The sequence below is a fragment of the Flammeovirga sp. EKP202 genome, assembly GCF_014534745.1.
Classification (GTDB): domain Bacteria; phylum Bacteroidota; class Bacteroidia; order Cytophagales; family Flammeovirgaceae; genus Flammeovirga.
The window spans coordinates 57,672-115,342 of sequence record NZ_JACVVP010000019.1 but is presented as its reverse complement, the minus strand read 5'-3'; the positions used below and the strand labels follow the sequence as shown (position 1 = coordinate 115,342).

At 35.7% G+C, this 57,671-nt stretch carries 43 protein-coding genes and 1 tRNA gene (2 of these 44 cut by a window edge); 18 read left to right on the top strand and 26 right to left on the bottom strand.

The window, feature by feature from the left end:
• From IC221_RS13540 to IC221_RS13525, 4 genes are all read right to left on the bottom strand, one after another.
• Positions 1-278 carry the start of a pyridoxal phosphate-dependent aminotransferase gene (locus IC221_RS13540; RefSeq protein ID WP_188169478.1) on the bottom strand. It extends 940 nt beyond the left edge of the window, so only the first 278 of its 1,218 coding nucleotides appear in the window; it begins with the start codon at positions 276-278; its stop codon lies beyond the left edge, outside the window.
• Positions 279-383: 105 nt separating this feature from the next.
• Entirely contained in the window at positions 384-725 is a 342-nt protein-coding gene (locus tag IC221_RS13535) for a hypothetical protein (RefSeq protein WP_188169477.1), read from the bottom strand.
• Between the two features lie 112 nt (positions 726-837).
• On the bottom strand, positions 838-1,488 hold the full coding sequence (locus tag IC221_RS13530) for a hypothetical protein (RefSeq protein WP_188169476.1): 651 nt from the start codon (positions 1,486-1,488) through the stop codon (positions 838-840).
• 100 nt (positions 1,489-1,588) lie between these two features.
• On the bottom strand, positions 1,589-2,050 hold the full coding sequence (locus IC221_RS13525; RefSeq protein ID WP_188169475.1) for a hypothetical protein: 462 nt from the start codon (positions 2,048-2,050) through the stop codon (positions 1,589-1,591).
• 283 nt (positions 2,051-2,333) lie between these two features.
• Between IC221_RS13525 and gpmI the strand changes: the two genes are divergently transcribed.
• The 7 genes from gpmI to IC221_RS13490 all read left to right on the top strand — a co-directional run bounded on the left by gpmI (position 2,334) and on the right by IC221_RS13490 (position 14,147).
• Complete coding sequence (gpmI, locus tag IC221_RS13520) at positions 2,334-3,857, top strand: 2,3-bisphosphoglycerate-independent phosphoglycerate mutase (protein ID WP_044202292.1); 1,524 nt, start codon at positions 2,334-2,336, stop codon at positions 3,855-3,857.
• A 199-nt stretch (positions 3,858-4,056) separates the two neighbouring features.
• The gene (locus tag IC221_RS13515; RefSeq protein WP_188169474.1) at positions 4,057-4,821 is read left to right on the top strand and encodes a ParA family protein; all 765 of its coding nucleotides are present in this window, start codon (positions 4,057-4,059) and stop codon (positions 4,819-4,821) included.
• 193 nt (positions 4,822-5,014) lie between these two features.
• Complete coding sequence (locus tag IC221_RS13510) at positions 5,015-10,537, top strand: PAS domain S-box protein (protein ID WP_188169473.1); 5,523 nt, start codon at positions 5,015-5,017, stop codon at positions 10,535-10,537.
• Positions 10,538-10,607: 70 nt separating this feature from the next.
• Positions 10,608-11,165, top strand: a complete 558-nt coding sequence (locus IC221_RS13505) for a chemotaxis protein CheW (protein ID WP_188169472.1) — start codon at positions 10,608-10,610, stop codon at positions 11,163-11,165.
• 20 nt (positions 11,166-11,185) lie between these two features.
• Positions 11,186-11,545 carry a response regulator gene (locus IC221_RS13500; protein ID WP_044202290.1) on the top strand — a complete coding sequence of 120 codons (360 nt, stop codon included), beginning with the start codon at positions 11,186-11,188 and terminating at the stop codon, positions 11,543-11,545.
• A 107-nt stretch (positions 11,546-11,652) separates the two neighbouring features.
• Entirely contained in the window at positions 11,653-13,452 is a 1,800-nt protein-coding gene (locus IC221_RS13495) for a chemotaxis protein CheA (RefSeq protein ID WP_188169471.1), read from the top strand.
• A 29-nt stretch (positions 13,453-13,481) separates the two neighbouring features.
• Entirely contained in the window at positions 13,482-14,147 is a 666-nt protein-coding gene (locus IC221_RS13490; RefSeq protein WP_188169470.1) for a hypothetical protein, read from the top strand.
• On the opposite strand, the gene IC221_RS13485 is transcribed toward IC221_RS13490, so the two are convergent.
• The 6 genes from IC221_RS13485 to IC221_RS13460 all read right to left on the bottom strand — a co-directional run bounded on the left by IC221_RS13485 (position 14,144) and on the right by IC221_RS13460 (position 20,065).
• Positions 14,144-14,644, bottom strand: a complete 501-nt coding sequence (locus IC221_RS13485) for a methylated-DNA--[protein]-cysteine S-methyltransferase (RefSeq protein WP_188169469.1) — start codon at positions 14,642-14,644, stop codon at positions 14,144-14,146. The genes IC221_RS13490 and IC221_RS13485 overlap by 4 nt on opposite strands.
• A gap of 5 nt (positions 14,645-14,649) precedes the next feature.
• Positions 14,650-16,275, bottom strand: coding sequence for an apolipoprotein N-acyltransferase (lnt, locus tag IC221_RS13480; RefSeq protein WP_188169468.1), 1,626 nt, complete (start codon positions 16,273-16,275; stop codon positions 14,650-14,652).
• Positions 16,275-16,997: a 16S rRNA (cytidine(1402)-2'-O)-methyltransferase gene (rsmI, locus tag IC221_RS13475; RefSeq protein WP_188169467.1), complete on the bottom strand. Its 723-nt coding sequence runs from the start codon at positions 16,995-16,997 to the stop codon at positions 16,275-16,277. The genes lnt and rsmI overlap by 1 nt, the downstream gene beginning before the upstream one ends.
• Before the next feature lie 133 nt (positions 16,998-17,130).
• Positions 17,131-18,102 (bottom strand): MoxR family ATPase, encoded by a 972-nt coding sequence (locus IC221_RS13470; RefSeq protein WP_044202279.1) that lies wholly within the window; start codon positions 18,100-18,102, stop codon positions 17,131-17,133.
• 424 nt (positions 18,103-18,526) lie between these two features.
• Positions 18,527-18,676 (bottom strand): hypothetical protein, encoded by a 150-nt coding sequence (locus IC221_RS13465; protein WP_188169466.1) that lies wholly within the window; start codon positions 18,674-18,676, stop codon positions 18,527-18,529.
• 171 nt (positions 18,677-18,847) lie between these two features.
• Positions 18,848-20,065, bottom strand: coding sequence for a hypothetical protein (locus IC221_RS13460; RefSeq protein WP_188169465.1), 1,218 nt, complete (start codon positions 20,063-20,065; stop codon positions 18,848-18,850).
• A 331-nt stretch (positions 20,066-20,396) separates the two neighbouring features.
• Here IC221_RS13460 and IC221_RS13455 point away from each other — a divergent pair, with 331 nt between their 5' ends.
• The 4 genes from IC221_RS13455 (at position 20,397) to IC221_RS13440 (ending at position 30,502) form a co-directional block, all read left to right on the top strand.
• Positions 20,397-21,617: a hypothetical protein gene (locus IC221_RS13455; protein WP_188169464.1), complete on the top strand. Its 1,221-nt coding sequence runs from the start codon at positions 20,397-20,399 to the stop codon at positions 21,615-21,617.
• Between the two features lie 105 nt (positions 21,618-21,722).
• Positions 21,723-22,274, top strand: coding sequence for a hypothetical protein (locus IC221_RS13450; protein WP_188169463.1), 552 nt, complete (start codon positions 21,723-21,725; stop codon positions 22,272-22,274).
• On the top strand, positions 22,274-25,993 hold the full coding sequence (locus tag IC221_RS13445; RefSeq protein ID WP_188169462.1) for an ATP-binding protein: 3,720 nt from the start codon (positions 22,274-22,276) through the stop codon (positions 25,991-25,993). The genes IC221_RS13450 and IC221_RS13445 overlap by 1 nt, the downstream gene beginning before the upstream one ends.
• A gap of 306 nt (positions 25,994-26,299) precedes the next feature.
• Entirely contained in the window at positions 26,300-30,502 is a 4,203-nt protein-coding gene (locus IC221_RS13440) for a two-component regulator propeller domain-containing protein (RefSeq protein ID WP_188169461.1), read from the top strand.
• 442 nt (positions 30,503-30,944) lie between these two features.
• Here IC221_RS13440 and IC221_RS29910 read toward each other — a convergent pair whose 3' ends face one another.
• The 5 genes from IC221_RS29910 to IC221_RS13415 form a co-directional block, all read right to left on the bottom strand.
• Positions 30,945-32,135, bottom strand: a complete 1,191-nt coding sequence (locus IC221_RS29910) for a biotin/lipoyl-containing protein (protein WP_188169460.1) — start codon at positions 32,133-32,135, stop codon at positions 30,945-30,947.
• 149 nt (positions 32,136-32,284) lie between these two features.
• Positions 32,285-32,369: transfer RNA gene (locus IC221_RS13430), tRNA-Ser, on the bottom strand.
• Positions 32,370-32,445: 76 nt separating this feature from the next.
• On the bottom strand, positions 32,446-33,285 hold the full coding sequence (locus IC221_RS13425) for a phosphatidate cytidylyltransferase (RefSeq protein WP_044202269.1): 840 nt from the start codon (positions 33,283-33,285) through the stop codon (positions 32,446-32,448).
• Positions 33,269-33,478, bottom strand: a complete 210-nt coding sequence (locus IC221_RS13420) for a DUF2007 domain-containing protein (protein WP_044202267.1) — start codon at positions 33,476-33,478, stop codon at positions 33,269-33,271. Before IC221_RS13420 ends, IC221_RS13425 begins: the two co-directional genes overlap by 17 nt.
• 26 nt (positions 33,479-33,504) lie before the next feature.
• Complete coding sequence (locus IC221_RS13415) at positions 33,505-34,431, bottom strand: CPBP family intramembrane glutamic endopeptidase (RefSeq protein ID WP_188169459.1); 927 nt, start codon at positions 34,429-34,431, stop codon at positions 33,505-33,507.
• 215 nt (positions 34,432-34,646) lie between these two features.
• Here IC221_RS13415 and dusB point away from each other — a divergent pair, with 215 nt between their 5' ends.
• Both dusB and IC221_RS13405 read left to right on the top strand, forming a co-directional pair.
• Positions 34,647-35,639 carry a tRNA dihydrouridine synthase DusB gene (dusB, locus tag IC221_RS13410; RefSeq protein WP_188169458.1) on the top strand — a complete coding sequence of 331 codons (993 nt, stop codon included), beginning with the start codon at positions 34,647-34,649 and terminating at the stop codon, positions 35,637-35,639.
• 291 nt (positions 35,640-35,930) lie between these two features.
• Positions 35,931-36,395: a YHS domain-containing (seleno)protein gene (locus IC221_RS13405; RefSeq protein ID WP_044202263.1), complete on the top strand. Its 465-nt coding sequence runs from the start codon at positions 35,931-35,933 to the stop codon at positions 36,393-36,395.
• Positions 36,396-36,828: 433 nt separating this feature from the next.
• Here the strand turns inward: IC221_RS13405 and IC221_RS13400 are convergent, their stop codons facing one another.
• The 4 genes from IC221_RS13400 to IC221_RS29905 all read right to left on the bottom strand — a co-directional run bounded on the left by IC221_RS13400 (position 36,829) and on the right by IC221_RS29905 (position 40,975).
• On the bottom strand, positions 36,829-37,806 hold the full coding sequence (locus IC221_RS13400; RefSeq protein WP_188169457.1) for a deoxyhypusine synthase family protein: 978 nt from the start codon (positions 37,804-37,806) through the stop codon (positions 36,829-36,831).
• Complete coding sequence (gene speB / locus IC221_RS13395; RefSeq protein WP_188169456.1) at positions 37,796-38,650, bottom strand: agmatinase; 855 nt, start codon at positions 38,648-38,650, stop codon at positions 37,796-37,798. Before speB ends, IC221_RS13400 begins: the two co-directional genes overlap by 11 nt.
• 2 nt (positions 38,651-38,652) lie before the next feature.
• A complete protein-coding gene (locus IC221_RS13390) occupies positions 38,653-40,080 on the bottom strand; it encodes an arginine decarboxylase (RefSeq protein ID WP_188169455.1) in 1,428 nt (475 codons plus the stop codon).
• A 121-nt stretch (positions 40,081-40,201) separates the two neighbouring features.
• The gene (locus IC221_RS29905) at positions 40,202-40,975 is read right to left on the bottom strand and encodes a helix-turn-helix domain-containing protein (protein ID WP_188169454.1); all 774 of its coding nucleotides are present in this window, start codon (positions 40,973-40,975) and stop codon (positions 40,202-40,204) included.
• Between the two features lie 254 nt (positions 40,976-41,229).
• Here IC221_RS29905 and IC221_RS13380 point away from each other — a divergent pair, with 254 nt between their 5' ends.
• Both IC221_RS13380 and IC221_RS13375 read left to right on the top strand, forming a co-directional pair.
• On the top strand, positions 41,230-43,104 hold the full coding sequence (locus IC221_RS13380; protein ID WP_188169453.1) for a beta-L-arabinofuranosidase domain-containing protein: 1,875 nt from the start codon (positions 41,230-41,232) through the stop codon (positions 43,102-43,104).
• Positions 43,105-43,176: 72 nt separating this feature from the next.
• Positions 43,177-44,802 carry a sulfatase gene (locus IC221_RS13375; RefSeq protein ID WP_188169452.1) on the top strand — a complete coding sequence of 542 codons (1,626 nt, stop codon included), beginning with the start codon at positions 43,177-43,179 and terminating at the stop codon, positions 44,800-44,802.
• A 46-nt stretch (positions 44,803-44,848) separates the two neighbouring features.
• Here IC221_RS13375 and IC221_RS13370 read toward each other — a convergent pair whose 3' ends face one another.
• The 7 genes from IC221_RS13370 to IC221_RS13340 form a co-directional block, all read right to left on the bottom strand.
• Entirely contained in the window at positions 44,849-45,394 is a 546-nt protein-coding gene (locus IC221_RS13370; RefSeq protein ID WP_188169451.1) for a PIN domain-containing protein, read from the bottom strand.
• Entirely contained in the window at positions 45,394-45,750 is a 357-nt protein-coding gene (locus IC221_RS13365; RefSeq protein WP_188169450.1) for a helix-turn-helix domain-containing protein, read from the bottom strand. Before IC221_RS13365 ends, IC221_RS13370 begins: the two co-directional genes overlap by 1 nt.
• A 120-nt stretch (positions 45,751-45,870) precedes the next feature.
• Positions 45,871-48,051 (bottom strand): S9 family peptidase, encoded by a 2,181-nt coding sequence (locus IC221_RS13360; protein ID WP_188169449.1) that lies wholly within the window; start codon positions 48,049-48,051, stop codon positions 45,871-45,873.
• A 256-nt stretch (positions 48,052-48,307) separates the two neighbouring features.
• The gene (locus tag IC221_RS13355) at positions 48,308-48,613 is read right to left on the bottom strand and encodes a hypothetical protein (protein ID WP_223241376.1); all 306 of its coding nucleotides are present in this window, start codon (positions 48,611-48,613) and stop codon (positions 48,308-48,310) included.
• Between the two features lie 236 nt (positions 48,614-48,849).
• The gene (locus tag IC221_RS13350; RefSeq protein WP_188169447.1) at positions 48,850-51,459 is read right to left on the bottom strand and encodes a TonB-dependent receptor plug domain-containing protein; all 2,610 of its coding nucleotides are present in this window, start codon (positions 51,457-51,459) and stop codon (positions 48,850-48,852) included.
• On the bottom strand, positions 51,443-52,405 hold the full coding sequence (locus IC221_RS13345; RefSeq protein WP_188169446.1) for a FecR family protein: 963 nt from the start codon (positions 52,403-52,405) through the stop codon (positions 51,443-51,445). Before IC221_RS13345 ends, IC221_RS13350 begins: the two co-directional genes overlap by 17 nt.
• A gap of 50 nt (positions 52,406-52,455) precedes the next feature.
• The gene (locus tag IC221_RS13340) at positions 52,456-53,055 is read right to left on the bottom strand and encodes an RNA polymerase sigma factor (RefSeq protein ID WP_052444173.1); all 600 of its coding nucleotides are present in this window, start codon (positions 53,053-53,055) and stop codon (positions 52,456-52,458) included.
• A gap of 687 nt (positions 53,056-53,742) precedes the next feature.
• On the opposite strand from IC221_RS13340, the gene IC221_RS13335 reads away from it, so the two are divergent.
• From IC221_RS13335 to IC221_RS13325, 3 genes are all read left to right on the top strand, one after another.
• Positions 53,743-56,136 carry a TonB-dependent receptor gene (locus tag IC221_RS13335; protein ID WP_188169445.1) on the top strand — a complete coding sequence of 798 codons (2,394 nt, stop codon included), beginning with the start codon at positions 53,743-53,745 and terminating at the stop codon, positions 56,134-56,136.
• Between the two features lie 25 nt (positions 56,137-56,161).
• Positions 56,162-57,427, top strand: a complete 1,266-nt coding sequence (locus tag IC221_RS13330; protein ID WP_188169444.1) for a hypothetical protein — start codon at positions 56,162-56,164, stop codon at positions 57,425-57,427.
• 124 nt (positions 57,428-57,551) lie between these two features.
• A protein-coding gene (locus IC221_RS13325) for a hypothetical protein (protein WP_188169443.1) crosses the window boundary here: on the top strand, positions 57,552-57,671 show its 5' portion. Its footprint extends 498 nt past the window's final position; the window shows 120 of its 618 coding nt (coding positions 1-120); it begins with the start codon at positions 57,552-57,554; its stop codon lies beyond the right edge, outside the window.

Sequence of the window (57,671 nt, the reverse complement as noted above, 5' to 3'; positions counted from 1 at the left end):
TTTTCAGTTTGTAATTTTTCTGCAATAGCTGTTCTTAACTCAGGGTAACCTGGTACTGGAGGATACGAAAAATACTTACCATCATCAATTGCCTCTTTGGCTGCGTCTTGAATATATTGTGGAGTGGCAAAGTCAGGTTCACCAAGGTTCAACTTGATTACGTTGACGCCTTTAGCTTGAAGTTCTCTTGCTTTTACAGCCATTACTAAAGTGGCAGACTCTGTAATATTATCAAATCGATTTGATAAGGTAAGTTTTGTTTCAGTATTTGATTCCATTCTAATTACTTTTTTTTATCCTCGAATCTAGATTGTAGACTGCGAAATTAAGGTTTAGAATGAATACTTCCTTTCTTTTCAGGTATTAAATACCAATCATTGTGATTATTTACTGAATAGTAAGTTTTCTTTACAATTTTTCTCTCCCACCACGAACACCAAATGATGCCTTTGAGCAACAACTTCTTTTTTTACACTAAAGACCTCATTACAATAGTAAAGAATGAATTCATATTCTTCTTTCGGTAAAGATATAGCGGTGATGTTTTTTGTGTTAAGACGAGCGACTAATCTATCGTCGTCATAAATTTCTAGTTCGAGTCCATTCAGTTGTTGAGCATCATAATTAATGACTTCAAAAAGAACTTTGGAGGTGTTGTTTTTTTCTTTTTCTTGTGGAGAAAAAAGGGTAAGAATAGGGAGGGCGATGAATAGTAAATAGAGCATGTTATGGGATGTTTTATTGTTAATTGGGCGCTCTATAATTTACTAAAAAATGGGCATAAAAAAAAGTGACGTTTAATGCTCTTAAACGCCACTTTTGAAGTTATTTTATCTCTTAAAGATTCGTAAGATCTTTAGGTGTATCTGTAAAAGTACCTTCTGTTACTTCAACTGAAGTATTATCAGAACCAAATGCTTTGAAGCTGAAAGTACCTGATAATTTATCTTCTGAAACATCAGTAAAGCTAAAGTTGATATAACCATTCAAGATATTAGCTACAGACGCTTGTTTTACCGAAATATCCTTTTGTCCTGCAATCTGAATTACATTCGCAACGTTTTGACTTCTATTGTATTCAGAAACTAAATCAAAAAGGTCCTTAGCCGACACATCAGTTAAGAATAAAACTCCAACACCTGCCATTTTAACATCTCCTCCAATCTGAAGAATATTAGAAAGGGAAATGTTGATGTTACTTCCTGCTGTTACTAAATCAGAATGTAAGAAACAAAGAATCGCATCACCTTTTAAGTCAGTGTTTGTAATATCAAACTTGATATCTGAAAAATAGATAGAAGTGATATTTGCCGAAGTTCTGAATCCTGCATAGTTATTCAGATTTGTATCTGTGCCGTCTATTTTAGCAGAAGCTTCTCCGTAAGAAATTAGAGTATCGATAATACTATTGACAGCATCATCTACAGAGTCACTACATGACGTAAAAACAGTTAAAGAAAAGACGAATAGAATTAAAAGTTTTTTCATACTAGTTTAATATATGATCATAATTATAGATTCGACATCGACTAGATTTGGGTTTCATCTAAACAATGTTAGAAGATGTACGTCAAAAATGATGCAAGATTTATCTTCTTACGGCTTCAATAGAGAAAAACTCAGTTCCAGAGATACGATACGAGAGGGTTAAACGACCGTCATCAGCAATAGAACCACTGATAGCGGCATTTGTATCGAAATTGACGACTTTTGATAATTTAAAAGAACCATTTTCTAGGTTGCCTTCCACTAGTACTTCAGGATATACTTTTTTAAGGAAATCTTCTTGAGAAGAACCAAGCTTTACAGAAACAGATTGAACAGAAGTGTAAACATCTACTGTTCTATCTCCTACTTTTCTTAGTGTAATAATATCATTGCTTGTCAACGATTGTGACGAAGATTGCCCTTGTCCTGTTTTTGCAGAGATAGAAGTAACCAGATAATTTCCTTCTACTGCAGAGGCAGTATTGGCAATATCTGCATTTTCACAAGCTAAAAAACAAAAAATAGAGAAGACGACAATGAGTGCTTTTGGTATAATATTCATAAAATGTGATAAGGGTTAATATATAAGTGTAGTTGATACGTCTAATGTACGATAAAACAACGAAACTTTATAGGACTATTTCAAGAATAACTTCTCTATTTTAATTAGTAAAATATGTATGCCATAATTCCTATTAAAAGCACCTTCATAAAGGTTTTTTCGACACTTTAAAAACCTCAAACTTGTACCTACATTGTGATGAATATCATTTATATAACTCGCAACAAACTGTATATTTGCCGCATTCATTTTATTATAAAAAGAAGACGATAAAATTATCATCATGAACAAGAAAACAATCTTAATGATCTTAGACGGGTGGGGAATTGGTCCTGATCCAAAAGTGTCTGCTATTGCACAAGCGAATACACCTTTCGTAGATTCATTATATGACAAATATAAGCATAGTAAATTAGAGGCTTCTGGTTTAGCTGTTGGTCTTCCTGAAGGACAAATGGGTAACTCTGAAGTAGGTCACATGAACCTTGGGGCTGGTCGTGTTGTATACCAAATGTTGGTAAGAATCAACCAAGCAGTGCAAGACGGATCTATTGCTGATATTAAAGAATTACAAGACGCATTTACTTATGCAAAAGAGAACAACAAAAAAGTTCACTTCATGGGTCTTGTTTCTGATGGTGGTGTTCACTCTCACGTTGGACATTTAAAAGGATTATTAACTGCAGCAAGCGCGGCAGGTTTTGATAAAGATCAAGTTTTCGTTCATGCTTTCACTGACGGTCGTGACTGTGACCCTAAGTCAGGTAAAGGTTTTATTGCTGACGTTGAAGAGCACATGGCTAAAACTACTGGTCAAATTGCTTCAGTAGTAGGTCGTTACTATGCAATGGATAGAGATAACCGTTGGGAAAGAGTAGCTTTAGCTTACAACGTAATGGTAAATGCTGAAGGTGAAAAAGTAACGAACATCCAAGACGCTATCCAAGCTTCTTATGACGCTGACGTAACGGATGAGTTCGTGAAGCCATTAGTAAATACAGTAGACGGCGAGCCAGTAGCGAAAATCGAAGAAGGTGATGTCGTACTTTGCTTCAACTTCCGTACTGACCGTGGTCGTGAAATCTCTCAAGCTTTATCACAAAGAGATATTGAAGAGGGTGGTACTAAGAAATTAGACATCAAATACCTTACAATGACAATGTACGATGAGACATTTGAAGGTGTTGATGTATTATTCCATAAAGATAACTTATCACAAACATTAGGTGAAGTATTAGAAGGTGCAGGTAAAAAGCAAATCAGAATTGCTGAAACTGAAAAGTACCCTCACGTAACTTTCTTCTTCTCTGGTGGACGTGAGAAAGAATTCGAAGGTGAGACTCGTTTATTAGCTCCTTCTCCAAAAGTAGCTACTTACGATTTAAAACCTGAAATGAGTGCTGGTGATATCAGAGACAAAATTGTTCCTGAATTACAAAAAGGTGAAGCTGACTTTGTTTGCTTAAACTTCGCTAACGCTGATATGGTAGGTCATACAGGTGTATTCGAAGCAGCAGTAGCAGCATGTGAAGCAGTTGATCAATGTGCTAAAGCTGTAGTTGAAGCTGGTTTAGACAACGGTTATTCTTCAATCGTTATTGCTGACCACGGTAACTCAGATGTAATGAGAAACCCTGACGGTTCTCCAAACACAGCACATACTACTAACTTGGTGCCTTGTATTTTTGTTGATCCTGATTTTGATGGTGAAATCAAAGACGGTAAGTTAGGTGACATCGCTCCAACAGTATTGAAAATTGTTGGTGTGGATCAACCAGAAGAAATGACAGGAGATTGCTTAATCTAATTATTAAGTAATTCATAAATAAATTTCGTAAAGGCTACTCAGCAATGGGTAGCCTTTTTATTTTGAAATAAAATAGTTTGAACTTTAATTATTTAAGTTTTTTTTCGAACTTCATCAATCAGAGGGAAATTCATAAAAAATGAATCACTTTGGAGGCTTAAAAAAATATCAATCAGAAAAGAAAGACTTTATTTAATATATGGGGCGTCAAGCAAAAGTTATCGCTATTGTAAATCAGAAAGGAGGAACAGGTAAAACCACGACCACTACCAACCTTGGTGTAGCTTTGGGAAAGTTAGGTAATAAGGTACTACTGATAGATATGGACGCTCAAGGAAATATGACGTTTCATTTTGGAATTCAGAATGAATATACCAAATCAGTGACTCATGTTCTGACTGAAGACGCTAATTTGAAAGAAATAGCAATAAAAAGAGAAAAGGTATACATCGCCGCCTCAGATGTATCTTTAGCTGATGCAGAGGTCAATATGGTGAATGCCGACCAAAGAGAGTTTATTCTAAAAAATGCGGTAGATAAGGTCAGAGATAAGTTTGATTTTATTTTGATTGATTGTGCCCCTGCTTTATCTATTTTAAGTATTAATGCACTTACAGCCGCAGACCATATCTTTGTGCCTTTACAAATGGAAGTCTTAAGTATGCAAGGTCTCTCTCAAATACTAGAAACTGTTTTTCAGATAAAAGAAACATTGAATAATAAGCTGACAATTTTAGGTATTTTACCTGTTATGTTTGATACAAGAAGAACAGTCACCCATGAAATTCATAAGCATATCAAAGAAAACTTTGGGATCAGAGTATTTGAAAATTATGTAGGAATTGATGTTAAACTAGTAGAGGCTCCGTCCTTTGGACAATCTATTTATGATTACGCTCCGCTTTCAGTAGGAGCTATGGCATACATGAGAGTAGCTAGAGAATTGATTTCAGTTTTGCCTTAAAATGAGTTCTTAAATTTGATTTTTAAAGTATCTATATAAATATTCTTAGCGAAACAAACGGTACCATAATATTGTTTTGAAAAAGTCGTAATTTAATTAGAGAAGTTAATCTAAGTTTCTAAAACCAAGTAATGAAAGTTCCTTAGACTTTCTTTATAACCCATAAAATTACCCGTTTCAAAATACCTCTAATATGGCACTAGGAGATAACATCAAAAAGGATCGTTTGTTAAGCCGCGACGATTCCTCTGCTGGAAATGAAAGACCCAAAAAAATTCAAAATGAAGATTGTAGTGACTTAAAAAAAGAGGTCCTTCAGCTTCGTGAAAAATCAAAAGCTTTAAACAAAACAATTCTGGTTGCTGAAACCGAATTAGACGGTACAATTATTTCATGTAATGACCGTTTTGCTCAGTTTTTAGGCTACAAACCCAAAGAACTGTTTGATCAACCTTTATCAAAAATCCTTTCTCCGGAGACTCCTAAGCACTTTTCTGACAGTGTTCTTAGTATTGTAAAGAAAGGTGAAACTTATACAGGTACCACTAAAAACCTAACAAAGGAAGGAGGATCAGCGTGGATGGAAGTGACGATTTCACCTATTTATAATGAAAATAATAAGCTTTATAAGTACCTATTATTAGGCTTAGACGTAACTGATACTGCACTTAAAGAACAAGAATTCTCAAACATTAAAAGCGAGTTGGAATCTACCGTTAACATTTTCCACACTGCAGCTTTAGTATCAGAAACTGACCTTTACGGGACCATTACTTTTGCAAACGAAACCTTTGCCAAACTATCAGGTTATACACCTGAAGAATTAGTAGGTAAACCCCACAGTATCGTTAGGCACCCGGCAAATCCAAAGTCGCTATTCAAAGAGTTGTGGGATAAAGTCCAAAATGGACAAATTTTCCAAGGCACCTATAGAAACCAAGCGAGGGACGGGAGCCACTATTGGGTACAGGCTACAATCGCTCCAGTGCTAGATGCCGAAGGTAAACCAATTAAATATATTGGTGTCCGTTTTAATGTAACGGACCAAATGGACAATGAAAAAGAAAGAACGGCAGTACAAGAAGTAATATCAAATTCCAATGGTATCCTCGAAATGGATATGGATGGGAATATTACTGTTGTAAATCAGATGTTTTTGGATTATCTAGGTTATAGAGAGCATGATCTTGTGGGCAAAAACCATGATATACTTGTTCCTAAAGAATCTGATCATATTAGGATTGATAATAACCGAAAAGAGAAATTGAAATCGGGTAAAGCTGTAAAAGAGACGTTCAAAAGAATAGATGTCAATGGAGATATCAAATGGCTTGAAGGTACATATAATACAGTAAAAGATTACGATGGAAATGTTGCGAAAGTAATCGCTCACCTTCAAGATGTAACAGAAAGACGTTTAGCCAATGCTGATAACAGAGGTAAAGTAGCAGCAATTGATTCGAGTTACATGCGTGTTGAATTTGACATGGAACGCCGAATCATTGATTGTAATGATCTTTTTGCTGAAGGTGTAGGTTATTCAAAAGATGAACTGATTGGTTTGGACCATATCAACTTAGTGGATGAGGCGTATGGAAGATCACAAGAGTATAGAACTTTTTGGGATAAACTGAGAAATGGTGAATCGGATAAGAATGTCTACAAACGTAAAGTCGCAGGCGGAAAAGAAGTTTGGTTGCAGGCCTCTTATAACCCCGTTAGAGATCACGATGGAAACATCTATAAAATCATTAAAGTTGCAGAGGATGTAACAGCCCGTCGATTGGCCAATTCAGACAACAGAGGTAAAATTGCCGCTATAGATGCGAGTTATATGCGTGTGGAGTTTGACCTTGATCGTCATATTATTGAATGTAATGAGCTGTTCAGTATTGGGGTGGGTTATTCAAAAGATAAATTGATTGGATTAGATCATATCAATTTAGTCGATGAAGTGTATGGAAGATCTCAGGAATACAAGAGGTTCTGGGATAAGCTAAGAAATGGAGAAGCAGATAAGAACGTCTACAAACGTAAAGTCGCAGGCGGAAGAGAGGTTTGGTTACAAGCTACATATAGTCCAATTAGAGATTTTGAAGGGAATGTCTATAAGATCGTAAAAATAGCAGAAGATGTAACCGCCCGTCGACTAGCTAACTCGGATAACCGAGGTAAAATTGCCGCAATTGATGCAAGTTATATGCGTGTTGAATTTGATCTTGACCGCCGTATTCTTGACTGTAATGATTTGTTCTCCGAAGGAGTAGGATATAGTAAAGACGAGTTGGTAGGTTTAGATCATATCAATCTTGTAGAAAAGGAGTATGGTCTATCTCAAGAATATAAGAATTTCTGGAATAAGCTGAGAAATGGCGAAGCGGATAAGAATGTCTACAAACGTAAAGCTGCAGGAGGGAAAGAAATTTGGTTACAGGCTACTTATAACCCTATTCGTAATCAAGAAGGCGAAATTTACAAAATTGTGAAAATAGCCGAAGATGTAACGGAAAGACGTCTAAGAAACTCCGAAACACGAGCAAAGATTGCTGCCCTTGGCAATGTTCAGGCTGTCGTTGAATTTGATCTGGACGGTGTAATGCAGGATTGTAATGATCTGTTTGAGGAAACTACAGGTTATACTAAATCCGAGCTAATGGGGCAACATCACAGAATGTTGGTTGAAAAAGATTATGCTAATACGGTTGAATATGAACGTTTCTGGGATAAACTGAAACAAGGAGTTCATGATGAAGGAGTCTATAGAAGAGTGAGGAAAGATGGAAGTATAATGTGGCTACAAGCTACTTATAATCCAATCTTTGATTTGAACAATAAGGCAATGAAAGTAGTGAAATACGCTACCGACATTACTGAACAAATCGAAAACCAACGTAGAGCAGAAGCATTAAAGAATGAGTTAGAATCAAGAGTGGTAGCCTTTAATTCAGCCGCTCTGATGTCAGAAACAGACTTGTATGGTAACATTACTTTTGTGAATGATACTTTTGCAGAACTATCAGGTTATACCAAACAAGAATTATTAGGGCAGCCACATAATATTGTACGTCACCCATCAACACCAAAAGCAGTATTTAAGGAGCTTTGGGAAACAATTCAAGCAGGTCGAATTTTCAAAGTGAAATACCGTAACCAGAAGAAAAATGGTGGTTATTATTGGGTTGATGCAACGATTGCACCGGTATTGGATCAAGAGGGTAAACCTATCAAATATATTGGTATTCGATTCGATGTAACCGCTCAAATGGACCAACAAGTTGAAAAAGATGGTTTAGATGAAGCGATTTCGAAATCATCAGGGGTAATGGAGCTTTCTATGGAAGGGGAAATCACCGCCATGAACGATACATTACTCGAAGTGATGGGTTACAATGAAGGAGAAGTTTTGAATAATCCGCATGATGTAATCGTTGGTGTTGATCAAGATACAATCCTTCGAAACAAAGAACTTTGGACAAAACTACAGAAAGGACAGTATGTCGTAGATTCTTTCAAACGTATCACGAAAGATGGTCGAGAGATTTGGTTAGAAGGTTCTTATAATCCAATTCAGGATTATGATGGTAACTATGTGAAGATTGTAGCTTATCTCAATGACATTACGGCAAGAAGAATTGCCAATGCTGATAACCGTGGTAAGATTGCAGCGATCGATGCGAGTTACATGCGTGTTGAATTTGATCTATCTGGAAATATCCTTGATTGTAATGATATCTTCTGTCAAAATACGCAATACAATACAGATGAGTTGGTAGGAGCACACCACAGTAAATTGGTACCAAAAGAGTATGCACTTTCTCAAGAATATAAGAACTTCTGGGGTAAGCTAAGTAAAGGAGAGTTTGATAGAGATGTCTACAAGCAATTGAATAAATCAGGGGAAGAAATTTGGTTACAGGCTACCTATAACCCAGTTCAAGACCATGAAGGGAATTACTATAAAGTAGTACAAATTGCGGAAGATGTAACTCAAAGACGTTTAGCGAACGCTGAAAACCGAGGTAAAATCAATGCGATTCTTAAAGCACAAGCGTCAGTAGAATTTGATCTTCAAGGTAATATCTTAGATTGTAATGATAACTTCTTAACCACGACAGGTTACCGTAAAGAAGAGATATTGGGTAAACATCACAGCATCTTTGTGGAATCAGAATATGCTACAAGTTTTGAGTATAAAAACTTCTGGGAGAAACTGAGAAACGGAGTCTTTGATAGTGGAGAGTATAAGCGTGTTCATAAATCGGGTAAAGAAATTTGGTTACAAGCCACTTATAATCCAATTGAAGATGCAGAAGGTAAAATCTTCAAAGTAGTGAAATACGCATCAGATGTTACCGAATTTAAAACGGCCTATAATGCACTCTCTGATTTCTTAGATGAACTTGCGAAAGGTAATTTTGATGCAAAGATTGATCTAGGTAATATCAACCTCGATTCAGATATCGGTAGAATGATCGAAAACAACAGATCACTGAGAGATAACCTGAAAAACTTCATTACAGAAATTAACCGAGTAGTTCAAATTGCAGGTGAACAAGGTAAGCTGAGTGAACGTCTTGAGATTGAAAGTGCTCAAGGTGCATGGAAAGAATTAGCCGATGCCTTCAACAACCTATTGATCTCTATCTCACAACCAATTCTAGAGTTCCAAGGGCTAACTAAATCAATGGCACAAGGTGACTTATCGAAGCGATTTACAGGACACGCTGCTGGTGATATTGGGCAGATGGCTCAAGGTCTAAACGAAGCCTTGGATGGATTACAAAGTCTATTGCTTGAAATTGAACAGATGTCGAATACAGTGGCAGGGTCTTCGGATCAAATGAAACAAAAGTTCGGTATCATGGATCAATCTACAGATACGGTGGTATCAGCCATTCAGGATATCTCATCAGGTATGTTAGAACAGGTAGCAAGAACGGATGAATCGTCGAAATTGGTAGATGAGATTCTATCAGCTGCTGAAGACACCGGTAATAAGGCACATGTCATTAACCGATCTGCTGAATCTGGTATGGAATCTTGTCAGAATGGTATGATGATCATCAAGCACTTGGTAGAAAATATGAATGCCATTGAAAACTCTGCAGGATCTACATCTGAATCTATTGAAATTTTGGCTAAACGTTCAGAAGAAATTTCTAGAGCACTAACCGTAATCACAGACATTGCATCACAAACCAACCTACTCGCACTAAACGCCGCTATTGAGGCTGCCAGAGCGGGTGATGCAGGTAGAGGTTTTGCAGTCGTTGCCGAAGAAATTCGTAAACTGGCAGAAGATTCAAGACAGTCTGCGGGTGGCATTGAGAAAGTAATTCAAGACGTTCAGAAAGACGTTGGGTTAGCAACAAAAGCCATTGACAAAATGGAGGAGTCTGTAAAAGTGGGGAACGGTGCCACAAAAGATGTATCAGAGGTATTCAAAACCATTTTAGATTCTAGTGAAGAAACCTTGAAGCTGTCAAAAGACGTATTGGAAGCAACAGATACTCAGAAAGGTTCAATTGACTCAGTGGTTCAAAATATTGAGAAAATTGTAATTGTATCAGAAGATACCGCCGCTGGGACTAAAAATGTGGCAGGAGTTGCCGATGAGATGTCTGGATCAGTGAAAGAGATGGGTGAAACATCGGAAGAACTCAACCAAGTGGCCTCTCAATTGAAAGAGGGAGTTGGTAAATTCAAATTAAAATAATAGTTGACAGGGGCGTTACACTTCAAACGCCCCTTCCTTAAATAATCACTCCAAAAACGACCTCATTATTATGAATGTGGAAGAACCAAGCAATGCATCTCCATCAAAAGAAGAAAGAATTGCTGAGGCTGTAGATATGGCTAAAGTGACCATTGATGATGAGCAAGAAAAGAAAAGTAACATTATTGTATTTCGACTAGGAGAGGAAGAGTATGGACTTCGGATAGACCAAATCAAAGAAGTTGTGATCACTCCTCGAATTACGAAAATCCCTCTAACACCTTCTTACGTACGAGGTGTCGCAAATATCAGAGGAAATATATTGGCCATTATTGATCTGGAAGATAAATTTTCGCTCAATAAAACCATTAATGAGACCAGCGGCTATACACTTGTAGTGGAAAGCCATGAATTCAATATGGCTATTTTAGTAAAAGATGTCCCTAATACCTTATCTGTAGCCGATACGGATATTGATTATACGCCCGCCGTTGTCACAGAGATGCACGGAGAGCAAGATTATATTAATGGTATTATTAAGATTGACGATCGATTGATCATTCTGATAGACATCTTTAAGATTATCACAAAAGACGACCTTAAAACTGTTATAGGGTCGAAGATTTAAAATTTAATGTTTATTTACCCATGGCTAAAAAAGTATTAATAGTTGATGATTCTTTGTACATGCGCTCTATTATCAAGGACGCATTAGAAGAAGCAGGGTTTGAAGTAATAGGACAAGCATCAAACGGTGAAGAAGCGATAGACCTAGCATTAGACTCAGAACCAGACCTGATTACATTAGATAATATCCTCCCTGATATGTTAGGGCTCGATATTTTAAAAACACTAAAAGAGGAAGACCTTACTTCTAAAATCATTATGATTAGTGCTGTTGGACAACAAGCAGTGATTGATGAGGGTATGAACCTAGGATTGGATAGCTATTTAGTAAAACCATTTACTCCTGAGCAGTTGACTGAAGCAATAGGTCAGATTATTTAATTGAAGTACCAGTTCAAAGTGATTGAATGTGCTATTCTTTTATACAAAGAATATTTAAAAACGCGTTCTGTCCATTTTGACTCAGTACTTATTATGTACTTACACGAATGAAAGAAGAAGAACTTAAACAGATATTTCTCGCCGAAGCTCAGGATAGTTTTGAACAGCTCAACAGGTTATTTACGCAGCTGGAAAAAAATCATGCTGACAGAGAAGTAACAGAAGCTATTTTTAGAATAATCCATACGCTCAAAGGTAATGCTGCGGCTATGGGATTCGAAGATGTCGCTTCCGTTGGGCATCTGTTGGAGGATATTTTCAGTGAAATTCGAAAAGGCAACATTACGTTGACCTCCATGGTTTTTAATGATCTCTTTAAAGCGATTGATAAGCTTGGAGAAATGATTGAAGGCGTGAAGGTCGATAAAAAAGTACCTTATAAAGGAATGCGGGCAAAGCTCAAAGTTATTCTTCGAAACCTAAAAGGTGAAATTGAATACGAGCATACGCAAGGAGGTGAGTCATCTGATAAAAAAGACAAGGAAATCGAAGCAACCCTCCAAAAACAAATGGAGGAAGAGTTAACAGAAAGTCAAAAAGAAACTTTGGCCTCAGAGCAACCTGTTCCAATCGGTGTTCCTTTAGCCGATGAATTTATGGATGAAGAAGAGAAGAAATCAAAAATCACTTTCTCTGATTTTGTACAGGTACCTGTTTCTAAACTCGATACTTTACTGAATTTAGTAGGGGAATTGGCTATCGAAAAAGATAGAATAATAGCTCAAGGTGCCAGTGTTGGTGCAACGAATGAGTATACCCGTTTGTATAGGATTACTTCTGATTTACAATATTCTGTAATGGGAGTTCGATTAGTACAAGTTGGTGCCTTATTTCATAAGTTTCATCGAATTGTACGTGATGTAGCTTCTATTGAAAATAAGAAGGTGAACCTTGACCTTCAAGGTACGGAAATTGAAATTGATAGAAATGTATTACAGATTATTAGTGATTCTATGATTCACTTAGTCCGTAATGCAGTAAGTCATGGAATAGAAGGGCCTGAAGAAAGAAGAAAGAAAGGGAAAAAAGAGCAAGGTACCATCCAACTGAGAGCAACGTCTGACAAGGAGTATGTGATTATTGAGGTAATTGATGATGGATACGGTATTGATGCGAATAAAATCAGGAAAAAAGTAGTAGAGAAAAACCTCGCTACTCCAGAAGCTGTTGCCTCCCTTTCTGATGATGATATAGTGAAGTTTATTTTTGAACCTGGTTTTTCAAGTGTTGATAATGTCACTTCAGTAAGCGGCAGGGGCGTAGGGATGGATGTTGTCAAAAAAGCAGTTGATGCTGTAGGTGGAAAAATAAATATCAAAACAGTCTTAGGACAAGGGACTACCTTCAGCCTTAGTTTGCCTTCTTCAATGGCGGTGAAATCAGCTTTACTTTTTATCATCAACAATACAGAGTATGCTATTCCGTTATCATTTACAGAGGCTGTTATTTCTGTAAAAAAAACGTCTATCCATAAAGTGGGTAGTGGCTTGGTTACCACACACCTTGATGATACCATTACAGTGATGTTTTTGAGGGATATTTTCGACTGTAAAGACACTGAAGAACTTCAAAACCCTCAATTGCTTCATCGTTCTTTTGATCAGATAGAAGACTCCGAAGCTAAAATTAATATTGTAGTAGTCTCAGTAGATAATAAGATGATTGGTTTTGTAGTGGATCGATTATTACAACAGAAAGAAATCATCGAAAAACCATTGGGTAAACCTGTTGAAAATGCTCGTTTTATCAGTGGAGCTACAATTTTAGGTAATGGAAATGTTTGCCTTGTGTTAGATGCTAACGACATATCTGAATTTTTATTTAAACCCACTTTTGCAACTGTATAATTAACTTAGAATACTAGAAAGAATTCATTATGTTTCAATCCCAGTTTTCAATAGAGAAATCCTATTTAATAAATGATATAACCAATATTGCATTAGGAAATGTGGCTAGTGCCCTGTCTACTGTTCTAAAAGATGAAATTTTAGTGAGAAATGTAATTGAAGTGAAAGATCTATCTAAAGAACAACTATTGCGTCAAGACTATAAAGAGAACGTTTTTGTATTGACAACAGATATTATTGGTGATATGAAAGCAGAGACCATGTTAATAGTACATGGTGAAGATGAGCAGGGAATTATCGAAAAGACTTTACCTAGGACCGAGTGGGGAAAAAAACATATGAGAGAAGCAATGTTACTAGAGTTGGATAATATCCTGATTGCAGCATTTGTGACAAAATTTGCCAACCTTTTTAATAATACTATTTATGGGCATGTTCCGGCTATTCAAGAAATGTCTTTGGAGCACTTTGATAAATTTATTCATGAAAAGGAAGAAGGCATGAATGTTTCTTATGCATTGAAAGCTGAACTAGGAGCCTTTAAATCTAGGGTGAATTTAGAGCTGATATGTATGTTTGATGAAACCTTAATTCCATTTGTAAGGAACTTTGATATAGAAAAGGCCTTCGTTGGGCAGCAGGATGATGAGAAGAAAGAAGATAAAAAAGGATTTTTTAAAAGTATTTTTGGTTAAAAAAGACTGAGTTGTTCCTGCCCATATTTTATGTAACCTTCATGCTGTAATAACCATTTTTTTCTACCTAATCCGCCTGCATATCCAGTGAGTGTGCCATCACTACCAATGACTCTATGGCAGGGAATTGCCAATGCAATTGGATTTTGGCCGTTGGCCGCACCAACCGCTCTAATTGCTTTAGGATTACCAATTCTTTCAGATATATCAAGATAAGTGGCAACAGTACCGTATTTCACTTTGCAGAGTTCTTTCCAAACTTGTTTCTGAAATGTTGTACCCGACAAATCAATAGCAAAGTCAAACCCTAATTTGCTATTCCCTTGAAAGTAATTATCGATCCATTCGATAGCATCCATGGTGTGTGGGTTCGGTAAATCATCAAGGATTTCTTCTCCCTCTTCTAAAAAGCGAATTTTTGAAACTCCTCTAGGGGTGGCTTCTACCACCATAAGTCCTAGAGGAGTTTCAATATAATCTCTGAAAACAGTTTCCATATCTTTTAAATAGGTAAAGCGTTTTTTCTTCGTGACCATCCTACAAGAAGCATTGTAACCGCTAATACGCTTGCCACTCTTGCAATATAATCACCATATAATGTATAGAAAGTTTCTTCTTTATTGATTCTCACTTTTCCAATTTCAGCACCCATTTCACCATAAGCGATGGGTTTTAAAATATCACCTCTTTGGTTGATAAAGCAAGAAATACCTGTATTGGCAGATCTAGCAATATCCTTTCGAGTTTCAATGGCTCTTAAAGATGAAAAAGCAAGGTGTTGTGTATGTCCAGGAGTATCATCCCACCATCCATCATTGGTCACAACAGTTAAGAAATCAGCTCCTTTTTTTACATATTCAGTGACGTATTCTCCATATACAGATTCGTAACAGATAATAGGACCTACATTAATATCACCATTGGCAAAAACTTCTCTTTCTTCTTGCCTTCCAAGCCCTCCAGAACTACCACCAAAGTTGAGAATGATGGCTTTCAATATATTCGGGAATGGAATGGTTTCTACGCCAATGACAAGTTGTGATTTATGATAAAATGTGATAGGGTCCTGATTTTTTATTCTCAATGCTGTATTGAAAACATCATAATAACCTATATTTTGTGAATGCCTTGAAGTAGAAGTCAAAGACGTATCACCGTAGATTTTGTAAGTGTCAGCACCAGAAACTAAGGTAGTATTAGGGTGCCTCATCATCATCTTTTTGATCACTAATAAATCGGGGCTTCTTTGAGGGCGGTCTTCGTCAATATTGTTACTGATAGAAGTTTCAGGCCAGAATACAAACTTTGTATTAGGTGTGATTGCCTTTTCGGTAAGTTCAATCATACGTTGTACTTGTTCCTGAGGAGGAATGTACGTTTTAGTATTTTGCTCTCCCGTTCTGGCATTATACCTAAACTTTTCTGAGTAACAATCAATATTTGGTTGTACGACAGCGACTTCAATTTCTTCTCCTACTTCTTCATAATTATAATACATATATAAAGAAGTTGAGATAGGTATCAATAAGTAAAAGAAAATGGAAACAATTTTCTTTCCATTGACCATAAAACTAAAGAAATAGATATTGATCAGTGTGATCCAAAGTGTACCTCCAAAAGTACCTGTATACTCGTACCATTGCGCTAAAGAAGGTGTAAAACTCAGTACATTACCGATATTTAACCAAGGCCATGAAAATTCCCAGAACATGTGCACATATTCAAATGCAATCCACCAACATACAAAATCAATATGATGGAATTTTCCTTGGGAAATTCTCTTGGTATGGTAAAAAGCTAAAAATGGTAATGCCATTAATGCGGCATTTGCTCCCCAAGCACCAAAAGTTGCCCATTTAGAGGCATACCAAAGCCACCAATACCCTACGAAGTTAAAGGTGAAAAAGGCAAGGAATGCAAAACCATAAATTCTCCATCCTTTGAAACGCTTGCTGTCCAGAGAAATCACTCTTTCAATTTCCAACAAAGGCACAAACCCAATAAACACTAAAGGAAGGAATCCATGCCACGAAAGTCCTAAAAAGGTACCACTAAGCAAAGCTAATAGCCAAGGGTACCATTTCTTCTTGCTGTTTGTTGTTATAAAGTCGTAGATAAATTTCCTCATTATTGATCTTTGTATTTATACTTATTGCCTTTAGGTTTTTTCTCAATTTTCTTTCCTTCAACCACTGCAACAATCTCGCCTTTTGGCGGAGTTTCAGTATAATATTGTGCTAATTCTGAGAGAGTTCCTCTCATTGTCTCTTCATGGAATTTTGATAACTCCCTAGAAACACTTGCTCTTCTATCACCACCCCAAGCTTCGGCCAACTGTTCTAAGAACTTCACTAAACGGTGTGGAGATTCATAAAACACCATTGTGCGTTGTTCCTCTTCCAATTCCTTGATCTTCGTTTGTCTTCCTTTTTTATGAGGAAGGAAACCTTCAAACGTAAATCGGTCAGCCGGTAAACCTGAGTTGACCAAAGCCGGAACAAAGGCAGTAGGTCCCGGAAGTGTCTCCACTTTGATTCCTGCTTCTCCACATGCTCTCACTAAAATATAACCCGGGTCAGAAATTACAGGAGTTCCCGCATCTGAAACCAACGCAATTTTTTCTCCTTTCTGAAGGCGCTGAATCAAGCCTTCCACTGTCTTATGTTCATTGAAAGCATGATGACTTTGCAAGTTACTTTTGATGTCAAAATGCTTCAATAATTTACCCGTATTACGAGTGTCTTCTGCAAGAATTGTATCTACTTCATTCAGGATACGCAATGCTCTCGCTGTTATATCTTCAAGGTTCCCGATAGGAGTAGGAACTATATATAATGATGTCTCTTCCATAATTCTTTTTTATCGAAACAAAGATAATAATATGCCGTGACCGATCATGTCTTATTGAGGTAAGTTTATAAAAAAAGCTGAATCACTTCTTATAAAATGATTCAGCTTTCCGTTTCAAAAACTAATGATAAAACTACTTACTGATTTTAACCTTATTCAAGATCGCATCAATAACTTGTTTTGTACTTACTTCATCTGCTTCCGCTTCATAATTAAGAATGATACGGTGGTTCAATACATCATAAGCAATTTCTTTGATATCTTCTGGAAGGACATAGTCTCTACCATCGAAGAACGCGATTGCTTTTGCAGCTCTGTGCAAGTTGATAGAAGCACGAGGAGAAACACCAAACTGAATGTATTGTGCTTCCTCATTTAAGCCGTAATCTTTAGGGAAACGAGTTGCAAAAACAAGGTCAATAATATATTGCTCCAAGCTTTCACTCACCTTCACATCATTAATTGCATCACGGATTGCGAAAATATCTTCTTTAGATAAGATAGAACGAACCGAATCATCAAACGACTGATTCGACATTCTTCTCATCACTTCTAATTCGTCTTCTTTACGAGGGTAGTTGATGTATACCTTCAACATGAAACGGTCAACTTGTGCTTCAGGAAGAGGGTAAGTACCTTCTTGTTCTACCGGGTTTTGAGTGGCTAATACCAAGAACGGACGGTCTAACTTAAAAGTAGTTTCACCAATCGTTACTTGTTTCTCTTGCATTGCCTCAAGAAGTGCTGCTTGTACTTTGGCAGGAGAACGGTTCACCTCATCCGCTAACACCAAGTTAGAGAATACAGGACCTTTCTTCACTTCAAATTTTCCTTCTCTTTGATTGTAGATCATTGTACCAATCAAGTCAGAAGGTAATAAGTCAGGCGTAAACTGAATACGTTGGAAATCCAAATCCAGTACGTTAGACAAAGTGTTTACTGTAAGGGTCTTTGCCAAACCGGGTACACCTTCTAAAAGTACGTGACCATTGGTAAAAAGTCCAACTAATAATCTATTAACCATGTAGTCTTGACCTACAACTACTTTTCCTACTTCCGTAATCACTTCATGGATTTTATCATGAAGTACTTTATGATCTGCCATATTATTTGCTTACAAAAACTTTTCTTTGTTTTAATACTGACATATCAAGCATAATCGATAAAATGCTCATTATGTACAGATATGCAATTTACACCTTGAAAAGAATTATTATTGATATTCATTTGCACCTAAACAAAATTTAACTTTTGCTAACAGCTTCACTGCTGAAATGCTATTTTGAACCTCTTGATAGCGATCCATAATTGCCCAAACCGTTTTATATGAAAAGAGGTCGTCTTAAAAAAAGACCACCTCATTTCAGTACTCAAGCACTGATAGTTTGTTGTTAGCATATGCTGATGACAGAATTTATGATAGTTCAAATTCTCAGGCTTGAGTTTAAGAAAAAATCGAAACTATTGGTTTTATAGCTAAGTTATTTCTGAGCATATTATTAGTATATACTCTTTGATAATTGTGTTTACTATTGTGGATTATGCACCTCACTCGTATGTTCTGTCTTTACTTCTTTGATTTCTTTTTGATCATCCTTGTTATTCGTAAGATTTGAAAGGCCTAACAGGGTAACAACAATGATAAGAACAAAGAAAGCATATAATTTATGCGATTTCATTTTGTCAAATATTGATAAGTTTTAATTATTACAATCAAATATGCGTATTTTGTACACTTTAGTTGGTGATAACTATCAATAAATGTTAATGATTCTGATCAGTATAATAAAAACCTTCAGCAAGAATGACTTACTGAAGGTTTTCGCTAATAGAAGAAGATCGGTAAATACTTAGTTCAATTTACCAATTCCATCGATGGTCCCATCAATATTTTGTTCGATGAATGTATAGGTACCATCATTATGTAAATGACCAATCGCAGTTTTACCATTATTTTGGAAAGTGCCCCAGAAAATACTTTCGCCAAAAGAATTGGAAGTAATTTCATAAACCGTCAAGTTTTCAAACTGCATAATATGTTGTGAAGAATAATCCATCGGGTCAATTTTAATTAATTGAGGATTGCCTACAGTATTCACCCCTGAAATTACCATATGATCTTGAGATTTATCGGCAGTTTGGTTATTGATGATATTGAAATCTCTCAACGGAGTAATTAAAACTTCTTCACTCTCTTCTGTATTAACAAGCTCATAGATTTCATTACAACCAATACCCATTACCTTGCTGTCAAATGTCATGATATTAGATAATCCACAAGAAAGTATAAAGCGGTTATTTCCATAATTTCTTGAAGTTTGCTGATCCGTATCTACTAACTGTACATTCGTTTCTTCTTCATTGTCAGTAGGTTTGTAGTAAAATAATTCATTCTCCTTTATACCATTCCAAAGTGTAGTATGCCCCACCTTATTGATAGTGTCGATTTTCTTTGATGAATTGGCTGTCTGAAGATGAATTTCAATAAAATTATCCACATCAGCAGCATAAAGAATATTGCCCTTAGGGTCCGCAGCAAATCTAGTTATCGATCCATCATGTGCAGTTGAAATAGGCATTGTTGCCAATGTACTTTCATTTGCTACGATACTGTATAAATTATTGTCGTTACCAAGGTAAATCAATCCGCGACTCGTAGGAATAAATTGTTCACTAGATAAAAACTTACCTGATACTGGAGGTGCAGTTTCCATAAGGACGGTATTTCCACTTCTTGTATCTAAAATATAGTTTTCTACCCCTTGGAAACCTAAATAAAGCAGGTTGTCATTGATTTTTACAATATCAGTAGGTAACCACTGAGGTGTAAAGGTTTCATCAAAATTATTGGTATAAGTCACCGTGTCGATTTCATTTTCATTGGTTACTTTATACAATCTTTTTCTGTTGTCGGTATCCACCATATTAGGACCAATAAAGATGCTTGAAGCATAACTCAGGTCAATGTTTTTGATATGCTCTTGGGGGACCAGTTGATCGTTTTCCTTGTTACATCCAACAGTGAAAAGAATCACCGCGATGATCATAGACAGTTTTGTCGTTTTCATTTTTTAATTGTAGAATTAATAATTTATTAGGTACGTTAATAGATTGCCAACCAATTATATTTATGAGGTATTTACTCACTTGTTTTAGTAAATTTGTAGTATAAAAATGGATGTTTTTATCGATGAATAAAGAGGGTGTTTCTGTTTATTATCATCCTTTTAATACATTTAACCATAGGTAGGTTGATTTAAATAATTTTTATAAATACTTTATCAATCTTTGAGGCGATAGAAAAAAGTTGTGAATTACTTGCATAACTTCTCCCGTCTTTATTAATTATAAGGTTCTAGTTGATGAAGTTCATTCATCATTATTCAAAACCAACAATAAGTGGCAGATATACAGACAGCTGATGAACTAATAAGAGAACTTTACAGGCATCGAAAAGTGATCAATCATCTCTTTAAAAAGAAGAGTGCTTCATTTGATGAACTCACTGAGATTGCCGATGGTAAGGAAAAAGAAATCTTGCAAGCCAATGCAAGAGGGATTATCTCTTTGCAGGAGGGGGAACCGGCACGCTTAGACGAACGTCTACTCAACTTTGTGGAGGACTTTCTGGAGATCAATGAAGATATCCGAAATTTTGAGATTGATGAAAGCATCAGAATCTTAAAGAAGACGATTTATCTTTATGAAATTGATGAGGACAGTAAAGAGAGGGAGCGATATTTAAATAGAGTAAAGCGAAACCTGAACAGTATTGGGAGGGTAATTCGTAAAAATGCAGCTACGCTTAGTGCTTTAGTAAAGCAAGAATATAAAACAGCATCTTCAATTGAGCTCAAAAAAGTGAAAATTGAAGACCACAACGAACAGGCTGAAAAGCTGTTACAGTTGATCACAAATGCAGAAGAACTATTAGAAAATCCATTTTTCAGAGTAGTTCAAGATGAAGGACTTCGTGCGATTGTCAATGAACTAAAAGGAAATCATTTGACCATGGCACGCCATAACTTGATTGCACTTCGTCAGGAAATTGTCCGCTTTATCAATCAGATTGCAGAGCTTGACCGTCAACATAAAAAGATTTTACAACTCAAGAAATACAGAGATCTGTATGAGTTGGAAGTGCGTACCAATGTGGAGGAAGTCTTCACTCATGAAAGTGCTTTGTTCTTCGATACGCAATTACGTTTTCAGACCATGTTGGATTTGGATTACCTCAGAGGTGATGAAGGGTTGGACATTATTGAAAGAGTAGCGATTCGTCGTCAGCACAAAATGAGAATGCAATTGCAAGCGGAGTTGGATATTGATGGGGATTTATTAGATCCTCAACAGCAGAAAATGTTGCATATCGATTTCAGTAAGCTGAAAAGAGCGTTCTTCTTACAGGACAAAGACTTATTCCACTTTGTGAAAGAATATGATTATGGATACGAAATGACAGAAGATCAATTGATCAAAATTTACTGTCAGGTGGCATTGATTTTTGAAGATGAAATGGATTTTGGATTACCGAAAAACCCATTTGATGATGCCAAACAAATCGAACTGAATGGAAAACAGTTTGCCTTTATTCGTCCTAAAGTAGCAGAGCAAAAGTAAACGGAAATAACACTTTAGTGTTGTTGGAGTCAGTATCACAAGCCAATGACTTCAGTCATGGTGCAAGAAACAACAGTTTACTAAAGAAAAGAAATAACAAACAGCATGAATATAGATCATAATAGTACCCGTCGAGTATTTGAAATGCTCAGTCGAGGACAATTTTTGAGTGCTAATACCATCAGACCGGAATTCAGAAAACTTTACGATGAAGTAGAGGAATATTTTTCTGCATTCGAAAGCGTCTATGCCCCGCTTGGGTTTCACCTAAAGAAAGGAAATAATTACTTCTATTTTTCTCGTGAAGGTGGTCGTCAGACGATTGAGGAGAAAATTGAACGTTTCTATAAATACATCGATCGATTAGCATTTTTCGCCACTTTCGCTCCTGGATTTGGAGAAGGAATGCGTTTTTATGTGAAAGATATTGTACATAAATGCAATGTTGAAACCGACTTAAATGATCAGCTTCAACGTTTGACATCAGATAAATCAATCTCTACACATGATAAAGTGAGAGACTTGATGGACGAAATGAAAAGACAAGGATTTATGGATTGTGAAGATGATGAAAACGAAGGTTATATCGTTTTATCTTCTTACAATTACCTGAAAGATATTGTTGATTTAATAGACATTGATCCCACTAACGAATAATGAATACAAGACAATCACCTAAAAGATATTTAAATAAACTTGTCCTGATAAAAAGTGCAGGTTTTGATTATGCTGAAGTGGATCTTGGAGGAAATGTTCACTTCGTTGGGTCCAATGGATTTGGAAAAACAACCGCATTAAGAGCCGTTTTATTCTTTTATCACGCCACTTCTGAAAAAAGGGAGTTGGGGATCAAAGAACAGCAAATGTCTTTTTCTGAATATTATTTTCAGGATCTCAATGCTCGTCTGATTTATGAAATTCAGACCCCAAGAGGAAAGCATTTACTGACTGTTTATAAAAGTGGAGGTCGTTTGAGATTCCGTTTTATCGATACTTCTTACAACAAAGATTTATTTATCAAAGACCGAAAAGCATGTACTCATGATGAAGTCCTTGAGAACTTAGAAAAAGCAGAAATTCCTTTCTCAGATGAGATCAGAAGGTTTGCCGATTTAAGAAAAGTGATTTATGGTGTAAGTAAATACAATACACAATTTAGTTTGTTGAAGCCCTCTGCAGGTGTAAAAAGCCATCACGTAGAAGGTATTCCGAAGGCGATTACTAACATTTTCAGAAGTTCTGGCTTAAAGTCGGATTATATCAAAAGAGCCATTGGTGAAGCGGCCTCTGCGGATTATGAAATGCAACCTATCTCTTTGGAGACGATTGCCAATTTCATTCATGAGTTTGATGATCAATTAACCGATTTTGAAGACTTCGAAAGAAATAAAGGTAATGCTGAAGAAATCGTTTCCTTAGAAGGCGAAATCACACAACAACAAGATTATCAACAACGCCTTGCCAAGCAGATAGGTGGTGGCGTAGCTTTAGCAGAAAAACACTTAGCCGACAGTGAAAAACTCCTTGCTGAAATGCAGAAAGAGGAGAATGAAATGAAGGCGAAGTATGAAAAAGCAGAGACCAACTACCAAGAGAAAACGGCGGAAGTCAATCAGGAATTAGGGGAGATTAAAGCGACCTTAAAGGAGATTGAAAGAAGAGAAAAGGAGTACGAGTCGATCAACATTGGTGGAGATACCTTCTCAATTGAGCAAGTAGTTGACTTGGTAGCAGAAGAACCTCGTTTGAAAGATCAGTTGATTTATCAACAAGAAATCAAACAGATGTTGGTGGCAAAGACGGCGGAAGTGGAACGTCTGATTTCTGATCAAAAGGCTTCCTTAGAACAGAAGTTCACCTCAAGAAAAGGGGAATTCAACGAGCAAAAGCAATTACTAAAAGAGCAATTGCACCTTCAGAAAGAAAAGCTTCAAAGTGAAAAGCAAGAGAAGTTAGAGGAAATACGTACGAAGTTTTTTACACAAGAAGGTGAATATAGAACAGAGTTAGATCAACTGAAAGAAGCGAAAACGAGAGCGGATGTTGCTTTAGAAATGGAGCAAGAGAAAGACTTCTCAAAGAACCTTTTAGTAGAAAATAATACCTTAAGATTTAAACTTTCATCTTCTATCAAAGAGAATAAACATACTTTGGTAGAGACCGAAAATACGATCAAAAACACCAAAGAGCGTAAACGATTAGAAGAGCAGATAATCCGTAATGAAGCGAGAAATCAGCAAATCGAATTAGAACGTCAGGTAAAAATCGCTTCTGATGAAGTACAAGAATGGAAAGTCCGTCAAGAAAACTATGAAGGTTCTTTCCGTGAATTCTTAGATCACAATAAATCTGATTGGGCTGAAAATATCGGTAAGGTTTGTGATGAAGAATTGCTTTCGAGAAAGGATTTGGAGCCGGCATTATTAGAAGGTGAATCTTTCTATGGAGTGAAATTGGACACGACCTCTCTTACCTCAAAAGTGACAGCTACAGATCATATTTCCTCTACTTATGATGCGAAAAAAGAAGCTTTAGCAAAAGCCGAAAGTGACTTAGCAGAGTTGGATAGTGTGATTGATAAGAAGGTGGAAAAGCTATTAGGAAATTATAGCAAGAAACTGACGAAGCTGGAGCAAACGCTTTCAGATCTTTCTTCGGAAATCATCAATCAAGAAGATGAGCTGAAAGAAGCGAGAGAACAAGAGGCTTCTATCATTGAGAAAGGTAATACTTTAAAAGAAGAAGCCTTAGTTGATTTAAGAAGAAAATTGAGAATAGCTCAGGAATCTTGTGATACGTTGGAAGGAAAACTAGCGGACTTAAAAGATGACCGTTGGGCTCAGGAACGTGAGATTTCAGATATTTTCAATACCAAAATCAATACTTTAAAAGAAGAGATTGATGGGAAGGTAACCAAACTTGAAAAAGAGTGGTTTGCTTATCAAGGCGATCACGATAAACGTATTACTGCACTTGAAGAAGAGCGTAAAGGTTTATTGGAGGAAAAAGGGATTGATACCGATAAGTTAGCAGAGGTTGAGGAAGAAATTACAATTCTAAATCACAAACTGAAGCAGGTTGAGGAAGCTCAAATTGTAAAAAGAGGGTACGAGAAAGACAAAACGTACTACTTGGACAAAGCGGAGGAGACAAGAAGTAGAAAGAAATTCCAAGATCGAGAACTAGAAAAACTGAAGGAAGAATACGACAAAGCGGTTGAGGAATACGAAGAACAACTCAACTACTTGGACGATAAAAGAGATGCTTACCGCAGAACGAAAGATCATTCCAATCATCTTTTAAAACAATTCAAAGCGGCAAGAGAAGAAGACGAACAAGCGTATGAACGTCTTCAAAAGTACTTTGATGAAGGTGTAGAAAACCTCAATGAAGCAGAAATCAACGACAGCGATTTATCTTTCTTATTGACAGAACTAAGAAAGTCATTAAAAGAAAAAGCACGTTTGGTTTCTACCTTCAAATCAAAAGGACAAATCTTTACAGGTGTCTTCAGAAGAGACAATCACTTAAAGATTCCAGCACTTTTTGCTCAATCGACTTTACAAGAGTTTATTTACTTGGCAAAGAAAGTCCTTCCAAGTTTATTGGATGGAGAGCGATTGTCGCACATGAGGGATCAATTAGAGAAACAGCATAGAGAAATTATTAGTGCCGTGGCTCGTCAGGTGAAAGACCTTTCGGATACTTCAGATTTGATCAAGAAGATTGTCAAAGACATCAACAACGGATTTGCGAAAAGTAACTTCGTGGGTGTAGTGAAGTCGATTGAACTGGAATACAATGAGAACAACACGCCATTGTTGACTACTTTAAAGAAAATCTATAAGCTCAACGAGAACGTTTCTTTCTCAGATCAAGGCGATATCTTTAAGGTCAATGTCAACTCTTCAGCAAAAGATTCTCGTTACTCAGTTCAGTTGTTGAAAGATCTTCGTAGAGTCATTAAAGAAAATGCTCAAAAGCAGATTACATTGGAAGATACTTTCATGTTGCGCTTTAGAGTCATTGAAAATAATAACGATACAGGTTGGGTAGAGAAGTTGTCTAATGTAGGTTCGGAAGGTACGGACGTGTTGGTGAAATCGATGATTTACATTACGCTCCTGACCGTATTCCAAGAGAACGCTTACAAAGAACAAGAGGATTACTTCGTACACTGTGTGATTGATGAGGTTGGTAAATTATCAGATCGTTACTTAAGAGATTTGATCCATTATACCAACTCCAAAAATATCCGCTTAATATTCGGTTCACCAAATGAAAATGATCCATCGATTTACGATCATGTTTTGAAATTGGAGCGAAATTCCAAGACCAATAAAGCAAGCGTGGTAAAGCTTGTGAGTGAGATATAAAATAGGGCCTCTTGCTGATAACAAAGTGAGAGGCTATTTTTTTGATAAATGAAAGCATAGGAGGTTGAAAAATAAGCTTCTTCTTTTGATAAGATTCTTTTCCTTTACCCCAAAAACATTGCAATAGAGCCGATTTTAAGGGAGATGAAATTTTGAAATTAAGGGGGGTATAATTGTGATTCGTGAGAAATAAAACTAATTCTCCCCTGTTTAGTTAATTAAATCCATAACTTTTTATAACACTATTTATGTGCCTTCGCACTCCTGTAAACACTAACGAAGATTTTTTTTAATCTATTGAATGAAATGAAATTAACTCGAACGAAATTATTAGCTTTTGCATCTGTTATTTTTATTATGATTGGCTTTTCTTCTTTCAAAAAAGTGGAGGTAGAAAAGAATTCAATTGCATTTTTTAATACATCAAAACTGATAAAGATTGGGTATCAAGTTTATGTTCCTGTAGTTTATCATAGTCCTAAAAAGCAGTTTATTCATTTTGCTATTAAAGATAGAAATAATGAGGCAGTAGGTTATGGCGGACAATGGGCAGAGAAAGGAAAACATTTTGTAACAGTTCCTATTCAATTGAAAAAGGGAAAGAAGCTTCAGGAAAATCAAGGGTATTCTATTGAATGCTTTTTTATTGAAGATCAAAAGAAATGGGCTCCAAAAAAATTAATTCAGAAATATGTCATTGCGAAAAAAGAAATTCCTTATCATCTAAGACATAGCAACACTTTTACGGGTAGTGAATGGGATGATATAGAGGGTGACGTTATCACTAATAATGAAGAAAATACTTTTCTTTTAAAAATGAAGGGAAAAGCGTCTGCAACACGACAAATACCTGTTCAGCCTTACAAATACTATAAACTAACTTTCAATGCTATTAATCATAATCCATCATCAAAAGCATATGTTGCACTAAAAGGTAGTCAGCTAGATAATTTGATGGTGAATGTCAATCAATCAAAAGAACAAGAATATTCTCTGATTTTTAAAGTAACAACAAATGCCAAAGTAAAAGAGGTGAGTGTTATAGCCTCAACAAGGGAAGGTGGTGATTTAGAAATTAAAAATATAGCAGTAACTCCTGTATTAGTACCTTGGATTAAGAGAATGGGACTAAATAAACAGCAACCGGCAGTGAACTCATTAAAGTTCTTTGAGCACGTTACAACAGAAGACGGCCTTTCTCAAAACTCAATTCCCCGTATTTTCCAAGATGAGCAAGGTTTTATGTGGTTTGGAACGTATGATGGGTTGAATAAATACGATGGTTATAGTTTTCAAGTATATAAAAAAGCAAGTCAAGCCACAGCTAAACAATCAATTAGCAGTAACCTGATTTACGCTATTGATGAAGATGCAGATGGAAACTTATGGATTGGTACTTCTGGTGGGGGATTAAGTATGCTTAATCAAGCTTCTCAAGAATTTACAGTATATCAACACAACTCAGATGACCCTGAAAGCATAAGTAACGATCATGTGACCGATCTTCATATTGATACTAAAAATAGACTATGGATCACGCATCTGAAAGGGATAGATATGTTGGATTTGAATTTGCCTGTAGAGCGTAGAAAATTTATATCAATGGATCTGAATTCAAGTGATAAATTTCCAAAGAAAGTGACTTGTGTTTATGAGACAACTACGGGAGAATTATGGTTTGGAGCCAATGCTCAGGTAGCTTATCATTTAATAGATGAATCAGATGACAACTTTATTTTTGAAACCTTTAAAACAACAGGTGTTGTCAATGTGATCAAAGAGGATAAGAATGGAAAGTTAATCATGGGTTCTAACTCAGGCCTTAATATAGAATATAAAGATAAAGAGACAGGGAAAAAGTATTTCTGCGTACCATTTTATACTGGAGTAAACGCTATGGAATTCACCGATAATAAAGAAACATTGTGGGTGGCGACTAGAAATGGCTTGATTGAAATGGCATATAACAAAAAGGGTGAGCTTAAGTTTAAAGCAAGATATCAGGAGAATATTTATAATGAACACAGCTTGAATAATAATGATATATCAAGTTTATATAAAGACAGACAAGGGACTTTGTGGATTGGGACGATAGATGGAGGTGTGAATAAATTGGATGTTTACCGTAAGCCATTTCGTCATATCAACAAAACAGGAATTACAGGAGGTTTACTAGAAAATAGTACAAGAGGATTGCTTTATGATAGTGAGGGAGGACTTTGGGTAGGAACTGGAGCGGATGGACTGAATTATTTGCCACCTCATAAAGATTACAATCAATTTCAGCAAGCGAAGGATGTTGCGAAGCTTTATACTATCATTGAAGTAAATTGCAATGGAAAGAAAAAGATATGGTTGGGTACCCGCTTTGGGTTATTAGTCACTGATCTTCAGGGAAAAGATGGTGTTCCTTTGGAAAAGAGGTTGAATAAAATTGATTTTGAATTTTCATCCATCATGGTACTCTTCCAAGATAGTAGAGGTATAATATGGGTGGGAACTTATAGTAAAGGTCTGTTTAAAGTTGATGATAATTTAAATCTTGAAGAGGTTGTACAATTACCTACACAGCAATTAGAAGGACAGCTGAGTAGCGAAATTATTAGGAGTGTTCAAGAAGATAGTTTTGGAAATATATGGGTAGGAACAGCGGATGGATTGAATATGATTCCAGCTGATCAGGTGTATGATGATAATCCTACTGTAGTGGTTTATAAGAATGAAGAGAATAACAGTCATAGCCTCAGTCAAGATTATATTCTTGATTTGCTTCCAGCAGAGGATGGTGATCTTTGGGTAGGTACCATGGGGGGAGGACTTAATAAGTTTGTGGCCAAAGAAAATAAATTTATAAAGTTGGCGACTTCCAATGGCTTGCCTAACAACACCGTCAAAGGTATACTTGAAGATAGAAACAATCACATCTGGGTATCGACCAATAACGGTTTGGCGAGAATTGATAAAGAGACATTGGAAATTACAGACTATGATAGAAGTGATGGACTGCAAGGAAATGAATTTCAGGACCTGTCAAAAACCAAAACAGCTGATGGTTTATTGTTGTTTGGCGGTGTAAATGGAATTACGATGTTTGATCCAACCAAAATCACTGACAACACAATGGTTCCCTCTATTGTATTCACCAATTTCAAACTTTTCAATAAAATGCTCAACGTTGGGGACTCTGTAAATGGAGAAGTAATTTTAGAGAAAAATATATCACTGACCAATTCGCTGGTGCTGGATCATGATGAAAAGAATTTCTCATTAGAGTTTGCAGCATTGCACTATGCTTCACCTCTTAAGAATCAATACTCTTATAAGTTAGAAGGATTTGATAAAGACTGGTTTGATGTATCAGCTGAAAACAGATGGGTAAATTATACTAATCTTGATGCAGGTGAATACACGTTTATGGTCAAAGGTTCCAACAATGATGGAACGTTTAATGAGGAAGTCAAAGAAATGAAAATTACCATCCTACCTCCTTGGTGGGAAACGACTTGGTTCAGAATTTTAGTGACGATTCTCCTTATTATATTTGCCATAGCCTTCTATCAATATAAAGTATACGCTTATAAGAAGAGTAAGAAGTTATTGCAGAGATTGGTAAAAGAGAGAACAGTGGACCTTCAAAGTGCACATGATGAGATTATGTCTAACAATGCTAAGCTCGAAGAACAGCATGAGGAATTAGAAATGCAAAGAGAATCTTTATTGAAAAAGAACGATCTGATTACAGAGACAAATAATAAACTGATTGATAGTATTCGATATGCTAAAACGATTCAAAAGGCTATTCTTCCTTCTGAGCGTGAGTTGAGGAAGGCATTCAATAAGATCTTCAATTTATACCTTCCTAAAGATTTAGTTTCTGGAGACTTTGTGTGGTTACATCAAGAGAAAAGACACACCTATTTTGTGGTGGCAGATTGTACAGGTCATGGTGTACCAGGAGGTTTTATGTCAATGATTGGATCATCTATTTTGAATAACCTTATCAGGGAACAGAAAATCGATGATGTGAGTGTCATTTTGAATAAGCTTCATGAGAAGGTCTACAATGCCTTCCGTCATGATGACTCTTTTAAAGATGCCGGAATGGATTTGATCATCTGTAAATTCACACCTCAAGGAGGACTTACCATCTTGGAATTTGCAGGAGCAAAAACACCGCTTTATCATTATGATAGTTTCCAAAAAGAAATTACCGTTTATCCTACTACCAAAAAATCAATTGGCTCTTCAAGAAAATCAGATGTGAAGTTTGAAAAGAACATATTGACTATTCTTCCAGAAGATTGTATCTATTTGGCATCTGATGGTTATATGGACCAAAATAAGGCTGACCGTAAGAAATTTGGTAGAGTGAAGTTCTTGGAAATGCTCAACGAAAATTCTCAGTTAGATTTCACCGAGCAGCTTAAAAATATAGAGCAAGAATTGGACACATTTAAAGAAGGAGAAGAACAAAGAGACGATATTACTGTGGTGGGTATTGGCTTTTAGTGGATATAGTAGAATATAACTAAAACCTCCTGTAAGTAATATAAGCTTGCAGGAGGTTTTTTTGTGGAGAGTGATTATAAGATACCTTAATCTAACTTCTAATAGACTTTCTACAAGCTTTTATAGGACCTACTTTCAAACTTCCTTCTTCTTCATTTTTGTCTTAACACAAAAACGAAGCAAAAAAGTCAAGGCTTTGAAGTCAAAAGCTAAATTTCATTCCCCTCGCCTAAATGATTTTAAACTCGCTACGCTCAAACAGCAAAATCATTTTTAACGGCTCCATACATGAAATTATTAACGCTTTTCCCTTCAAGGCCGAAAATAGTACTACCAAATGAATTGGGTAGAAAGCCCACAGGAGCGAATGTTAAGCGTTAGCAGCATTCGAGTCCTGTAGAATAATCGATTGTAAGTTACCCAAAGCTTAGCTCTCTACGTATTAACTGTATTTTAAAATGGTGTCACCTACTTTGACCTCCACATCATTTGTAATGGACTTAATGATTCCATCCCTCTCGGCGACTAATTCAAATGTAGCTTTGTCAGATTCAACTTCTACCAAAGGATCATCGACCTTAACATGATCCCCTATTTCTACTAGCCATTTGGAGATGGTGACGGTGTTGATATCTCTACCGAGCGATGGAACCTTAACAAGGTCTTCTTCTTTTTCTTCAACAGAATCATGGCTGCCAATGACCATGATGGTGTCATTGACCAAGATTTCTTTTTTGGGATTGATGTAAGTGACTATTCCATTATCATAACACTCTAATTCCATTGTTGCTTTGTCCGTTTCAACATCAGCAAGTATATCTCCCTCTTTTACAATGTCACCAAGTTTTACATGCCATTTAGATATAATAGCAGACTTCATACTGTCTATCATTTTAGGCATTATAACAGCCTTACCGTTTTTTGGTACTTCTACATTGCGGATTTCTAAGCTATCATTAGCAATATTTTCGGAGGTTTTAGGTTTAGTTGGATTAGTATTCAGCCCTTTTCCTGTCATGATAATTTCATTCACCAACAGTTCCTTTTTAGGGTTGATGTAAGTGATTATTCCGTCATCATAGCTTTCTAATTCCATTACACCTATTTCCGTCTCAATTTCAGCTAAAATGTCTCCTTTCTTAACTTCTTTACCCACCTCAGTGAATAATTCAGTGACGTGAGCCATTTTCATATTATCAAACATCATAGGTAGCCTTACAGCGATGCTTCCTTCAGGAATATCTATTTCAGTTATGGTAAGGTCCTTGTGTTCAAAAATATTTTTTCTTTTTGGGTTTGTGGGGTTAATGATCATTATGACGTCATTGACCAATACTTCTTTTTTAGGATTTATATAAGTGACAGTGCCTTCTTCATAATTCTCTAATTCCATTGTTGCTTTGTCCGTTTCCACATCGGCAATTATATCTCCTTCTTTTACAATGTCACCAAGTTTTACATGCCATTTCGAAATAATGCCAGATTTCATATCATCCATCATTTTAGGCATTCTAATAGCTTCATCGCTTTCTGGTATTTCAACTTTGGTCATTTGAAGGTTTTGACCCGTAGGTTTTGTTCTAGGAGTAGTGTCTTTAGAAGCACTAAAGAACTGAAGTAGTTTGCTTAGCATTTGTAGTGTATTAATTGGAAAATATTGATCATAATATCATTATAAAATCATAGAATGACAACATATTTTGTAGTAAAAAGAAAATTGAATTGAGAAGATAAAGGGCATAAAAAAAGCATCAAACCGTAAGATTTGATGCTTTGTGTTTGCAGAGAGTGAGGGATTCGAACCCCCGGTACCTCGCGGTACAATGGTTTTCAAGACCACCGCATTCGACCACTCTGCCAACTCTCTATGTGCTATCTTTGTGTGATAGCGGGTGCAAATATGTAGGATGTATTTATATAATCCAAATATTTGCTGTATTTTTTTATAAATTTGGTGGAAATAATTTCAAAAACGCTGCAATAAAGGGTGCAGAGAGTAATAAACCATCAAATCTATCTAGGAAACCACCATGTCCAGGTAATGTTTTTCCAGAATCTTTAATACTCATTGATCTCTTGAAGAGCGATTCAACAAGGTCTCCATATGTACCAGTGACTACAATGATAATAGCAATGGTCACCCATCTCCAAGCTTCCAAAGAAGTATAGAAATGCGAGAAGATTAAACTCACTGTAACACCTAGTGCTGCTCCACCAATACTTCCTTCCCAAGTTTTCTTTGGAGAAACTCTTTCAAAAAGTTTTCTTCGTCCAAAAGTTTTTCCTGAGAAATAAGCTCCTGAATCATTGGCCCACAAAATAAGCATGGCTCCAATAAGTATTTCATAATGATATTTTGTATCAAAAAATACATAAGCGTGAATCATAGAGTAAGGTACAGCCACATACATTACTCCCAAAAAGGTATAAGCTAAGTTTTTAAATGGTTTATCGTCTTTCTTATTGTAAAGCTTAATGAGGTAAGCTGACGAAAAGCCTAAAAAGACAAGGTACAGCCATTTCATTTCAATAATATCTAATTCGATAAAAAACGTAAGGCAGTAAATTAGAATCCCTAAGCAAGTACCATAAGTACGAAGAGGTAAGTGCGACTCCAAACGTAGTAGTTGATAAAACTCTAGGATGGTAGCGACACTGATAATTAAAAATAAAATAAAATAGGTCCAAACTCCGTAGTATATGGCACCCAGCATACCAACACCCCCTAAAAATCCAACGATGACACGTTGAGTGAGTTCGGAGCTTTTATTCAAATTGAACATCTTGTTTAATAATTTGTGTTGCTTGTTCAGCAACAGATTTCTCAACATAAACTTCTCTATAACCGAAGTTATTGTAAGAAGAATCTCTTTTGTCTAAAATAACGGCATTTATACCACGTGCTTCTAATGTTTCCTTCACGATTTCGGCTTGATACAGCTGATCGCTAGCAAACACTTTTTCCCAATTATCCATGTTATTGTTGTTTATTGAATCTTAGGTTAGTGATCAAAAGACAATTTTTCTCCTCGTTTTTTGTAAAAAAATAAAAATCCAAAAGCAAAAATTGTAGACAGTATTACAATATACCATTCCGGAGCTTCCGTTGAAAATGGATCTGCCATTTCTTTTAATATTTCCTCTTTATTTACATAAACGCTAATAACAGTGATGGCATTATTGGTAATATGGGCTAATATAGCTGGATATAAACTTCTACCTGACCACAAAAATAAATATCCTAGCAATACTCCCAAGAACATTCTTACAAAGAAACCATAAAATTGTAAATGAATCGCTGAAAAAATAAAAGCAGTAGCCCAAATCGCTAGATGTGCATTTTTAAACATCCCCTCGATATAGCCTTGAACATATCCTCTAAATAGAAGTTCTTCACCCACCCCTGCAAAAATGGCAATCACAAGAAAACCTACAAGGAACTCAGGAAAACTTTGAAAATCGACAAGGAAAATAGTCAGTTTTGCTAAATGAAGTTCAGTTTCTTTCATGATTACCTCTAAATCATGAAATGCAGCAGGAAGTTCTATATTTTGATTCCATACCAACAAAGCGGAACCTAAAGGTAGAAATACTGCTATTACAATCATACTTAGAAGTAATTGGCTTTTTTCTGGAAGTTTTTTACTTAGCTGTTCTGTAAACTTTGGATCATAAAAGTAGCCATAAGTTAATGGCCCCAAGATAAAAGTGAAAAGTGCAGAAATTCCTTGAACAGTAAGCATTACCATTCTGTTGTCTTTATGCGATAATTGGTTAAATACTTCTTGGACACTAAAGTCATACAGCGGTAACAAAACACCCACTATAACAGCTTGACCAACAAACGTGGCCATGATCACAAAAAGGATAAGTAAAAGAAATTTTTTAAAGAAATATCCAGGATTTTGTGCTTGAATATGGTCTGTCATGTTCTTTTATTACATTTGTATTTTAAAACAAATAAGGTCTAATATTCCTAATAGTTGTTATGAATTGACTCATAATTAGGAATTTAGGAACCTAAAGTGTTTTAATAGAGTTCACTAATGATAGCAAAGATACACTTCTTTTAATAAGTGTAGTAATCGCACGATTGGAATCAGGAAGTTCATACTTTGCTAAACGTATTAAAAGCTATAGAAAAGTGGTAAAAATAGGGGATTTAGAAATAAAAGATTTTCCATTACTGTTAGCACCAATGGAAGATGTGAGTGACCCTCCTTTCAGAGCGGTTTGTAAGGAAAACGGTGCAGACTTAATGTATACAGAGTTTATTTCTGCAGAGGGGTTAATTCGTGATGCAGTAAAGAGTCGTCAGAAATTAGATATCTACGATTATGAGCGCCCAATTGGTATTCAGATTTTCGGAGAGAAGATTGAATCAATGAGAGAGGCTGCGGCTATTGCTGAAGAAGCAAATCCAGAAATTATTGATATCAACTATGGCTGTCCCGTTAAGAAAGTGGCAGGTAGAGGAGCTGGTGCAGGTATTCTTTTGGACATCGACAAGATGCAGAAGATGACCGAAGAAATTGTGAAACAGGTGAAAAAACCTGTTACCGTAAAAACTCGTTTGGGTTGGGATCACGACAACATTCGCATTTTAGAAGTAGCCAAAAGACTTCAAGATGTTGGTGTACAAGCATTGACAATTCACGGCCGTACTCGTCAGCAGATGTACAAAGGTGTGGCAGATTGGAACCCAATCGCTGAGGTGAAAAACCACCCAGATATCCACATTCCAATTTTTGGAAATGGTGATATTGACTCTCCGCAAAAAGCAGTAGAGTACAAAGAGAAATACGGTATTGACGGTATTATGATCGGTAGAGCTTCTATTGGTTATCCTTGGATTTTCAGAGAAATCAAGCACTACATGGAAACAGGAGAAATCCTTGACCCTCCATCAATCCAAGAAAGAATTGATACCGTAAAGCGTCACCTTAACTTCTCAGTGGAGTGGAAAGGAGATAAAACGGGTATTTTTGAAATGAGAAGACATTATACTACTTATTTCAGAGGTGTACAGCATTTCAAACCTTTCAGAACTCAGTTGGTAGAAGCAATGACACATGATGAGGTATTGAATATCCTTTCAGAGGTAGAAGAGGCTTTTGATAAGCAAGTGATCTACTAGTTTAGGATTAGAAATAAAAATAATGGGGATAAAGTTTTGTGTTTTTTTAATGCAAAATTTTATCCCTTTTATTTTGCTTCAAACTGTTGATAAAGTAGCGTATACCCTCATTTTTCTGCAATTTATTGATGTTGACAAGTTGATAATTTGAAGCTTTTAAACGTGTTTGAAAATATTTTTTTCAATATGTGAACAACCTTTCACTATCAAATCAGTATAAGAACATAAATCAAAAAGATATCAACAGCAGTGTTGGTATTTAAAAATTTTCGCTCAAAATAACTATCTACTATGAAATTTAAATTGAAGGTACTGTTTGTATTCTTTTGTTTTTTCAGCTTAAACCAATGGAGTTATTCACAAACCACACAAGACTTAAATCTTTCGAAAGGAAAATTGGCAGTTGGTGGATATGATGTTGTGAGTTACTTCGATACAAAAGCGGTTGAAGGTGAAAAAGAATTCACAGCGGAATACAAAGGTGCTGAATATCGATTTATTTCACAGAAGCATGTTGATAAGTTTTTAGCTAATCCGGAAAAGTACCTTCCTGCCTATGGTGGTTGGTGTGCTTATGCCATGGCAGACAAAGGAGAGAAAGTAGATGTCAACTACGAAACCTTCGTTGTTCAGAATGGCAGGCTGATGCTTTTTTACAATAAGTTCTTTTCGAATACCAAAGAGTATTGGCATGAGGAAGGACCTGATAAATTGGAAAAGAAAGCAGATGCCAATTGGAATAAACTTGTCAATTAACATAAAAAGAGTAATCCTAAATATATGGGATTACTCTTTTTTATTTTCTATCACCACATACTAAATTATCGTCAACTTTCACTCGGCATTTCTACAAGCTTTGAAGGTTCTACTTTCAAGCTTCCTTCTTCTTCATTTTTCCATTGATGAAAAACGAAGCAAAAAATCTAGGCTTAGAAGTCAAAAGCTAAATTTCATTCCACTCGCCTAAATGATTTTAAACTCGCTTTGCTCAAACAAGAAAATCATTTTTAACGGCTCATTTCATGAAATTCTTAACGCCTTTCCCTTCAATGCCGGGGGAAGTACTACCAAACTAAAATGGTAGGAAGCTCAATGGCGCGAATGTTAAGCGTTAGCGTCATTCGTGTCCTTCAGATTATCAGAAATCTCTTGATTTCTAAACAATATAAATAACGAAAACTTAGTTTATTTACCAGCCCAATATATAAGCAAACATCAAAGGAGCAACGATACTCGCATCTGATTCTACAATGAATTTTGGGGATTTGGTATCGAGCTTACCCCAAGTGATTTTTTCATTTGGAACGGCACCCGAATAAGAACCATAAGAAGTGGTGGAATCTGAGATCTGACAGAAATAACTCCAGAATGGTGTATCTGTTCTTTCCAAATCTTGATAAAGCATTGGTACTACGCAGATAGGGAAATCACCGGCAATACCACCGCCAATTTGATAAAAACCAATTCCTAAATCTGTTGCGTTTTCAGTGTACCAATCCGCCAAGAAAGTCATGTATTCAATTCCTGATTTCATGGTGGAAGTTTTCAATTCACCCTTAATACAATAAGAGGCGAAAATATTACCGAGTGTTGAGTCTTCCCAGCCTGGAACTACAATAGGTAAGTTCTTTTTGGCAGCTGCCAGCATCCAGCTATTTTTAGGGTCAATTTCATAATACTGCTCCAAAACACCTGAAAGCAGCAATTTATAAAGGAATTCATGTGGGAAATAACGCTCTCCTTTATCTTCCGCCTCTTTCCATATTTGGAAAATATGTTCTTGTATTCTTCTAAACGCCTCTTCTTCAGGAATACAAGTATCCGTCACCCTGTTCAAACCTCTCTCTAGTAAATTCCACTCCTCCTCAGGAGTAAGATCTCTGTAATTGGGCACTCTTTCATAATGATTGTGTGCTACAAGGTTCATCACATCTTCCTCTAAATTGGCACCTGTACAAGAAATGATCTGCACTTTATCCTGTCGGATCATTTCAGCAAAAGATCGACCGAGTTCGGCAGTTGACATGGCTCCAGCGAGAGAAACTAGCATTTTTTTCCCTTCACTGATATGTTTAACATAGGCTTTAGAAGCATCGATTAAAGTAGCGGCATTGAAATGCTTGTAGTGGGCAAGCATGAATTCGGTTACTGGTCCTTTATTTCCCATTGAATTTAAATTTATAGCTTAACAATTTATAGTAGAGTTTGGCGGCCAAGAAATCAGGACCTTTGAGGCCTTTGATTGGAGCCAATTCAACGATATCAAAACCCACCACATTTTTTTGCTCAAAAACTTTTCTTAAATATTGAATGGTAGGGTTCCAAAGTAAACCTCCTGGTTCAGGAGTACCGGTAGAGGGCATAATCGAGGGATCAAACGCATCAAGATCAATTGTGATAAAAACATCATCAGTCATCTGATCTATAGACTTTTGCATCCAATCTGACTTGCCGTAAATCTCTTCTGCGAAATATGTTTTCTCTTTATTAAGGTATTTCATTTCTGAAATGTCCATACTTCTGATGCCCACTTGAATCAAATTTGTATTCAGACTAGCATCATAAACAGCACACGCATGATTATAAGGCGTACCCAAATAGGAGGGACGTAGATCTGTATGAGCATCTAATTGTAATACCGTCAGATTGTCAAACTTTTCATAGAAAGCCTTTATAATTCCAATACTGATAGAATGCTCACCGCCGAAGAAAGTCAAAAACTTATCCGTCTTTAAAAGCTCTGTTGTACTTTCATAGATGGCCTTGAAGACTGCTTCTGGAGTGCTTTTTTCAGTGATGGGATCAAGAATATGAACACCTTCATGATAGACTTCGGAGTCCGTTTCTATGTCATAAAGTTCCATATTTTCTAATGCATCAAGAAAAGGAGCAAAGGATTTGTCCGCTCCTTTTCCCCATGTGCTTGTACCGTCATAAGGAATGGATTGCAACCATACTTTTGCCGTGTCTTTTTGGCAAAATTCATCTTCTAAACCTGCAAAATTTGGCATAGCTATTCTGTTTCGTTTGTTCCTTTATACCCTAATAAATGGAACATGTCTTCCACAGATTGTTCGTTTCTATAGACATAATCCACAATATTTCCTTTCTCATCTCTGTCAATAATCACATGTTTTGGTGAAGGGATAAGGCAGTGTTTGATTCCTCCATAACCAGAAATGGCATCTTGGTAGGCACCCGTATGGAAGAAGCCTAAGTAAAGCGGTTCTTCATCTTCCTCACTGTATTCAGGCAAGAGCACTTCTTGATTTAAGTCTTCTGAATTATAATAATCTGAATGATCACAAGAAATGCCCCCAATAATGACCTTCCTGTATCGATTTTGCCATTTGTTGATTGGAAGAAGGATAAACTTTTCATGAATAGACCAGGCATCTGGGATCGTATTCATCAAACTGTTGTTGACGATGTACCAGCACTCTGTATCATTTTGATGTTTCTGGTCAAGGACTTGAAAAATAATAGCACCACTTTCGCCTACAGTAAATTTTCCAAACTCAGTAAATAAATGTGGGTCATCGATTTTGTGTTCTGAACAAGTTTCCTTGATGGTAGAGACGATATTATTGATGATATCATCATAGTTATATTCAAAACCTAAGTTGTTTCGGATAGGTAAACCACCGCCGATATTAAAGGAATCTAAAGATTCAGAAACCTCTTTGAGTTTGACATACGTAAACAATGCATTCTGAAATTCTCTCCAATAATAGAGGGTGTCCTTCACACCGGAATCCACAAAGAAGTGCATCATTTTCAGCTCCACATTGTCTAATGGATTGATTTCATTCTTGACAAATTCAACAATCTCACTACTTGGAATACCTAGTCGAGATGTATTATAAGGAGAACCCGGCTCGCCGTTGATGGCAATTCGAACGCCTATATTATAGACATGATCTGATTCCTGTACAAAATGTAATAATCGTTTGAGCTCATTTTTTCCATCTAAAATGATGGTGATATTAGAAAATCCAGATTCTTGAAGTTCAATGATTTTTTTAAGGTAATTATCAGTCTTGTAGCCGTTGCAAAGGATTTTTCTTTCCTTGTCTACTTTTCCTTCAGCATGTAAACTTTGGATCAGGTTGATATCAAATGTGGAGGAAGTTTCAAGGTTTACATTGAATTTCAGCGCTTCAGAAACTACATGTGAGAAGTGATTACACTTGGTCACATAACAGTAATTGTAACTTCCATTGTACCCGTGCCTTTTTCTGGCTCTATTAAACAAGTTCCGAGCTTTCTTAATTTGTTCTCCGATTTTTGGTAAATAAAAAAAACGGAAAGGAGTGCCATACTTGTCTATCAAGTGTTTTAGGCTGATTCCGTGAAAAGCTAAAGAATCTTGCTTCAGATCAAAACCTTCTTGTGGGAAATAATAGGTCTGATCGATCAAGTCAAAGTACTTATTTTTCATCCAGTAATTAGAAAATAGTTAGTTAAATATTATTTGAGCATGTTGTAATGTTCATTTCATAATATACTGAATTTTAACATGTTTAAGAGCGATTTGTTTTAGATTGAGAAGAAAAAAGTTTTTATGACAAGGAAATATTTTTAGAAAAACCCGATGGAGAAACTCCTTTGATTTTTTTGAAAGTACGATTAAACTGACTGATACTGTCAAACCCTACCTCATAGGCAATTTGACTTTTAGAAAGCCTTGTATTTTTCAGAAGGTGACAAGCTTGCTCAATCCTAAATTGATGAAGGTAAGTTATAAAACTGATGCCTTTCGCTTGTTTGAACCATCTGCAGAATGAGGTTTTCGTCATATTGACTTTTGTAGATAAAGTGTCCAATTCAATTTGCTGTTGATAGTTTTCAAAAATAAATCGATGAATAATGTCTAGCCTTTCATTCCCAACAATTTGTTGCGTACTGTTTTTCATCATAGGAATGAGTTTCCCCTTTTTTTGACTTAAGTGATGAAGTAAATCCAGTAAGATTAAAAATTGAGGAGTGTTGTTTTGAGTAGTGAAAAGCGAAATAGAAAGTTGCTTCAAAGATGTTTCAACGGATGTGAAATTAAGTCCGCTTCCCGATTGTTGAAATGGTTTAAAAATGCTTTTCAATTCTGGAATTTGCATTAATCTTTCTTGATCGATCTGAATCACATACGCCTCCACTTCTTCTACTTCTTTAGAAGAAACCCACTGATGCGGTACATTGGGGGATACCCAAATAAAATCTCCCTCTTCAAAAGTACTTACATCATCTCCTACAAATCGTAAACCCCTTCCTTTTGTAATATAGGTGAGTTCCACTTCCGGATGATAATGCCAATACGCCGTGAAGGCTTTTTGCTCCACTTTAAAAATTCTAAAGGTGGAGGAAGACTGTTCTGTATATTCTCTTTTCGCTTTGATGTTTGATTATATTTCCCTTGAAATTTACTGAATTATAATATAGTGACAATATATGCATAGCATTTGAAAAAATATACAAAGTTTGATGCGGTTTTGTACCTTACTTTTGAGTATTGATTCACCATAAGATGTACAAAATGAAGAACTTATACCTACTACTTCCCATTCTAGTATTTCTTTTAAACGCATGTAATGAAATGAAAAAAGCGAATTCACCTATTAAAGCGGTTCAGTTTGGAGATATTCAGCCGGAAGGTTGGATCAAAGAACAGATGAAATATGACCTCAAAGAAGGTTTTGTGGGACACTTGGATGAACTTGTTCCTGACTTGATCATTGAAGATGATATTTATGGAAAGGATCGATTAACCAAAAAAGTAAAATCAAAAGACGTAGGGGCTGTCAACTCAGAAGGTGAGTGGAATGTGCAGTTTTTATGGTGGAATTCAGAAACCCAATCCAATTGGTGGGACGGTTATATCAGAAATGCTTTGCTGACAGGTGACAAAGAAGCGATTGCTAAAGTAGTAAAGTATGTCAATGAGAAACTAGCTACACAAGACCCTGATGGATATATAGGTGTTTATGCAGATGATTTACGCTATGATCATACCACCGAAAATGGAGAATTATGGGCACAAGCTTCATTATTCAGAGGATTGTTGGCTTATTATGAAGCAACGGATGATCAAAAAGTGTTAGAAGCGGTGGTCAAAGCCGTTGAGGTGACAATGGAAGCTTACCCAATTGAGCAATCGACTCCTTTTAAAACGGTAAAGCCATTTGCAGGAGTAGGTCATGGATTGACATTTACGGATGTTTGTGATCAACTGTATGATATTACTGGAGAACAGAAATATTTAGATTTTGCAAAATTCTTATTGGATGATTATAACCTTCATCAAATGGCAGAAGAGGATATTTTACTAAAAAATCTGGCAGATAAAAATTATAAATTTAAAGGTCACGGGGTGCATACTTACGAACATCTAAGAAGCTTGACTTTAGCGGCCTACACATCGGGTGATCCAAAATACAAAGAAGGTTTACAGCATTATTTAGAGAAGCTAAAAGATGTAGTCAGTGTAAGTGGAGGGCCGATTGGCGATGAATGGATTTTCGGCAGACATGCTGATGCAGATAGCACAGGTTATGAATATTGCTCATTGCAGGAATTACTAGACAGTTACGCCGTGTTGAATAAATTTGATCATAACAGTGCATGGGGTGATAAAATAGAGTGGTTGCTGTTCAATGCGGCGCAAGGGGCAAGACATCCGCATCATTCTTCCATCGCTTATTGTAAAAGTGATAACTCGTATTCGATGTGCGGTCATATCAATGATCATGAATGTAAAGAATCAAAAGAAAATCGGTTTAAATATTCTCCAGTTCATAAAGATATAGCGGTTTGTTGTGCTCCAAATGCCGGAAGAATCTATCCTTATTTTATTCAAAATATGTGGCAGACGGATGGTAATACCTTGTATTTGGATTTATACGGTCCATCAAATTTCACCTCCATTGTCAATGGAAAGAAAGTGAAAGTACAGCAAGTCACTAACTATCCTGCTTCAAATCAAGTGGAGTTGAAAGTTGCAGGAAATACTGCTTTTGATTTAGCATTAAGAGTACCGCAGTGGGCTGAAAAATTTGAAATCAATGGAAAAGAATTTTCAGCCAATAATAAGGGATATGTGATTGTACCAAGTGATGTTGATAAATCTTCGATAACTATTAAAATGGGCTTTTCACCTGAAATCCATCAAGAGTCACAAGGAGAATATGTTTCTTATGGCCCATTATTATTTGCATTACCTTTGGAAGGGACGGCAGAAGATGTGAAAGTATGGAAAGGTGATTTCAAAGATCAAAAATATGCTTACACTCAAGATGAGAAATCAACTTATACATTAGAAACCAACTCACTGATCAAAGTCCATCATTTAAAAGGTAATAATCCTTTTGAAAGTGTGGCTTTGGAAGTGGATTTCAAAAATACAAAAGGAGAAAAAGTAACTTCAACGATGAAGCCTTTAGGGGCAACCGTATTAAGAAAATCAGTATTTTAGAATTGAAATGAATAGAGAGAGCATGTTTGGCATTTTATCAAGCATGCTCAACATATAACTACGAAATAAGAAATGAAAAATAGTACGATCCTTATCATCACTCTTTCATTGAGTACACTGCTATTTTCTTGTCAGGAAAAGAAAGTGGAAGAGAAAACAAAACGACCCAATATCATTTATATTATGTCTGATGATCATGCCTACCAAGCCATCAGTGCATACGATACTTCTTTAATTCAGACGCCGAATATTGACCGACTGGCGCATGAAGGAATGCGTTTTGATCAAGCCTACGTTTCCAATTCCATTTGTTCACCAAGTAGAGCTGTTACTTTGACGGGGAAAATGAGTCATCTGAATTCCGTGAAAGACAATTTGGATGTTTTTGATTCTACCCAAACTACTTATCCAAAAATTCTTCAAAAAGCAGGGTATGAAACCGCCATTGTTGGAAAGTGGCATTTAAAATCTAAACCTACTGGTTTTGACTATTGGGAAGTGTTACCGGATCAAGGAGATTATTATCAGCCGGATTTCAGAACTCCAACCGGAATGATTACTGAAAAAGGCTATGTAACAGATATTATCACGGATAAAGCCATTGATTATTTAGAGAAAAGAAAAGACAATGAAGAGCCATTTATGTTGATGGTACACCACAAGGCACCTCACCGGGAGTGGATGGTGGCCATGGAACATCTTCAAACTTTCAAAGATCAGAAGATAAAACAGCCTGCTACTTTATTTGATGATTATAAAGGAAGAGGAAAAGCATCTAAAGAGGCAGAAATGAGAATCTCTGACCACATGGGATTGACCAATGACACTAAAGTGGTGCCGGAAATTCGAGACGCCAAAGGTTTTAAACCTTTTATGGGATGGTATGATTTTGCGTATTCCAAAAATTTGAAAAGATTGAATGCAGAAGAAAAGGCAAAATGGGAGGAAGTGTATGGTCCTATCAATGAAGATTTCAAAAATAGTAATCTCAAAGGAGATGAGTTGACTGCGTGGAAATACCAACGTTATATGGAAGATTATTTAGGAACGTTGGTGAGTGTAGATGAAAATGTGGGCCGTTTACTGGATTATTTGGATCAAGCAGGGTTAGCCGAAAACACAATTGTAGTTTATACTTCAGATCAAGGTTTTTATTTAGGAGAACACGGTTGGTTTGATAAGCGATTTATGTACGAACAATCCTTCAGAACACCTTTGATGGTAAGATGGCCAGGACATATTAAAGCAGGATCAGTCAATAAAGATTTAGTACAGAATATTGATTACGCTCCTAGTTTCTTAGAAGTGGCGGGCGTAGAGGTTCCAAATGATATGCAAGGTGCATCTTTAATCCCATTAATGGAGGAGCAAAAGTCAACAGATTGGAGAGATGCGTTGTATTATCATTATTATGAATATCCGGGTATTCATGGCGTAAAACGTCATTATGGCATCAAAACAAAACGTTATAAATTAATCCATTTCTATTATGATATAGATGAGTGGGAATTGTATGATTTAGAAAAAGATCCTGATGAAATGCAAAATGTTTACGATGATCCTTCTTACGCTGAGGTAAAAGCAAATTTACATTTGAAACTTAAAGAGCTAAGAAAACAATATGGAGACTCTGATCAATTAACGCAAGAGATGTTGAAAGCAGATTTGAAACGCTTGGAGGAATTAGGGTTGAATTAAAAATGAATAGGTTATTCCATTAAAATGGGATGACCTATTTTTTTACTCAAGCTAATAATTTAGCGGTTTCTATTAATCCTCTATTGTTCATTAAGACTAATAATTCATCTCTGGTATAAGGTGGATTTTTATACATTTTGAGTTGCTGTTGAAAGGCGATATGAAGTAACTCTTTATCGATGAATTGACTGATAAATTGGTCTGGATGTATGGCTGTAATATGCCATTTTTCTAATTCATCGGTGGGGAAATCTTTTATATTATAGGTAATAATGAAGCGTGATTTACTTTCTATAGCACATGCCACAACATGTCTATCATCTAAATCTCGTGACATTTTTATTTCATTAATTTTCGCATGTATTATTGTGGATGGAATACAAGATTCTGGAAAAATAGCATTCATTCTTTGAGCAACTTTCTGATATTTTTGTTGATTCTCATTTCTCTTTAAAGCTAAGTTTCTAGTCCACTCATCTTGAATTATTTCAGACCAAAAGGCATCTATTGCATCATTGTTATGTAGGCAAAGAAATAAATCTCTCAGTAATACGGGATATAAAATATTGGCATCTAAGACACAATTGATCATTACAATTCCATATTTAGGTCTTCGGATAAGTCAGCTAAACCTTCTAAACTTTTTGATCTCTTTTCTCTTTTCAACATATAATTTTTGATGTCTTGCTCATAGTACATTCTGCGATTACCATTTTTCGAAAATGGAATTTTACCGTTCTCAGAAAGTTTGATTAAAGTAGGGCGAGACATTCCTAATAAATCAGCCGCCTGTTGAGAAGTGATTAGAACTGATGGCTTTTCAGCCAATGTATCCGACATAATAATCGCAGTGATGGATTCAATTTTCTCTTGATCTTCTATGATCATCTTTGTGCCGTTGATGATGACTTCAATCTGTTGTATTTTATGGATGTTATCGTTTATCATAATATTTACCTTTGTATTTCAAATATACGAATTATTTGAAATATTCGAAAATTATAGTATTTAAAAAAATCCCATTGAAAAAGCATTTCAATGGGATTTTTGTCTTCGTCAAATAACGACTTATAGATTATTTTCAACAAACTCTGTCATTTGTTGGTATAAGTGAAGTCTTGTATTTCCGCCGTAGATACCATGGTTTCTATTTGGGTAGAAGAACTCACTGAATTGTTTTCCAGCTTGAATTAAAGCATTTGACAAGTCGAATGAGTTTTGAACGTGAACGTTATCATCACCCGTACCGTGGATCAAGAAGAACTTACCTTTTAGTTTGTTCACATGCTGAATCGGAGAGTTGTCATCGTATCCAGAAGGGTTCAACTGAGGTGTTTTCAAGAAACGCTCTGTGTAGATGGTGTCGTAGTATCTCCAAGTGGTAACAGGTGCCACGGCGATAGCCATTTTGAATTGGTTTGCACCTGTAAATAAACATAGTGATGACATGTAACCACCAAAACTCCAACCCCAGATACCAATTCTATCAGCATCTATATAACTTTGTTTTCCTAACCACTTTGCTGTTTGGATTTGGTCAATGGCTTCCAATTTACCCAATTGAGCGTAAGTAGCGTGCTTGAAATCTCTACCTCTAGAACCTGTACCACGAGGGTCAACCACTGCAACAATATATCCTTTTTGAGTCAACATTTGATGCCAAGCGAAGTTGCCACCGCCCCATGCATTTGCCACTTGATTAGATCCAGGACCTGAGTATTGGAACATTAAAACAGGATATTCCTTATTGGCATCAAAATCGGCTGGCTTCAGCATATAACCGAAAAGTTCTACGTCGTCTTCAGTAGTGAAAGTAAAGTGCTCTTTCTTGACAAAGCCATAGCTATCAATCAACTTTTTGAAATCAGCATTATCTTCCAATACTTTCACTAATTGATTTTTCTTTGTTTTGAATAAAGAAGTAGTAGATACTTCTTCTGAATTACTATGCTTTGCAATATAGTAGCTGAAGTCATTACTCATATTGACATGAGTCTGACCACTTTTTGCTGATAATTGTACTTTCTTCTTGCCGTAAATATCAATAGAATAGAAGTCTCTGTCCAAAGGTGCTACTTCGTTAGAGATGTAATATAATATTGCTTTTTTACTGTTTTCATCAATGCCTACTAACTCGCTTACTTCCCAATCACCAGAAGTAATCTGACGAACTTGCTCACCATTTACATTATATAAATAAATGTGCTTATAACCACTCATTTCAGAAGTATAGATGAAGTGTTTTCCGTCTTTCAAATAAGTAAGGTTGTCACAGTAATCAATGTCTACATATGTTTTGCTATCTTCTGTCAAAATCACTTTGCTTTCACCCGTTGTAGCATTAGCGTGTAAGATTTCTAATTTGTTTTGAAGACGGTTCATTCTGATAATAGACACCGTGTTAGCATCAGTAGTCCATTTCACTCTTGGGATGTAAATATCAGTTGCTGTACCGATATCTAATTTCGTATGCTTATTACCATTTTCAAGGTCTACAACAGCGACAGCAACTACTGAATTTTTCTCACCTGCCTTAGGGTATTTGAATCTGTAATCGTTAGGGTAAAGTCCGCCCCAAAGTTGCATGTTGTATTCAGGAACCTCTGTTTCATTAAAAATTTGATATGCAATTTTTCGGCTGTCAGGTGACCAGAAAAATGCTTTTGCAAATGAGAATTCTTCCTCATACACCCAGTCTGCAGAACCGTTGATGATATGATTGAATTTGCCATCAGTAGTCAATTGTGTCTCTTTCATATCCGAAAGATTCACGACAAAAAGGTTGTTCTCTCTTACAAATGCTACTTTTTTACCGTCAGGAGAAAATGTAGCATACGATTGTTTTCCTGCAGTTGATAGTTTTGTTACTACTTTTGTTTCAAAGTTGTATACAAAATATTCTGCTTTATAAGAACGGCGATAGATTGATTCTTTTTCAGTCATCAATAAGATTTGACTCTCATCTGCTGAAAATGAATAGCCACCAATGTTGATTTGAGGAGTTAATGCACTTCCGTCAAGAATAGTTTCTACTTCTTTTCCGGTAGTTACATCATTTTTAATGATTTTGTTGTCTTTCAACTTTGTATAGAACTGCCCTGCTTTCATCCAGCGAACAGCATTGACTGATTTTGGGTAAAACTTATAGTCTCTCCAAATGTCTTCAAGTGTTATTTGTTTGTTCTGTGCATGTGCTGATAGAAAAAGCACACATAGTAATCCGATTAATAATGATAATCGTTTTTTCATATTATAAAGATTGTTGATGGAAGTAAAAATTAGATAATTATTAATGCTTGAGTTGAGCTAAGTATTAATACAAAATTATTTTTGGCTAGTACTTAGGAGTATGTTTGTTTCCTCTGTTTTAGGTTTCCAACATGCTCTCAATAAAATTATCAGCCTAAATATATAGAAAGTAAGCGATTGGTAAAAAATCAAGGCATAAAAAAATCTTACAACGCTTAATTACATTGTAAGATTTTTAGTTCATGCTGTTCGAAATTTATACGGCTTCGTCGTAGACTACTGTTGTATTTAATTCTGTAGCATTGTTCTCGTGACTTAATGCATGTAATTCATCCTCTAAAAAGTAGATGTGATTTTGCATGTCATTAATTCGGCGGTTCTTGTCGTAGACAGTTTTGTGTAGTTTGTCGATGTACCCTTGACTGTCAAGCAACATTTTCTTTAGACGATCCATGTAAAGTCGATCGGATTCATTCCATCCCTGTTCAAGTAACGTTACTTTTCTTTTGTTTAAATCTGCCTGAGGCGAGTTCTTCGGATAGTTAATACTCTGCTTTTTCATCATTAATTTAGAATTTATAAGTAGTAAAAAATCAGATCTACACGTAAAAATAAGTAGTTATAGTCGTGTAAATAATTAAGCAATCATTGGACAATTCATTGCTTAGTTAATTTGATTTTTGAATAGATTAAGTAATTCACGTACTGGATTTATATCACAAATTTAAAATGTTATATTATTTATACAAATAATTAAAGGGATTTCTATTAGTTAATTTTAACATTGTGTGAATTTTCTTAAAAAATCAGGTTGAATGATAGATTTGGCGTGATTCCGAGTTGTGAGATATCCGTTAGCACATATTCATAATTGGTGGTGTTTTCAGGGCCTACCTGTGTAACTTGGCGTTCTTCTGTATTTTGCTGATTGTATAAATCATAAATGGTCAGTACTATTTCACCTTTCATTCTTTTACCGATTCTAAAGTTGTATTCAGAAGAAAAGTCCAAGCGATGATACAGAGGTATGTCATAAGGTTCTATATCGGAGGTCTTAGGTTGTTCGTTATTATTTCCAGGAGTTGGGTTCGGAGTATTAAGAAGATCATTGAAATCATAAGACGTATTTTTTACGACCCATGTCAGTCCAGCTTTCCATTTTTTTCTTTTATACATACTGGCTAACTGAAGTATACTTGTCCTTTTCTTTTCGGCTTCTCTAGGAGTATATTGTTTGTTATATTGATTGTAGCCATAGCTCATATAGAAGTACCAACGTTTTGCATTGTATTCATACATTATATCAACACCGTAAGATTCTCCATCACCAATATACTTCTTAAAGTAAACTGGATTTCTAAATGTAAGGTCAGACATCTCGCCAGTACTTTGCTTGTAGTAACTTTCTACATCCAAAGCGTGTTTTAACCACTTAAAAGTACCTCCACCTATAAAGTGATTGGAAGTGATGACAGGTATATTTTCGTCGTCAGAAATGATCCAATACGAATCATAAGTGAGCTCGTCAGATAATTCTCGGACAAATTGATAATATCTTCCTGCAGAGAATTTCAAACTAAACATATTATCCTGACCAATCGGTAAAGTACCTTGAACTCTTGGTGCTAAATAGGCTTTTTGACTAGGTTGGTAATACCATACTCTACTCCCTACCGTTAATGACAGTTTGTTGAGAAAGAAGCTGTATTGTGTATAGAGTCCGGCAGATTGGGACGAAGTGAGGCTATCGTATTCTTTTAATAAAAAGCCGTTTGGTTTTAGATCCTTGACTACAGAATAATAGGTGTATATACCACCAACATCTAAACGGCCATTTTTGAAGAAAATTTGCTGATCAGAATGAAAACTGATGTCTTGCATTTTTTGATAGCCAAAAGTAGTGACTTTTTTTAATGGGCGATTACTGGTGGTATCTTTTCGGTAGAAAATTCTATCATTCTTTCGCGTATTATCAGAGTATGTAAAGTACACGCTGGAATTCACTTTATTGTAGTGTGATTTCCATTCTAAAGACATGGCATTATTGCTCCATTCTCTTGTATCTGAATTCGTTTTTGTAGGTGATTGAGCGGGAGCCTTTTTTTTAGGAGATTGCTTTAGCGGCAATGGAATATCAAAAGAAGAGAAATAATTGTCTTGAGAATAAAGGTAGCTGAACGATAAGCTATGGTCTTTATTGACTTGATAAATGACTTTAGCGTTTGCATCGTGATAGTCGATATCAGGTTTCACACTTTGATTGTAAATACTGACACTTTGTTCCTCATCGGCAAACTCTTTACTTTCACCTGTTTCTAAATTTCGATCATATAACAACCGTTCTATTGCCCCATGATATTTTCTAAATGTACCCAGTACTGCTAACTTTCCTCTAACAATAGGAGTAGATAAATAGGCTTTATATCCCAATAAGCTAAGCCCAACATTACCTTCAGTATGATAAAGCGGAGGGTCTTTGAGGCCAATATCTAAAATACTCGATACTCTCGCTCCATAAAGACAATCATAACCGCCAGGATAAAGGATTGCAGAGTTTGTGATGTCGGGATTGATAACGCTTTGTAGACCAAAATAGTGGTCCAACTGATACATCGGATATTTATCAATAAGTGTAAGGTTCTGATCCGTTTCACCACCTCTCACTTCCAATGCAGAAGATAACCCGGTCGTACTAACACCAGGTAAAAGTTTTAAAGCATAAAAAACATCCTCTTGATCTGAAGTAGGGAGGTTACCAATGCCTGCATTCTTGACATTTTTACCTCTACTTTGTTGATCTATTAAGGATGTGATAGAGTCTAATTGTGTTTCATAGACTAATTCCGGCAGACTTTGTTTTTTGACTCTAAGTGCAATATCTAATGGCTTAGAAAGGTCTAAACCAGCTACAGGTATCGCTAAGTCTTCAAAACCAAGAAATTTTATACGTAAGGTATCATTGGCAGGGACAGAGACATTAAACATTCCGTTTTCATCAGAAACAGCATATTTACGCGTTACTAATGATTCTATTGTAGTGTAGGGAAGTGTATTATTATCTGTGTCACTGACAATTCCTTTAATATTAATCTTTTGAACTATTTTTTTTCGGATGACAATAAACTGATCATCTAGTACCTCATATTCTAGGTCACTTCCCGCTAGTGCTTGTACTAAAGACTTTTCTAAAGTAGCTTCATTAAAAGCAATATCCACTTTTTTGTCTTCTAGCAATTTATCATTGAAAGAAAAGTACACACCAAAGTGATGTTCAATTTCTTTGAGCACTTTTTTCAGTGGTTCTTTTTGATATTGAGCAGTAAAAAGTGGACCTTGTGCCCATAGTAATAATGGACTCAAGATGACAAGTAGGAGTAAAATGTAACTATGTCTAGTAAGAGATTTCAACTTCTTTTTTCTTATTGTCTATCTTGTAATTAATATCCATGGATTTGGATATAATATCAAGTGCCTTCTCCAGCGATTTATTTGAAATAGTACCTGAAAAGCGTAATTTCTGTATATCTGAATTTTTATAAATAATGCGAATATCAAACTGTCTTTGAATTTCTTCAAAAACACTTTCAAGAGGAGCATTAGAATATTTGAACAACCCTTTTTGCCAGTTTGGTTGCTTTTTAGCATGTGCATTGGTGACAAAGCCACCGTTTTTATATTCAGCTTCTTGTCCCTTGGTTAATATCACCTGATTTCCTTCGTTGTCTTTTACAGCTACTTTTCCGGTATAGCAGCTTACGATCCACTGCTGTTTTCTCGCTAAAATATTAAAACTTGTTCCTAATACAGTTACCGTGCCCATTTCGGTATTGACTTGGAAAGTCTGTCCCTTTTCTACTTTGAAGTAGGCTTCCCCTTTCAGAGAGATGTAACGGCCGGCGTTAAAACTCTTTTTGTCATAAGAAATAGAACTACCTGCATTAAGATCTACAGTAGAACCATCTGGCAAGGTGATATTGTTGGTAAAACCGTTGCGTGCTGTATCAACATGGTGCTGTGGTACAAAGTTTCTAAAATAGAAATTCACAATGAGCCCCAATACGATGACGGCAGCACCATATTTCCACCAAGTAGTTTTGAAAGAAATGGTTTTAGTAGGTGTCTTAGTATTCGAAATTTTTTGATCGATTTCTATCCATAGTTCTCGCTCTCTTTGAGCAGAGAAATAAGGGTCTTTGACTTTTACTTGTTTTACCCAATCTTTCGCTTTATCAATATTTTCTTTCTCTTCAGGATTATCTTTGAGGTAATTATTCCAATAATCCTCTTTAGACACATCTCCTAACACCCAGGTGACGAAATCTTTGTTCTCTATATATTTATCAATTGCAGACATCTTATTATCAGTGAGGTATATTCAGTAAAGAGCTATAAAATTGATTTGTACTATATTTCGTTGAAAAAACTTTCAATTAATTTTCCAACGACTAATAAAAGTAGAGGGTCATCCATGTTATTTCTCATTTTCTTCAACGCTGAGGCTTGAACATTTCTGACGGATTGATTACTGATTTGCATGATTTCACTGACTTCTTCCGGAGAGAAACCATTATAAAATCGGAGGTAGATCACTTCTTTTTGTCTTCCAGAAAGTGTCTCTAAGCACTCTAAGAGCTTATCTTTTGTAATTTGATCTGTTTCAGAAGAGATGATTTGTTCTTCCATTGTGAAAGTAACATCAAAAGTATCTTCTGGTACTTCTTCAGTGACGGTGGTTTTGGAGTTCTTTTTTACTTTTTCATAAATACTCCTTTTTAGAGACACCATCAAATAGAGTTTTACATTGTCTGTATCACCTAAAGAAGAACGTTTTTCCCAAATTCTAAGGAATAAATCTTGGACACAGTCTTCTACTAGACTCGCGTCCTGACAAAAATGATAGCCATATTTATACAATAATTTTATGTATTGATCATAAAAATATTTGATGGCTGATGCATCATTGTTTTCCTTTAATTTTTTCCAATATTGAAGATCCTGTGACATTTAGTGAAATGGAACTAAGATAGAGTAAAAAATGCTTGAAGTATAAAATACTGTAAGAGTTGTGTTTGCTTACTAAAAAATAATTCTACACTTAAAGAACTTAAAGCTAAGAGTATGTTTAGAAGCTAGATTTGAAGAGTGAAAATAGCTCATAATAGCATTGAGAGGACATTTATTGAATAGAAAATTGCAGTGTCACCTTCTATCAAATGAATAAACTCACGTTCTGAAATGATGAATTTTCAACAAAAGAGCAGTTCCAAACATGCTCTAAGTTAATCAAATCTTTTCTCTATAAACAATAAAGATGATTTCTAATATAAAGAAAGTAGTCTGATTGAACATTAAAACTTAACAAAAGAGGTAGGAGATAAACCTCCTATCCTCATGTGAAGATAGGGGGTAATCGTATCTAATTTATCTATTCGTTTGATAAAGCCTCAAAGATATGACATATTTTGAATTGAAAAAGTGCAATTTTTTTAATTATTAAAAAGTAAGATCAATGAGTGAGTATTCATTTTAGTTATTTGTAATACTTAAAACAGGTTCGTTATATCGAAATCGGAAAAAAATGTGGCTATTTTATTGAAATCGGAAAATAACATTGTTTAGAATTATTCTTAATAGTATACTTGTGTTATTATTTAAAATTAGTCTAAATAAAGCAAATATAATATAAGCTGTATGATACAACGTATCTTACTTCTTTTCTGTTCACTACTCCTATCTGTCTCTTCAATCTATAGCCAAGATAAAGTAATCGTTTCTGGAAAAGTAATTGACACTCAAACAAACAAAGGTATTCCCTTTTGTACGGTCCAGTTAAAAGACCTAAGAAAAGGAGGCTATACAGATGCAAATGGTCATTTTAGATTGCCTAAAGTACCACTTGGACCACATGAATTAGTAGTAACTCGTACAGGATACACCACCTACTCACAAAATATCAGTGTGACACAATCGGGTATATCTAATTTAGTTATTTCATTGTCAGAAAGTGAAGTGAAGTTAGATGAAGTCATGGTGATTGGAGAGTCTGAAAAGACTAAAATGGAAAAACAGGGTTTTGCTGCTGAAAAGATCACAACAGAGGAAATAGCAGTACAATCTGTAGAATTGAATAGTCTTTTAGATCAGACGGCGGGAATCACCGTAAGAAGAGAAGGGGGATTAGGTTCTAATGTGAAGTACAGTATCAATGGATTGAGTGGTAATGCAGTGAGAATATTTATTGATGGAGTTCCAATGGAATACTTTGGTTCATCTTATTCATTAAATTCATTGCCTGTCAATTTAATTGAAGAAATAGAGGTTTATAAAGGTGTCGTACCTGTAGAATTAGGATCTGATGCTTTGGGAGGTGCAGTTAATATTAAAACGAAAGCAACTAATAAAACTACCTTAACAGGATCTTATTCATTTGGTTCTTTTAATACGCATCAAGCTTCTTTAAATGGTAGCTACCGTAATGAAAAGACGGGTTTAACCACAAGAGGATCTGTGTATTACAACTATTCTGATAATAATTATAAAGTGTGGGGCAATGAAGTATTTGTTGAAAATCCAGAAACTTTAGAGCCGATTCGAGTAGTAGCAAAACGTTTTAATGATGCTTACGAAGCACATGGAGCAAAGTTAGATCTAGGATTTACAGACGTGAAATGGGCAGATCAGTTTTTTGTTAGTATGGTGTATTCTGATATGTATAAAGAAGTACAACATGCTGCAACAATGATAAAAGCCTACGGAGAAAGACATTTTACACAATCAAACTTGGCACCTAGTATAAGTTATCAGAAAAAGAATCTTTTCACCAAAGGATTAGAAGTGAGTTTGTATGCTTCGTATGTCAAAAATAATAGAGCTACAGTTGATACTACCAAGAATGCCTACAATTGGTTTGGAGAAATTACAAGACGAAAATCTACAGGTGGAGAAGCGGGTAATACTCCTGTTCATACTATAACAAATGAGGGGACATGGATTAATAGAGCGAATGTTTCCTATTCATTGAATGATAATAATATACTCAATTTCAATGCTGTTGTTTCAGATTATAAAAGAACTGGATATAGTGAATTTTATGATCCTGAAAATGATAAAAGTAATGATTATTACAAGGTCATGAAATCAATACTAGGCCTATCATATTCTAACACAGCAATAAATTCACGCTTGAGATCAAATATATTCGTAAAATCTTATGGCAATGATGTAAATGTATTGACCCATAAATATGAAAATAATTCATACACACCTGAATACAACGGTACTTCTGATGTAAAATACAGTTATGGATTAGCGACAAGCTTTGATCTATTGAAGAAGCTGACTATTCAGTTCTCTGCTGAACAAGCGGTAAGATTACCTGAGCCAGATGAATTATTTGGTAATGGTGCACAAAACGGAAAAGCGAATTTAGATCTACTGCCTGAGATCAGTAAAAATATCAATGTAGGATTACGCTATGGAGAAGTTTATTTTGGACAGAATAGCTTAACACTTTCAACGAATTTTTTCGTGAGAGATGTTGAAAACCTAATCCAACGTGAAACACAGCCACAAGGAAATCAAGATCTTTTTATTTATTCCAATTTTGGTGAAATACTTTCAAAAGGGGTGGATTTTCAAGCAAACTACGAATACGGAACTAACCTAGAAGTTTCTTTTGCAGGATCTTATAATGATACTCGCTATTGGTCTGACTATGACATAAAGGGTAATATTAATCATTATAAGGGTGCAAGATTAAAAAATATGCCATACCTACAGTTCAATTCAAGTGTTAGATATAATCTGAGTGAACTGATCAAAAATAAAGGAGACCTCACAATGTATTACAACATGAGATACATTCATGAGTATTACCGTCATTGGAAAACCTTCGGACATACGAATAAGGATATGATCCCTACACAATTTGTCAATGATATTGGAGCGACTTATCGTTTCCCTAAAAATAAATTAGTAGTTAGCATGGACTTGAAGAATATATTCAATGAACAAGTCTTTGACAACTTTGCAATTCAACAACCTGGTCGTAGTATCTTCTTTAAGGTAAACTACACGATCTTATAATAATAACAATCAACTTTTCGTACTAATGAAACATTCAAACTTTTCAAAAGTTGCTGCAGTGATGTCAGCATTCTCTTTAATGGTTGCAACGTCATCATGTGATGTAAATGATGAAGTATCTAATCTAATTCCAGAAAATCCAATTGAGGATAATCCAACAGTATTTCACGTTGCTGCTGATGTTACTGACCCTGACGAGAGCGTTGTAGTCTATATGCAACCAACTACAAATATTTCAGCAGATACTTCTCTTTCTTTCTTTGGCAATGGCTATGAAATGGATGGTACGCGTTCTGCAAGAATTACAACTGCCGGCGGTTATGTTTATAACCTTGATTACGGTGGGGGTATGATTTACGAATTAGAGTATAATGGTGAAAACAGTTATACAAAAGGTAAAGAGATCAGTGTAGAGTCATTATTAGGTTTATACCCAAGATTTGCAGCTGTAAATGATGGTACTAATGACTTTATCCTTGTTCATAATGTAGTGTCTGTTACTGATGAAGCAACAGATAGTAAGCAAGTAACACTTCAAGTGATGAGACTTGCGGTTCCAGGTTTAACATTTAATAGAGAGACTGATTTTGTAGAGCATGACTTAGGTACTTTTGCTGTAGGTGAAGATTATGTATTCAGAGTAGATGCTCCTGCTATTGTAGGCAATAAATTATTGTATGGAACAGGTTACAGTGTTGTAGGCGAACCTCGTGGAGGTCGTGAGCCAGAAGCATTAGCCACAATTGTTTTAGACTGGTCAACATTAGCGAATCCAAAAGTTGTTACTTCAGATGCATCAATCGGTGATACTTATGGTTACAGAGCAAAATCTATTCACGTGCATGACGGATATGCTTACCAAATCAATATGACTACTCAAGAATCTGACGTTGTAATTACTAGATTAACTTCAGAAGGTGAATATGATGATTCTTATGTATTCAACATCACTGATAAATTAGGAAGAGGTAAAGGTAGTATTGGTTCAATCAACTGGCACCACGTTGGAAATGGTAAAGGATATGTTGCATTAGACGACTTATCTCTCGAAGATGATAACTCACACGAAATTGCATACATTGACGTTGTGGCTCAAACAGTAGAAGTTACTGCTGCTCCTAAATCTGATATGTGGTACTACCAATCAGGTGTTGCTGAAGGTGATAAATTCTACATGGCAATCAGCCCAATTGGTGAAGATGCTTACATCTGGGAGTTTGACGGTGCAGAAGCAACTAAAGCTGCTCAACTTGATGGTGGTAATATCTTCGTTCAAGGTATTTATAAATAAGGTTTTTAAGTTGATGATCAGTTCATCATGTTAAAAGTCGTTCGGAATATATGAGAAAATGGGGAGGGTAAAGGTCTTTTGATTTTTAGACCTCCTTATTCTTTTTTAAACTTAAAATAATAAGATGAAAAAGCTAGTAATATTATTAATGGCAACAACACTCTTTTTTTCTTGTTCAGAAGAAAAAGGAAGAAGAGGAATAGACTTCGATAAATTGAAAGGTCAATTGCAGTTGACAGAAGAT

Excerpts from the sequence above, each read along its gene's own strand:
- IC221_RS13360 (WP_188169449.1), bottom strand. The coding sequence starts at position 48,051 with ATGAAAAAACGATTATCATTATTAATCGGATTACTATGTGTGCTTTTT.
- rsmI (WP_188169467.1), bottom strand. The coding sequence starts at position 16,997 with ATGGAAGAGACATCATTATATATAGTTCCTACTCCTATCGGGAACCTT.
- IC221_RS13390 (WP_188169455.1), bottom strand. The coding sequence starts at position 40,080 with ATGAAAAATAAGTACTTTGACTTGATCGATCAGACCTATTATTTCCCA.
- IC221_RS13420 (WP_044202267.1), bottom strand. The coding sequence starts at position 33,478 with ATGGATAATTGGGAAAAAGTGTTTGCTAGCGATCAGCTGTATCAAGCC.
- IC221_RS13445 (WP_188169462.1), top strand. The coding sequence starts at position 22,274 with ATGAATACAAGACAATCACCTAAAAGATATTTAAATAAACTTGTCCTG.
- IC221_RS13485 (WP_188169469.1), bottom strand. The coding sequence starts at position 14,644 with ATGGAAACTGTTTTCAGAGATTATATTGAAACTCCTCTAGGACTTATG.
- IC221_RS13470 (WP_044202279.1), bottom strand. The coding sequence starts at position 18,102 with ATGGCAGATCATAAAGTACTTCATGATAAAATCCATGAAGTGATTACG.
- IC221_RS13345 (WP_188169446.1), bottom strand. The coding sequence starts at position 52,405 with ATGTCTGCAATTGATAAATATATAGAGAACAAAGATTTCGTCACCTGG.
- IC221_RS13465 (WP_188169466.1), bottom strand. The coding sequence starts at position 18,676 with ATGAAATCGCATAAATTATATGCTTTCTTTGTTCTTATCATTGTTGTT.
- IC221_RS13370 (WP_188169451.1), bottom strand. The coding sequence starts at position 45,394 with ATGATCAATTGTGTCTTAGATGCCAATATTTTATATCCCGTATTACTG.
- IC221_RS13505 (WP_188169472.1), top strand. The coding sequence starts at position 10,608 with ATGAATGTGGAAGAACCAAGCAATGCATCTCCATCAAAAGAAGAAAGA.
- IC221_RS13510 (WP_188169473.1), top strand. The coding sequence starts at position 5,015 with ATGGCACTAGGAGATAACATCAAAAAGGATCGTTTGTTAAGCCGCGAC.
- gpmI (WP_044202292.1), top strand. The coding sequence starts at position 2,334 with ATGAACAAGAAAACAATCTTAATGATCTTAGACGGGTGGGGAATTGGT.
- IC221_RS13535 (WP_188169477.1), bottom strand. The coding sequence starts at position 725 with ATGCTCTATTTACTATTCATCGCCCTCCCTATTCTTACCCTTTTTTCT.
- IC221_RS13355 (WP_223241376.1), bottom strand. The coding sequence starts at position 48,613 with ATGAAAAAGCAGAGTATTAACTATCCGAAGAACTCGCCTCAGGCAGAT.
- IC221_RS13415 (WP_188169459.1), bottom strand. The coding sequence starts at position 34,431 with ATGACAGACCATATTCAAGCACAAAATCCTGGATATTTCTTTAAAAAA.
- IC221_RS13440 (WP_188169461.1), top strand. The coding sequence starts at position 26,300 with ATGAAATTAACTCGAACGAAATTATTAGCTTTTGCATCTGTTATTTTT.
- IC221_RS13335 (WP_188169445.1), top strand. The coding sequence starts at position 53,743 with ATGATACAACGTATCTTACTTCTTTTCTGTTCACTACTCCTATCTGTC.
- IC221_RS13515 (WP_188169474.1), top strand. The coding sequence starts at position 4,057 with ATGGGGCGTCAAGCAAAAGTTATCGCTATTGTAAATCAGAAAGGAGGA.
- IC221_RS13405 (WP_044202263.1), top strand. The coding sequence starts at position 35,931 with ATGAAATTTAAATTGAAGGTACTGTTTGTATTCTTTTGTTTTTTCAGC.
- IC221_RS13450 (WP_188169463.1), top strand. The coding sequence starts at position 21,723 with ATGAATATAGATCATAATAGTACCCGTCGAGTATTTGAAATGCTCAGT.
- IC221_RS29910 (WP_188169460.1), bottom strand. The coding sequence starts at position 32,135 with ATGCTAAGCAAACTACTTCAGTTCTTTAGTGCTTCTAAAGACACTACT.
- IC221_RS13380 (WP_188169453.1), top strand. The coding sequence starts at position 41,230 with ATGAAAAAAGCGAATTCACCTATTAAAGCGGTTCAGTTTGGAGATATT.
- IC221_RS13340 (WP_052444173.1), bottom strand. The coding sequence starts at position 53,055 with ATGTCACAGGATCTTCAATATTGGAAAAAATTAAAGGAAAACAATGAT.
- IC221_RS13400 (WP_188169457.1), bottom strand. The coding sequence starts at position 37,806 with ATGGGAAATAAAGGACCAGTAACCGAATTCATGCTTGCCCACTACAAG.
- IC221_RS13460 (WP_188169465.1), bottom strand. The coding sequence starts at position 20,065 with ATGAAAACGACAAAACTGTCTATGATCATCGCGGTGATTCTTTTCACT.
- lnt (WP_188169468.1), bottom strand. The coding sequence starts at position 16,275 with ATGAGGAAATTTATCTACGACTTTATAACAACAAACAGCAAGAAGAAA.
- IC221_RS13330 (WP_188169444.1), top strand. The coding sequence starts at position 56,162 with ATGAAACATTCAAACTTTTCAAAAGTTGCTGCAGTGATGTCAGCATTC.
- IC221_RS13495 (WP_188169471.1), top strand. The coding sequence starts at position 11,653 with ATGAAAGAAGAAGAACTTAAACAGATATTTCTCGCCGAAGCTCAGGAT.
- IC221_RS13500 (WP_044202290.1), top strand. The coding sequence starts at position 11,186 with ATGGCTAAAAAAGTATTAATAGTTGATGATTCTTTGTACATGCGCTCT.
- IC221_RS13375 (WP_188169452.1), top strand. The coding sequence starts at position 43,177 with ATGAAAAATAGTACGATCCTTATCATCACTCTTTCATTGAGTACACTG.
- IC221_RS13490 (WP_188169470.1), top strand. The coding sequence starts at position 13,482 with ATGTTTCAATCCCAGTTTTCAATAGAGAAATCCTATTTAATAAATGAT.
- IC221_RS13425 (WP_044202269.1), bottom strand. The coding sequence starts at position 33,285 with ATGTTCAATTTGAATAAAAGCTCCGAACTCACTCAACGTGTCATCGTT.
- IC221_RS13530 (WP_188169476.1), bottom strand. The coding sequence starts at position 1,488 with ATGAAAAAACTTTTAATTCTATTCGTCTTTTCTTTAACTGTTTTTACG.
- IC221_RS13525 (WP_188169475.1), bottom strand. The coding sequence starts at position 2,050 with ATGAATATTATACCAAAAGCACTCATTGTCGTCTTCTCTATTTTTTGT.
- IC221_RS13365 (WP_188169450.1), bottom strand. The coding sequence starts at position 45,750 with ATGATAAACGATAACATCCATAAAATACAACAGATTGAAGTCATCATC.
- speB (WP_188169456.1), bottom strand. The coding sequence starts at position 38,650 with ATGCCAAATTTTGCAGGTTTAGAAGATGAATTTTGCCAAAAAGACACG.